Genomic DNA, 50,973 nt, shown 5'->3' on the forward strand with positions numbered 1-50,973 from the left:
AAGCAAGAGGAACTGGTTTTCCTGCAGATGCTGGAGGACCGTTTCTCTCTCGACAAGCTGGCCGTTGCCGCGATCGAGCACTCGGCCCGCGTCCGCTATCGCAAGCTGGGGTAATTCGCGCGCTCCTCGGTGGAATCCATCTTGACGGCGGTTCGCTTTAGCGAGATGACCCGGCGCCATTTCCGCCGAGTGCCGCCATCTTGCATGTATCCTCTTCCGGGGACCTTCTCGCCGACCGCCGCTACGAATATGCCCGAGCCTACCTCGAGGCCGACGATGCCGCGGCGGCGGCCGATCTTTTTCTCCAGACCCTCGAACGCTCGCCCGGTTGGCTGCCGGCCCTGATCGGCGCGGCAGATGCCCTGGCCGCCAACGGCCGTCCGGCTGAAGCCGAGCCGCTTTTGCGCGAGGCGGCCAAGCGCGATCATGACGGGCTGTTCGGCGCGTCGTTGAGGCTTGCCGCCTTGGGCTTTGCAGAGGTTCCCGATGCTCCGCCCGCCGCTTACGTTCGCGGCCTCTTCGACGATTATGCCGATCGCTTCGAAACGGCGTTGGTGGAGGAACTTGGCTATCGGGCGCCCTGGCTGATCGCCGACCTCATCGACAAAGCGCGACCCGGTGGGCGTTTCTCGCGAGGGCTCGATCTTGGCTGCGGCACCGGGCTGATGGCCGAGGCGCTGATGGGGCGTGTCGACCACTTCACGGGCTGCGACCTGTCGCCCGAAATGATCGCACGCGCAGGTGCGGAACGTCGCTATCAAGCGTTGGCCGTCGCCGACGCGGTGGATTACCTGCGCCGTTGCGAGGGCAGCTTCGACCTTGCCACCGCTGCCGATGTGCTCGTCTATGTCGGTGCGCTCGGCGATCTCTTCGGGGAAATCTCGGCTCACCTCGCCTCCGGCTGCCTGTTCGCCTTCTCGGTCGAGGAGTCGACTGGCGACGACCTCGTCCTGCGCGACAGCCTGCGCTATGCGCACAGCGAGGCCTACATCCGGTCTGTCTCGGCGGAGGCCGGGCTCACCGTCCTCGATCTCCGCCGTGCGACCATTCGTTATGATCGCGGCGCGCCGATCGAGGGGCTGGTGGTGCTGACGGCCGCCGTGTGACGCCGCCACGACCCGACCGGAAAGGTCGGGTGCAACGTGCGCTCCGTTGGCGGAGATGAGTCCCGGACACGAATGTTCTTCACTTGTTCGCGTGAATCGGGCTTACTCCCGCTGTGACCGAGACGAATCTTCTGCCCCCCAAGTTCGAGGCCTGGTTCGCGTCGCGTGGCTGGAGCCCGCGTGCGCATCAGCTGGCATTGCTGGAGCATGGCCTTGCCGGCCGCTCGGTGCTTCTGATTGCCCCGACCGGCGCCGGCAAGACGCTGGCCGGCTTTCTGCCGTCGCTTGTCGATCTCGCCGCACGGCCGAAGTGGAAGCCGGGCACGCGTCGGCGCGGCGTCCACACGCTCTACATCTCGCCGCTCAAGGCGCTGGCCGTCGATATCGAGCGCAATCTTGAAACGCCCGTCGGGGGGATTGGGCTCGACATCGCCATCGAGACCCGGACGGGCGACACGTCCGCTTCGCGCCGGCAGCGGCAGAAACTGATCCCGCCCGACATCCTGCTCACCACGCCCGAGCAACTGGCATTGCTGCTCGCCGGTCGTGATGCCGAAACCTTCTTCGAAGACCTCAAGACAGTCGTCCTCGACGAGTTGCATGCGTTGGTCACGAGCAAGCGCGGCGACCTTCTGGCGCTCGGTCTCTCCCGGCTCCGGGCCATCGCACCGGGCATCCGTACCGTCGGCCTGTCGGCGACGGTTGCCGAGCCTGACGAGTTGCGGGCCTGGCTGATGTCGCAGGCGCCCGGCGAACCGCTCTCTCTCTCCGAGGTCGTGACCGTCGCCGGCGGCGCCCGGCCGGACATTCGGATTTTCGAGGCGGACGACTCGATCCCCTGGGCGGGCCATTCGGCCCGCTATGCCTATAAGGGGCTGTTGGAGGAGATCGATCGACGGCGCATGACGCTGATCTTCGTCAACACCCGCAGCCAGGCGGAAATGGTGTTTTCCGAGCTTTGGCGGCTCAACGACGCGAACCTGCCCATTGCCCTTCATCATGGTTCGCTCGACGTCGGCCAACGACGCAAGGTAGAGGCGGCGATGGCCGACGGCCGGCTTCGGGCGGTCGTCGCCACTTCGACGCTCGATCTCGGCATCGACTGGGGGGACGTGGACCTCGTGATCCACATCGGAGCTCCGAAGGGAGCCAGCCGCCTCGCCCAGCGCGTCGGCCGCGCCAACCACCGCATGGACGAGCCGTCGACGGCGCTTCTGGTGCCGGCCAACCGCTTTGAGGTGCTGGAATGCCAGGCGGCGCTCGACGCCAACTACATCGGTGCCCAGGATACGCCGCCGATCCGCGACGGTGCGCTCGACGTGCTCGCCCAGCATGTGCTTGGCCGGGCCGTGGCCGGCCCGTTTCGCGCCGATGATTTCTATGCCGAGGTCGCTTCCGCCTATTCGTATCGCCATCTCGACCGCGAACGGTTCGATCGAGTGGTCGACCTTGTCGCCACCGGTGGCTATGCCCTGCGCGCCTACGAGCGCTACGCCAAGATCAAGCTGACGGCCGACGGTACGTGGCGCCTGACCCATCCGCGCTTTGCCCAGGCTTACAGGCTCAATGTCGGCACCATCATCGAGAGCCCGATGCTGAAGGTTCGGCTTGGCGGCAAGGCGCGCGGGCGCGGGCCGGTGATGGGCGGCCGGCTGCTCGGTGAGGTGGAGGAGTACTTCTGTGAGCAGATGAAGGTGGGCGATACCTTTTTGTTTGCCGGCGAAGTATTGCGTTTCGAGGGCATGCGCGAGACCGAGGTGATCGTGTCGCGCGCACGGTCGAGCGACCCGCGCATCCCGGTCTATGCCGGTGGCAAGTTCCCGCTCTCCACCTTCCTCGCCGCCGGCGTGCGCAAGATGCTGTCCGACCCGTCGTCATGGGGAAAGTTGCCGGCGCCGGTGCGCGACTGGCTCGAACTGCAGCGCGATCATTCCCTGCTTCCCAGGCCCGACGAGCTCCTGGTCGAGACCTTTCCCCATCGCGGACGCTATTTTCTGGTGCTCTATCCCTTCGAGGGGCGGCTCGCCCACCAGACACTCGGCATGCTGCTGACCCGCCGGCTCGAACGCTTCGGCCAGAAGCCGCTCGGCTTCATCGCCACCGATTATGTGATCGGGGTCTGGTGCGCGGCCGACGTCGGTGGTGCGTTCGCACGAGGTGAGCCGACGCTGTCGCGCCTTCTGGAGCCGGACATGCTGGGCGACGACCTTGAGGCGTGGATGGCGGAGAGCTATCTTCTGAAGCGCATGTTCAAGTCCTGCGCCATGATCGCCGGTCTGGTCGAGAAGAACGCCATCGGTTCCCAGAAGACGGGACGTCAGGTGACGGTATCCACCGACCTCATCTACGACGTGCTGCGCGAACATCAGCCCGACCACATCCTGCTGGAGGCCGCCTGGGCCGACGCATCGTCGGGCCTTCTGGACCTCGGCCGCCTCTCCGATATGCTCTCCCGAATCAACGGCCGCATCGTCCACAAGCGGCTCGACCGCATTTCGCCCCTCGCCGTGCCGATCATGCTGGAGATCGGCGGCGAGCGGGTTGCCGGCGAGGCCGACGAAGACGTCTTGCGTCAGGCGGCCGACGAGATCATTCGGGAGGCCATGGCGTGACGGCGCTGACGGAAAGACAGGGAGACGACGACGTGCTGACCGCGGGCGGACTGGTGAACCTCAATGGCGCCGCCGTGCGCTTCGACGCCTCGGGCGTGCTCCACTGGCCGGAGGAGCGGTTGCTGGTCGTCGCCGACCTGCACTTCGAGAAGGGCTCGTCGCATGGCGTGCGTGGCCGCTTCGTGCCGCCCTATGACACACGCGCGACGCTTCGGGCGCTGGCGGAGGCCATTGGCCGCCTTCGCCCCGAACGGGTCATCGCGCTTGGTGACAGCTTCCACGACGGCGATGCCGAGCGACGCCTCGCCCCCGCCGATCTGGAAGCGCTCACGGCACTCGTCGGATCGGTCGATTGGACGTGGGTGGCGGGCAATCACGATCCGTCGCCTCCGGCCGGACTTGGCGGCCGGCCGGTCGCCGAGATCGTCATCGGGCCCCTCGTCTTCCGGCATGAGCCGCGCCCTGGCCGTTCGGCAGGCGAGGTGGCCGGTCATCTCCATCCGGCGGCCAAGGTCGGACGAGCGCGTTCGGTCCGCCGCAGAGCCTTCGTCTGCGATGGCAGCCGCTGCCTGCTGCCCGCCTTCGGGGCCTATACGGGCGGCCTCAACGTCATGGACGCGGCGTTCAAGGGACTGTTCGAGCGCTCCCGCCTCATTGCCTGGATGCTGTCGGACGGTCGCGTCTATCCAGTGCGCTCCGCCGAGTTTCTTCCCGACTGACGCCGCTCAATCCTTTCGGAAGGCCACGCCCGCCAACCATCCGGTGAGGCAGGCGACGACCACGGTGGCAAGGCCGTAAAGAGCTGGCTCCCGGTGGGCAAGATTCGTGATCGTCTGCTCGAAGCCGCCCTTCAGGATCGAGAAGTCCTGTGTCGTCTTGGCGAGAAGCACCCCGCCCGAGAACAGGTAGACGGTGGCCGTGTACCAGCCGATCGGCACGTTGGCCGGCAGCTCGATTGGCGCCCGGAACAGCTGGGACGACAGGAACTCGACGCTGCCTTCGTTGAGCGTGAACAGGCCTTGCCTCTGCATCAGCCGAAGGAAGGCGGCATCGTATTCGGTGCGGATAGGCGGCAGCGCGTCCGGCAGGCCACGCGTCGGCAGCATGTCGAAGCCCAGGCCCTGGCCGGCACGCACGCGATTGCCGGCCACGTCGACCATCGGCGCGGTGGTGGCGATGGCCAGGAAGGACGGCACGCGCGGCAACTCGCTGGACTCCCGGTTGATCCAGATGCCCGCCACCCGCTCCTTGCGGCGGGCCACCATGGAGCGAAGGGGGCCGGTCAGCGTCACGACGATCTCGTAGGGCTCGGGACGAGCCACGGTCTGCCGGTCGCGCTCCACGGTGCCGAAGATGACGACACCCGAGCCCGTGAAGTTGGATTCGATATAGACCCGCTCGGTGGAAAGTGCGGTCACCAATGTCTCCGCATGCAGGCGCGGCGAGACGACGGCGAGTATCGCGGCGGCGAGAAGGGCACGGACGATCATCTCACCACCCTCCCATCCGGCTGATCGAATAGAGTTCGTCCGGCCTCGCCACCAGGTCGACGGCAAATCTGAGCCCCACCGACAGCACGAGAAGGCCGAGGAGCAGCCGGAGCGTTTCGCCACGCAGCGACTGACCGACGCGGGCGCCGAACTGCGCCCCGACAACGCCGCCGACCATCAGGGCCAGACCTAGGATGACGTCCACCGTCTGGTTCGTGGCCGATTGCATGAAGGTGGTGAAGGCCATGGTGCCGAGGGTCTGCAACAGCGTCGTGCCGATGACGATGGTGGTGGGGACCTTCAGGAGGTAGATGAGCGCGGGCACCATGATGAAGCCGCCGCCGATGCCCAGCAGTGCGCCCAAAAAGCCGATGGATGCGCCCAGGGCGATGACCGGCAGGGCCGAGATGTAGAGGCGCGAGCGATGGAAGCGGACGCGGAGCGGCAGGCCGGCGATCCAGCTGTGCTGGCCAGGGCGGCGGATCGGGAGCGGTGTGCCTCGTTGCTTGGCGAGAATCGCCCGGACGGCCTCCACGACCATCAGCATGCCGATGGTGCCGAGGAAGGCAACGTAGGAAAGAGCGATGACCACGTCGAGCTGGCCGACTCCGCGCAGAGCGCCGTAGACCCAGACGCCGATTGCCGAGCCGATGATGCCGGAAAGCGTGAGGAAGAGACCGAGCTTCAGGTCGACCGTCTTCTTGCGCAAGTAGGCGAGAACGCCCGAGGTCGAGTTGGCGACGATCTGCGACGACACCGACGCGACGGCGACGGCTGGAGAGATGCCGGAGAAGATGAGGAGCGGGGTCAGCAGGAAGCCGCCACCCACGCCGAACATGCCGGACAGGAAGCCGACCGCCGCACCCATTCCGAGCAACAGGAAGAGGTTCATCGGCATTTCGGCGATCGGCAGGTAAAGATCCACGGCCCGTCATCCGTTTAAAGGCGGTTGGCGGCCAGTATTAGCTCCTAACCCCTTGCGAAAGTGCAACGGAACAGCTTGTGTCACGCCTTTCCGGCGAAAAAACGCTTCGATGTGGCAAAAAGAAAACCCCGGGGAGCCGAAGCACCCCGGGGTCGAAGCCTGACGTCGGACCGACTAGATGGTCGGCATGCCCAACGCCTCGATCAGCGCCTTGTCGATCTCGCCGGTGGCGGGTAGTCCCTTCGACGTCTGGAAGGCGGCGATGGCGTCGCGTGTCTTGCGGCCCATCTTGCCGTCGGCCGGGCCAGCGTCGAAGCCGAGGCTCGTAAGGATGGCCTGAGTCCGGGCAATCGTCCTTGACGTGTCCACCGAGGCAGTGTGCTCGGCGGGCGCAGCCCAGGCCGGATCGGTCGGCGGCACGTCCTCGGCCTTGGCGTTGAGAGACTTGGGGACCCATGTTTCGACGGCGAGGCGGGCGCGGGCAAGGTCGTCCTTGGAAAGCACCTGGGCGATGTCGTCACGCTTCTTGGCGCTGTCGGCGTCGCCACCGGTGGCCGCTAGAGCGAACCACTTGTAGGAGGTGGCAAGGTCACGCGGCACACCAAGCCCACGGGCGTAGAGAATGCCGAGGTTGAACTGGCTGTCGCGAATGCCGTGCTCGGCGGCATCCTGGAACCACTTGGCCGCTTGCGCATAATCGGGCGTGCCGAGGCTGCCTTCGGCGTTGATCACCGCGAGGTTGTGCATGGCCTTGGCGTTACCGAGGGCGGCGGCCTTCGTGTACCATTCGGCGGCCGTCTTGGCGTCGCGTGCCGTACCTATGCCCTTCTCATACAGGCTGCCGAGCCGATATTGAGCCGGCGCAAGACCAGCCTCGGCCGAACGGCGATACCAGTCTATGGCGGCCGACAGATCCTGCGGCACGCCGCGACCGTCCGCGAAGCGGGAGGCGACCTCGAAGGCGGCCAGCGGATCGCCGCTGGCGGCCGCGTCACGCAGCGCCTTCGAGCCCAAGGCATCCGGCAAGCTGGGAGGCGGCGTAACAGCGAGAGCCGTCGGCGTCTCGATCGAGGCCTGCGGGGACTCGGAGGTCGGAACGAAGCCGTCGGTCGGGAGCGTGGACGGCGTCTGCGAAAAACCGGAGGGGGGCGTCGTGACCTGCGGAGGCGGCGTCATCTCGGCGCCGGCGGGCGGCATGGTCGCCGGAGCGGCTTCCGATGTTGGTCCTGCCGGTTGCGGCTCGGCGGCGGAAGGCTCAGCCAGAGGCGCCGCCGGGGCAGGCGCCTCAAGGGTAGGCGCTTCCGGAGCCGATGAGGTGGACGCCGTCGGTTCCGATGCGGCGGGCGCTTCCGTAGGCACTGCGTCGGATGCCGAGAAGCGGTGCAACGTATCGGTGGCGATCTTGGCAAGGCCGAGCGCGATCAGAACGACGGCGGCGGCCATCACCGCCTTGCGCAGATTGAACCTGGCCTTCGGCAAGGCAAAGCGCGACTTCCCGCTGGCCGGAGCGTCTTCCCTGCCGGTTTCCTCCTGTACCCCGCTGCCGGCCGCCTGGGCGGCCCGCCGGGCGGCGGCGATGAAATCGGCCTTGGTCGGCGTACGCGTCGTGTCGGACACGGCCGGTCGTTCGGCCGTCGGCGCCGACTTCGGCAGGCGGGGCTTTCCCGACCCGGGTTCGAGCGGCTTGTTGACGTCGAAGCCGGGCGGCAGCTGCGGTTCGTCGATATCCGCTCGCTCGGGCTTGCCGAGCTGCGGCTCGACGCGTGGCGCGGGCGACGGCTTGCGACCGAAGATGCGCGGCAGGTCTTCGCTTTCCTCGTTTTCGGCTATTGGCGGCACCCGCCGGGTGAGCGCCTGCTCGATCTCTTCCCAATTGTCCTTCTTGGCGCGCGACGACTTGGCCTCGGAGGGGGCGGTTCGCGCGCCGTCCTCGCCGACTTCCCGCAGCGCCAGCCGCTCTACCGTCTGCCCGATGGCGAGCAGAAGGCCGCGATCGCGTTCGGCGTCGGCTCTCAGATCCTCGCCGAGGCGATTGATGCCGGCCTCGACGTTGGCGAGGCGAGCGGGGGCGTCCTCACCGTTCCGGCCGGCAACGGCGGCAACGCGATCGGCAATGGCCTCCACCGACAACGAACTCGACATGGTCGCGTCGAGCCGCTCAAGCGCTTCGGCCAGGGCGGCGATTTCGTTCGGCCGGGTTTCCAGCCGGCTGGCAATATCGGCGATCCGGCTTTCGAGCCGCTCGAAGGCGGCGGCGCCGATTGCGGGAGCGTCCAGTCGGTCTAGCCGCTCGACCAGTGTCCGCACGTCGGAGGCGAGACTGGCATCGGGACGACCGGCCGCAGCCAGTACGTCTTCCCTGAGGCTTTCCACTGCCCTCTCAAGGGCGGAAACGTCCTTGCTGGTCGCAAAGTCGATGTCGGCCATCGACCGCGTCAGCACGGCGATACGGTCCTCGATCTCGGAAATGCGGCCCGTGGGCACCGGTTCGGCGAGCTTGGCCTCGATGCGGGACAAGGCCGCCGCAAGGTCGTCCGGCAGGCCGCTGGCCGCCGGCCGGAGCTGGGCTTCCAGCGACCGGCCGAGTTCGGCGAACCTCTCGTCGAGGGCGCGGATGGCGGCGGCATCGAGAGCCACGCCGGGACGGTCAAGCGATAGACGCAAGCCGTCGATTTCCTCGGCAAGGCGTGGCAGCCCTTCGGTCGAACGGGCAATGCGCTCGATGGAAACCGACTGCCGCTCCAGCTCATGGGCAAAGCGCGGAAGCTGTTCGGAGCGCTGGGCGACTTGCGACAGCGTGGCGTTTTGCCGGTCGAGACCGTCCTTCCAGAGCGAGAAATCGCCGACGTCGCGCTCGATGGCGCGGATGCTGCCGGCGACATCGTCGAGGCGTCGCTCGATGGCGGCGATCACTTCGCGCTTGTCGAGCTGGGCCACGGCAGCGGCGAGGTCCGACAGGCTGCGGCCGAAATCGCCGAGAACGCGCTGATCGCCAAGGCCCTGATCGAGTCGTTCGGCCAGGCGGTCAAGGCGCGACGTGATGACGCCGACCTGGTCGCCCGACGGCAATGTGGCGATCAGTCGACGGATCTCGGCAAGGCGTTGCACGAGATCGCTGACGACACGTGGATTGTCGACGGAGGCGCGAATATCGTCGAGCCGTTCCACCAGCGTGTCGAAGGCAGTCTCCAGGGATCGACCGGAACTTGCTTCGATCAGCCGCTCGACTTCGGCCCGGAGGTCGGCCACTTCCGTGGCGAGACCGTCTCTGAAGGCCGGCGTTCTTCGCCGATCGGCGTTCATCTCCTGGCTGAGGGCACGGACCCGAGCGCCGAGTTCGGCGACATCGGCTCCTTCGCTGCGACGGCCGACGCGACCGTGATCGACGGCGTCGCGCTTGCGTGAAATCTGCTCGATGGCCCGTTGCAGGTCATCGGGTTCGGAAGCACGCGGCATCGGTCTCGATACCCGCCGATCCTCGACCGGAGACAGCGTACGGATGCGCTCTCCGAGCCGATCGAGCGACGTCAGGATACGATCCACAGGATCTCCGCCCTGACGGTCGCGTTCCGATCCGTAGCCGAGCTCGCTCGGTGCCCGATCGTACTGGCTCGCTCCGCCCATTCCGCCGCTCAAACGAGACGTAGCCCGCGACGCCATGATTGTTCTCCCCGTTCGCAACGCCGTTCTCGCGGCACGAGCCGCCGGGACGGATCGCCGCCAGGATGCATTCATTGGGCAATTTGCAAAAACAGGGTAAACACCCGGTTAATCGCACGGTCGTTCTTTGCTGGTTTTTAAGCGCTCTGAACGGAATCTTACCGGAGCGCCCCGAAAACTGACGATGGCAAAGTCATGTCCATCCCGACCTTGACGTAAAGGGAAGCATGTGCGCAGTTTGACCGATGGGTAGGCAAGCCGTTCCGGCACGGCTCGGCATGGAGGGATTAGCGGTGAGCGAAAGCGACGAGCCGGCCGCCGAGGCGCAAATCGGCGCCGTCATTGCCGACAAGCTCGAGGACGACGATGGACTTCATCCACGTGGATCGTTGTTCTCCATCGGAGATCTGGCTCGCGAGTTCGACGTCACCCTGCGCACCCTGCGCTTCTATGAAGACAAGGGCCTGATCAATCCACGTCGCGAGGGGCTCAACCGGCTCTACTCCCGCCGTGATCGAGCCCGTCTCAAGCTGGTGCTGATGGGAAAGCGCGTCGGCTTTTCACTGACCGAGATCAAGGGCATGCTCGACCTCTATGATCTGCGCGACGGTCAGGTCGCCCAGCTCAAGGTCGCGCTCGATCGCTTCAACGATCGGATCGCCATACTCGAAAAGCAGAAAAAGGAAATCGAGCAGGCACTGATGGAGCTGCGCCGCACCACGTCGGTGGTGAGCGGTCTGCTGAAGGAAAAGGAAGCTGGCGCGCGGCGGAGCTGAGGCCGAGGCTCGAAGGTTTCCTGCGTTCTCGATATCGATATCGAGATTAGTTACAGCCCGAGATGGGGTGATGGGGTATTCTGGGGGCGAATGACCAACCGGGAGTCCTACCATGCGCGCGATCCTGGCAGCCCTTCTTGCACTCGGCGCCATAGGTATGCCGTTGGCCGCCGTGGCGCAAAATCCGCCGCCCGAGGAGGGCTATAGCCTTCAGCCTGCCGTCGGCGATTATCTCAAGATCGATCGCCGGACAGGCGACGTCTCCCTTTGCGCGTCGAGCGGTGGCGCCTGGTCCTGCGAACTGATCGCCGATGATCGAAAGGCGTACGAAGAGCGCATCGCCGAACTCGAAGCGGAGAACGAGAAGCTCGAAAAGCAGATCGCTGCTCTTGAGGCGCAACGCGCGCCGGCGCCGCTTCTCGACGAGGAAGACGAACGGCGTCTCCAGGAGTTTCTGGACCTCGGAGACCGCATGTTTCGCCATTTCTTCGATCTGGTCGAACGACTGCGCGAACGGGAAGAGACTCCGATCTAGCCTTCGCCCGCTTCCGTGGCGAAATCCACAGCTTTATCGGTGGAAACCCGAAGGAAGGTGCTTCGGGGAATGGCCGCCCGGCGAGCGCTGCTGCATGATCGCATTTACCCTAAGTGACAGCGGGGAGATGGGGCATGCTCAAGGAATTCAAGCAATTCGCGTTGCGTGGCAACATGGTCGACCTCGCCATCGGCGTAATCATCGGCGGCGCCTTCGGTGGCTTGGTCAACTCGATCGTTGCCGACCTGCTGATGCCTGTGATCGCGCTCATCACCGGCGGCATCGATTTCACCAACCTCTATGTCCAGCTTTCCGGGGCTCCGGTGGCAAATGATCTCGAGGCGGCCCGCAAGGCCGGCGCGACGATCGCCTACGGCAATTTCGTCACCTTGGCCATCAACTTCCTGATTATCGCCTTTGTTCTGTTCCTGGTGGTGAAAGTGATGAACCGCATGAAGAACGAGTCCGAACCGGCGGTGGAGGCGCCGCCGGAAGTACCGGCCGACATCGCGTTGCTCGCCGAGATTCGCGACCTTCTGAAGAAGGAATGAGTGGATGCTGCTGCGACCTGCCGGGTCGTGGCAGCTTTTTCCATATCTTGCCTTTTGATTCGTTTTTGGTGGACTGATATTCCCGGATGGTGGCGATTCCCGCTGGCCATCCGAGCAAGGCATATCAATGATCCCCGACGTTGCCGCACGCTTTCTCGACGACATTCGGCCGACGGCCCGAAACGCGCCCCCAAGTGGTATCGTCGAGGTTCACCTTGAGGGGTTGCGGCGGCCGGGAACATCGAAGCTTTGGGTCGGCGAAGGCAACCTGCCGACCCCTGCCAACATTCGCGATGCGGCGGTCCGTTCGTTGCTGGCTGGGGAGACCTTCTACACCCATCAGGCCGGTTTGCCGGAACTGAGGGAAGCGCTCTGCCGGTATCACGATCGGATCTACGGACCGTTCGGCGGCCGGCCTGCCGACATCAACCGATTCGTGGTCACCTCTTCCGGCATGCATGCAATCCAGATGGCGGCGTCTCTGGTCGCTGGCGACGGTGACGAAGTGATCGTGCCGACACCGGCCTGGCCGAATGCTCCGGCCGCTGCCGGACTGTGTGGCGCGGTGGTGCGCGAGGTGCCGATGCGTTTCGGTTCGACGGGCTGGGATCTTGATCCGGATGAACTCAAGACGGCGATCACGCCGCGTACGCGCGCCATCTTCATCAACTCGCCGGGCAACCCCACAGGCTGGGTCGCCAGCCGTGATCGACTTGCTTCCATCCTCGCTATCGCCCGTCACCACGGAATCTGGATCGTTGCCGACGAGGTTTACGGCCGCTTTTGCTACCTGGACGGCATGGAAGTTGCGCCCTCCTTCCATACACTGGCCGAACCGGACGACCGGCTTGTGTTCGTCAACACGTTCTCCAAGAACTGGGCGATGACCGGATGGCGGATCGGCTGGATCGAAGTGCCGGCCGCCCTCAACTCCACCGTCCAGAACCTCGTGCAATACACGAGTTCGGGCACGGCGGTCTTCATGCAGCGTGCCGCCGTCGAGGCGCTCGACAATGGCGAGGGTTTCCTGGCCTTCCAGGCGGCACGGGCGCGCGACAACAGGGCGGCCGTTCTCGCCACGCTTGCCGCGGCGGACGGCGTGACGATGTCGCCACCCGACGGAGCCTTTTATCTGTTCTTCTCCCTCGACGGCGAGAGCGACACGCGCCGGCTTTGTCTCGACATGGTGCGCGAGGCGGGGGTGGGAATAGCGCCCGGCACCGCGTTCGGCCGAGGTGGAGAGCGATTCATGCGCCTGTGTTTTGCCGGCGATCCGCAGGAAATCACCACCGCGCTCGGCCGGCTGTCAACCTGGCTCGCCACGCGCCGGCACGCCACCGTAGGCATTTAGTGATTTTTTACGGACATTTGCGTTTGAATTTGATCTGGAACAGTTCCTTTTCCTTGGAAGTCGTGCATGTTACATCCGGACTTGCACTGAAGGGCTGTTCCTGATTTGACAGATTTCGGGGCGAGGTTGTGGCCCCATCTGGATGAAGGGGAGAGCGAGGCGGATATGGGAGAACTTGAGGACCGCAGGACCGCGGTTTCGGAGGCTCGGTTCGAGAGTCTTCTCGACACCGCCGCCGATGGCGTCATCGTCATCGACGAGACTGGTCGCATGCTGGTCTTCAACAAGATCTGCGAGCAACTGTTCGGCTATACCTCGCAAGAGGCCATCGGCCAGAATGTGTCGCTGATCATGCCGCCCGAGTTCTCGGTGTCGCACGACCGCTTCATGAACAATTATCACCGGACCGGTGAAAGACGGATCATCGGCATTGGCCGTGAAGTGTCCGGCATGCATCGCGACGGCACGGTCTTTCCACTGGAGCTCTCAGTCGGCGAAGCGAAGACCGCGGAGGGGCGTCAGTACATCGGCGTGTTGCGCGACCTGCGCTCCCGTCGTGCCGTCGAGCAACGCGTATCCCAGCTCCAGGCGCAGGTGGTGCACATGACGCGCCTGTCCGCCATGGACGAGATGGGCGCCGCCATGGCCCACGAACTCAACCAGCCGCTGACCGCGTTGCTGCTGTATCTTCAGGCCGTAGCCCGGCAGGTCAGGGCCTGCCACGCCGACGCCAAGCCGCCGAGCGACAAGATGCTCGATGTACTCGACAAGGCGGTTCTCGAGGCCGAGAGGGCCAGCCATATCGTCCAGCGCATGCGTCAGATGGTGGAGAAGCGCGACCCGGAACGGGCCACCGTCGATTTGCGCGAGGTGGTCAACGAGGCGCTCGATCTCAGCGAGTTCGTGGCACAGGGGGCCACCGTCACCATTCGCCGCGTCTTCGGCATGACACCGATCCAGGTGGATGCCGACGCGACGCAGATCCAGCAGATCATCCTGAACCTGCTGCGCAATGCTCTCGAAGTGGCCAAGGAGAGCGAAGAGCGCTGGGTGAAGGTATCCATCGGTTCCGACGATCGTTCGGCCTTCGTTTCGGTGACCGACAGCGGCCCCGGTTTCTCCGAGGACGTGGGCAAGTCGCTGTTCAGAACGTTCAGCACGACCAAGAAGTCCGGCATGGGGCTCGGGCTCGCCATATCACGGGCAATCGCCCAGAATCATGGCGGCGACCTGATGGCCGATCCCGGCGGCAATGGGCAGGGGGCCACATTCACCCTGATGCTGCCGATGCACCATTCGGACGAGGCGGAAGAGGACACGTGGGGGTGAATGGACGGCGCGGCTGGCGCCGGTGGGAAGGGCAAGAAACAAAGTGACCACCCAAGGGGTGGTAGCTGGCGCGGCGGGAGGTTTCGCCGTATAAATACGTAGATAAGCAAGGTCCGCCACGAATCTCGCGGAAGCCGTTCATTCGGACGGGAGGCCCTGAGATGCGCTGAGTGGACGCGATCCATGGACTTGGCTAGCCGGGCGGGACCCTGGCGGTCTTCAGGGATCCTCAGATCGAGGAAGGGTGACATGGCTGAAACAGAAGGAAAAATCTTCGTTGTCGACGATGACGCATCGGTGCGTGACGCGCTGTCGGTCATCTTCGAGATGGAAGGTTATGGCGTCAGGGTGTTCGCGGACGGCGATCAGTTCCTGACGGCGCTAAAGACGGACAAGCCGGCCTGCGTGCTGCTTGACGTCCACATGCCGGGCAAGTCCGGCCTCGACATTCTCCGGTCGATCGATGTCGGTACCTTTCCGTCGCCGGTTTTCATCATTTCGGGCCAGGGTGACATCCCCATGGCGGTAAGCGCCATCAAGGCCGGCGCCACCGATTTCATCGAGAAGCCGTTCGATGCCGATACGGTGGTAACGCGCGTTCGCGAAGCGATCGCTTCTTACGGCCGCCACGCCAACGGCGGCACTCCGGGCCTGAGCTTCCCCGGTGCCGAGCATCTGACTCCGCGCGAGCGCGATGTTCTGCAGGAAATCACCGGCGGCGCGTCCAACAAGGAAGCCGGACGGCGCCTTGGCATCTCTCCGCGTACCATCGAAGTGCACCGTGCACGCATCATGGAAAAGCTCGGTGCGCGCAATGCCGCCGATCTCGTCCGTATCGTGCTGACTGCGCATACGGGGGATCACGGATAAACATTGCCCAATGATCAAGGCACACTACTTTTTCCTGCGACTGGTTTGCGCCTCGCAGTTTTAGAGTGTGGCTTATGTATATCATTGTTGAGGACGATCCTTCGGTCGCCGACGCGCTGGAATCCCTGCTCTCAGGAGCGGGATTGCCGGTGCGTGTCTTTGCGAGCGCCGAGGAATTCATTCATTCCGCTTCTCCAGCTCCCGACGATACGATGATCGTCGACCTCGGCTTGCCGGGCATGAGCGGTGGCGAACTCGTTCGTCATCTGGAGAAGGCGGGCGCGACGCCCAAGGTCATCGCCATTTCCGGCAAATCGTCGCGGACGATCGCGCGTGAAACCGAAGGCCTGGCCGACGTGAAGATCCTTCGCAAACCGCCGGCGGCCGACTGGCTGGAGGCGATCACCGCCTGATCCTTCTGCAGAACGGTGCCTTGGCCGCCCGGTTCGCCGGGTTTTTTTGTCTTCCGCCTGCGGGGGAAGCAACGATGTCTGACGAAATTGTCCATGTTTCCGCCCGTTTTGTCCGGGTGGAGATTCGATACCTGCGCTTTCCAAGGCTGGCGGGAAGCGTTGTTTTCGCCAGCGCCGTCGCGCCTTAGGCGCGGAAAACGAGAACCCTTCCTGCGATGGTTAAGTAACCAAACGAATTACCGCAGGGCGCTTATGTCCATATTGTGTCAGTGTCGATAGTGGTGCGGCCGAAGCGGACGGGTTTCGGTCGAGCCGACGGAGAGTGAGCGGCCATGGACGGATGGCCGGTTCGATCCTCCGGTGGCCTGCCGACCACGTGTCACCGAGCATGTCATCGAGGAGGGATCGATGTTCGTTGAGAAAAAGACCTCGTTTGCCGAAGGGTTCGCAGCCGGCGGTTTCGACGATGGACGCCATCGCAGCCGCTATGCCGGCACCCGGCTTCGCGCGCCGGCCGACGATAGTGCGTGGGACCATTACCGCGCTTCGCCGCGCGCGCGCTTCGACCGCCACGACGCCCACGCCGTGCTGTTTCATGAGGACGATACCGCCAGTCACCTCTACGAGGTGGTCAGTGGCCAGATCATGCTTTATCGCCTGCTCGGCGACGGACGCCGTCAGGTGGTCGACATCCTCGGCGAGGGTGACCTTTTCGGCCATTCGCTCACCGGTCTTTACGATTGCACGGCCGAGGCGCTGACCTCTGCCGAGGTGCGAGTGCTGGATCGCCGCGACATCGACCAGTCCATCGATCTGCTCGCCCACGTCAATCGATGTCTCCTGACGCGGATCGAAGCCTTGCATAGCCATGCCGTGTTGCTTGGCCGCAAGTCTGCCACCGAGCGGGTGGCGAGCTTCCTGATGCGCTTCGTGCCAAATCGCGGCGTTGTTGGCTGTACCGGGCCGGAGCGGCACAACACGGATACCGAGCTCGTGGTGTTGAAGATGACGCGGCAGGAGATCGCCGACTTCCTCGGCCTCACCATCGAGACGGTGAGCCGCGTGCTGTCCGACCTCAAGCGGCGCGGCTTCATTGCCATAGAACGCAACGACCGCATCCGCCTCGTCGACGTCTGCCGTGTCTGCAAGATGACAGGCATTCACTGACGTCGACTGCCGACTAAACCGCCACCGAATGACGCCCACCCGTGCCGAGATAGGCGTCGAAAGCGGAGGCGACGAGGCGCGCCAGTTCGGCGCCGTGTCGAACAATGGCCACTCGCTTGTCGTCGGCAACCACCCAGCCGGCACGGACGAGCGGCGCCAGCTTTTCGAGGTCGGCCGAGAGCAGGCTCGTCTCCGCGCCGTGGCGGGCGGCGGTGGCCGACAGGTCGACATCGAAGAAGCACAGGAGCTGTTCGATGACGTCGGCCCTGAGGCGGTCTTCCGCTGTCAACAGGCGGCCTCGCTCGGTTGCAAGGCGGCCACCCACGACGCGCTCGCGCCAGTTACCGGTGTCGGCGACGTTCTGGGCGTAACCCCAGGCCGTCCGGCCGATCGACGAGGCGCCGAAGCCAATCAGCGTGTCAGCGCGATCGGTGGTGTAGCCTTGGAAATTGCGGCGTAGCGTCCGGTTCGACAATGCCGCGGCCATGGAATCGGTCGACCGGGCAAAATGGTCGATGCCGATCGGTACATAGCCCGCCGCTGCGATGGAGCTGTGGGCCGTCCGCTCGAGATCGAGCCGTTGCTCACTGCCTGGTAGCTTCGATGCGTCGATGAGCTTCTGGTTGGCGCGGAACCAGGGAACGTGGGCATAGCCGAACAGAGAGATGCGGTCGGGCGCGAGAGCTATGGCCGCTTCGACCGTACGCCGAATGGAGGAGACGGTCTGCTCGGGCAATCCGTAGATCAGATCGAAGCTCAGCGAGGTGATGCCGGCGCTTCGCAGCTGCTCGACGGATGCCGACACCGTTTCGGCGGGCTGGATGCGTCCTATGGCCGCCTGAACCGTCGGGTCGAAGTCTTGCACGCCCAGACTGGCACGGTTGACGCCGATGGCCCGAAGCAGGCGGGCCCGTTCCTTGCCCAGATGGCGCGGATCGAGCTCGATCGCATGCTCGGTATCCGGTCCGATGCTGAAGAAGCGGTGGAAGTCGTCGACGATTGCCTCGAAGGCCTCGGCCGACAAAAGGTTGGGTGTACCGCCGCCCCAGTGAATGTGCGACACCGCTCGCCGGCCAATCCGCGCCGCAACCATGGCGATTTCCGACCTGAGCACGTCGACATAGGCCTCGATCGGCGCGTAGCGCCGGGTCGCCTTGGTCGTGCAGCCGCAATAGTGGCAGATCGAATGGCAGAATGGGATGTGAATGTAGAGCGAGACCGGGCCGTCCTCTGTCGCCGCCTTATCGAGAAGCCCGCCATAGGCTTCCGCTCCGACCTCGGCCGAGAAATGGGGCGCCGTCGGATAGGAGGTGTAGCGCGGCACGGTGGCGCGAATGAGGGTCTCGAGCGAAACGGCTTCGTCCAGTTGGGTCATGCGTTATCCTTGGCGCCGCTGGCCGGCCGATACATTGACCGGCGTCAAACGCGGCGGCATTGGACCGAATCAGTCGGCCCTTGCCATTTTGGCGGACTGGTATCTGCCCCCCGATCCGTCTCGCTTGCAACGACGACGATCCGATCCGTGTCGCTCATTATAATTAGTCCATTTTGATATAGGCAAAACGTCTAGAACTGCGCTAAACCCCCTCCATTCCCGGATCAACCTTGACCTTTGTCAAGGTTGGTATGCGTAGACCTAACTAGGTTGTTTCCCGTGCTCCGGACGCAAATGTTCGGGGCGGGGGACACTAGGGCGTCGGCAAACGGGCGAAGCGAGGCGCTCGTCGGCGACGGTGGGCGATCTCCGACAGACACGGGGCGACGAACATGACGGCGTTGAGGGCCAAACCTCTGATGTCGCTCGAGGAAACCGTATACACGGTTTTCCTGGGGCTTCTCTTTCTCTATTGCGTTCTGGCCGCCGGCAAGGCGGTGGATCCGGTCTTTGCCTTTCATGCCACCATCGGCGCGATCGCGTCGGCGGCCGGCGTCTTCCTGATTGTCCGGTCGTTCATCGACCGCGACGGCCATGTCGAACCCGCCGAGATCAACGGCAAGCCGAACTACAATCTCGGTCCGGTCAAATTTGCTTCGATCGCTGCCATGTTCTGGGGCATCGCCGGTTTTTCCGTCGGCATCTGGATCGCTCTCGAACTGGCCTATCCGGCCCTCAACCTCGGCCTTCCCTGGACGACCTTCGGACGCCTCCGCCCGCTTCACACTTCGGCGGTCATCTTCGCCTTCGGTGGCAACGTGCTTCTGGCAACGTCCTTCTATGTCGTGCAGCGCACCAGCCGGGCCCGCATGCCGGGCCTCGTCACCCCGTGGTTCGTCATTCTCGGCTACAACGTGTTCATCGTCATCGCCGGCACCGGATATCTGCTGGGGGTTACGCAGAGCAAGGAATACGCCGAACCGGAATGGTATGCCGACCTCTGGCTGACCATCGTCTGGGTCGCCTATCTCATGGTCTTCCTGGCGACGCTATGGCGGCGCAAGGAGCCCCATATCTATGTGGCGAACTGGTTCTATCTCGCCTTCATCGTCACCATCGCCATGTTGCACATCGTCAACAATGCGGCGGTGCCGGTCAGCGTCTTCGGCTCCAAGTCCTATGTGGTCTGGGCGGGCGTGCAGGACGCGATGGTGCAGTGGTGGTACGGCCACAACGCGGTGGGCTTCTTCCTGACCGCCGGCTTCCTGGCCATCATGTATTACTTCGTGCCGAAGCGGGCCAACAGGCCGGTCTATTCCTACCGGCTGTCGATCATCCACTTCTGGGCGCTGATCTTCCTCTACATCTGGGCCGGCCCCCACCACCTCCACTACACCGCGCTGCCCGAATGGGCGTCGACGCTCGGCATGGTGTTCTCGGTCATGCTGTGGATGCCCTCCTGGGGCGGCATGATCAACGGTCTGATGACGCTGTCGGGCGCCTGGGACAAGCTGCGTACCGATCCGGTTCTGCGTCTTCTCGTGGTGTCGGTCGCTTTCTACGGCATGTCGACCTTCGAAGGGCCGCTGATGTCGGTGAAGGCGGTCAATTCGCTCAGCCACTACACCGACTGGACCATCGGCCACGTGCATTCCGGCGCGCTTGGCTGGGTGGGCTACGTCTCCTTCGGCGCGCTTTACTGCATGGTCCCCTGGATCTGGGGCAAGCGCGACGTCTACTCCCTGAAGCTCGTCGACTGGCACTTCTGGATCTCGACGCTGGGCATTGTGCTCTACATCACGTCGATGTGGGTGTCCGGCATCATGCAGGGCCTGATGTGGCGTGCCTACACCGAGCTCGGCTTCCTGCAGTACTCCTTCGTCGAAACCGTCGAGGCGATGCATCCCTACTACGTCATCCGTGCGTTGGGCGGCATCCTCTTCCTGACCGGCGCGGTGATCATGGCGGTCAACCTCTATCTCACCATTCGCCACGGCGAGGCCGAAAAGCCGGCTGCTGACGTGGCCCTGGCTCCGGCCGAGTAAGGAGACGACTGATGGGTCTCATGCAAAAGCATGTGGTGTTCGAGCGGAACTCGATCGTTCTCCTGATCGGCATCCTGATCGTGGTGGCCATCGGCGGTCTGGTCGAGATCGTGCCCCTGTTCTACCTCAAGAGCACGATCGAGACGGTGACCGGGATGCGGCCCTATTCGCCGCTGGAGCTCGCGGGGCGCAACATCTTCATCCGCGAGGGCTGCTATCTCTGCCACAGCCAGATGATCCGCCCGATGCGCGACGAGATCGAGCGTTACGGCCATTTCTCGCTGGCGGCGGAAAGCCAGTACGACCACCCCTTCCAGTGGGGATCGAAGCGGACGGGTCCCGATCTTGCCCGCGTGGGCGGCAAGTATTCCGACGATTGGCACGTCGCCCATCTCGTTGACCCCCGCTCGGTGGTTCCGGCCTCGGTCATGCCGGCCTATCCCTTCCTGAAGGAGATGCCGCTCAAGGCCGCCCTGATTGCCGAGGACATGAAGACGCTGCGGCTCCAGGGCGTGCCCTACACCGATGAGGACATCGCCAACGCGGAGGCCGACCTCAAGGCCCAGGTGAACCCGGACGGCATGACAGAGGGTCTGGTTGCCCGCTATCCCAAGACGGTGGTGCGCGACTTCGACGGCAATCCGAACAAGCTGACCGAGATGGACGCGCTCGTTGCCTATCTCCAGATGCTCGGAACCCTGGTCGACTTCTCGACCTATGACGACAAAGCCAACCTGCGTTGAGGGGTACCATGGACTTCAGCTACGAACAGGTTGCCGCTTTCGCCCAACAGAGCGGGCTTCTGTACTTCTTCCTGATCTTCTCGGCCATCTGCGTCTATGCGCTTTGGCCGAAGAACAAGGCGAAGTTCGACCACGCCGCGCAGATCCCGCTTGAGGAGGATTGAGCCATGGCTCACGAGGAAATCGACAAGGTCACCGGCGTGTCGACCACCGGCCACGAATGGGACGGAATCAAGGAGCTCAACAACCCGCTGCCGCGCTGGTGGCTGTGGGTGTTCTATGCCTGTATCGTCTTCGCGATCGGCTACGCCTTCGTCTACCCGGCGGTGCCGCTCGTGTCGGGCTACACCAAGGGTTTGCTCGGCCACTCGCAACGTGCCTCGGCACTTGCGGAGGCCGAGGCGGGCCGCGCCGAGCGCAACGTGGTGGGACAGAACCTCGCCAATGCCGGCCTTGAGGAGATCAAGAACGATCCCAAGATGCTGGAGTTCGCCATGGCCCAGGGGCGCGCCGCCTTCGGCGACAACTGTGCGCCCTGCCACGGCTCGGGCGCGACGGGCTCCAAGGGCTACCCGAACCTTCAGGACGACGACTGGCTGTGGGGCGGCACTCTCGCCGACATCGAGCACACCATCACCGTCGGCATCCGGTCGACCAGTCCGGATACGCGGATGAACGACATGCCGCGCTTCGGCGCAGATGGCCTGCTCGACGCCAAGCAGATCCGCAACGTCGCTGGCTACGTGCTGTCGCTGTCGGGCAACTCGGTCAAGGGCGCTGACGTGGAGGCCGGCAAGCAGATCTTCGCCGAGAACTGCACGAGCTGTCACGGCGAGGATGCCAAGGGCATTCAGGAGCTTGGCGCGCCGAATCTGACCGACAAGATCTGGCTGTACGGCGGCGACGAGGCGTCGGTGATCTATACCGTCACCAACGCTCACCGCGGCGTCATGCCGACCTGGGCCGGCAAGCTCGATCCGGTGACCATCAAGTCGCTGGCGATCTACGTCCACGACCTTGGCGGCGGTACCTGAGATCCCTATGTGAGGACGTCGAGCCGGCGGGGAGCGATCCCCGCCGCTGCTGTTTGAATTGGGGAGCCGCGCCTGAGCCAGCTCCGGCAAGCGCGGAAATCCTTTTGGGAAGTGCTGAGCTAGAGCAGTTCCAGCAAAAGTGGGAACCGGTTTTGCGTCCGGAACTGCGTCTTAACGAAGAGCTAGAGTTTCTCCGACGAACCCGAGTTCGCCGGAGAAACTCTAGCAGCGCAGGCTCGGCGCCCCCGAACTCGTCAGGCCTGTCCGACGCATGGCGGCAGCGACCAAATCGCAGGTCGTCGCCAGTTCTAGTTTGTGCTAATGTGCTAATAATAGTGGCGATTACTTAGAAGCGATCCGCCTGGACGACAAGGCGGACGCCGGGAGAAGAAGGCACCATGCGGGTCGACGAGAACGTCACGACCGGAAGCGACAGCTATTATGCGGCCGCCAAGAAGAACTATCCCGCGTCTGTCAGTGGCCGTTTGAGGACCATCAAGTGGTCCGTGCTGATCATCACGCTCGGAATCTACTACTTCCTGCCCTTCATCCGCTGGGACCGTGGCCCCGATGCGCCGGGTCAGGCGGTGCTGATCGACATGGCCGGACGCAAGGCCTACTTCTTCGGCGTGGAGATCTGGCCGCAGGAGGTCTATTACCTCACCGGCCTTCTCGTACTTGCTTCCGTCGCCCTTTTCCTCATGAACGCGGTCGCCGGTCGCGTCTGGTGCGGCTATCTCTGCCCGCAGACGGTCTGGACCGATCTCTATTTCGCCGTCGAGCGCTGGTTCGAGGGCGATCGTCGCGACCGCATTCTGATGGATCGCGCGCCGATGAGCGTCGGCAAGTTCGTGCGCAAGGCCGCAAAGCATATCGTCTGGCTTTTGATCGCCGTCGGAACCGGCGGCGCCTGGGTGCTCTACTTTGGCGACGCGCCGACGATCATCAGGGACATCTTCACCGGCAATGCCGCATCGATTGTCTATATCTGGATCGGCATCCTGACCTTCACGACCTACTCGCTCGCCGGTTTCATGCGCGAGCAGGTCTGCCTCTACATGTGCCCCTGGCCGCGCATCCAGGCGGCGCTGACCGACGAATGGGCGCTCAACGTCACCTATCGTACCGATCGCGGCGAACCGCGCATGTCGGTGCGAACGGGCGCCAGAGCGAAAGAAGCTGGTGCGAAGGTTGGCGACTGCATCGACTGCAAGGCCTGCGTACAGGTTTGCCCAACCGGCGTCGATATTCGAGAAGGGCTGCAGCTCGGCTGCATCCAGTGCGGGCTCTGCATAGATGCTTGCGACACGGTGATGGCCAAGGTCGGGCGTGAGCCGGGCCTGATCGGTTACGATACCGACATGAACATCGCCCGTCGCAGCGAAGGCAAGCCGCCGATCTTCCGCATCGTGCGGCCGCGCACCGTTCTCTATGCGGCGCTGATCGTCATCATCGGCGGCATCATGACCTACACCTTGGCCAACCGTGCCTTCCAGGGTGTCAGCGTGTTGCACGACCGCAACCCGCTCTACGTCAACCTGTCCGATGGCGGCACCCGCAACGGTTATACCGTGCGGCTGATCAACAAGCGGCCTCACGAGCGGCATTTCGCACTGACCGTTTCCGGCTTGCCGGAAGGCTTTACCGTCGAAGCCCAGGGCGTGGCGGCGGCCAGCGGCAAGCCGGTGATCGAGGTGCCTGCCGACACGACACGCGAGCTGCGCGTGCTGGTCATGGTGCCGGGCGGGGTCTCGCTGCCGGAGTCGACGCCGATCGAGTTCTACATCGTCGATACCGACAACGGCGAAAAGGCCTCGACCTCCGACTTCTTCAAGGCTGCGCCGACGAACTGAGCCGGGACGGCCGTAACCCGAGAGGTTGCGAACGGCTGGCAAAAGGCAGATGCTTGGATATGGCGAGGGAGATCGACCGCATGACCGTTACCACCGAAGAGCCCGACAGCGGCCGTCGTCTGACCGGGCGAGGTGTCCTCATCTGGCTCCTGGCCTTTTTCGGCATAACCTTCGCGGTGAACGGCGCTTTCATTTACTTCGCGGTTTCGACCTTTCCCGGCGTCGAGGTGGCGTCGAGCTACAAGGCCGGCCAGGAGTTTGAAGGCGAAATCGCGGCGGGCAAGGCGCAGGCCGATCGCGGCTGGATGGTGGACGCCGCTGTCAGGCCCGTCGGTGACGACGCCTCCATCGAAATCCACTTCACCGACAAGGCTGGGGCCGATCTTCATGGGCTCGACGTGCGCGTCCGGCTGACCCACGCCGTCGATCCGAACCACGACCATTCGGCCAGCTTGTCCGAAGTGGCGAGCGGCACCTATCGCGCCGTGCTTCAGGGTGTGAAGGCCGGCATGTGGAACCTCACCATCGAGGCTTACAAGGGTGATGAGCGGCTTTTCCGCAGCCGCAACCAGTTGCGCCTCGTCCGCTGACGAAGGGAGACGCCGTGAACATAGCGGTGGATGCCGGAAATCTGGAGCGCGACCCCGAAGGGCGGTCGATAGGGCACGACTGGGACGCCTACACCGTCGCCGATCGTGACGGCGCCCGCCGCATCGAGCTTGCCGTCGACGGCATAACCTGCGCCGCCTGCCTGACCGACATCGAGCGAGGTCTTCGTCGCCTGCCGGGCGTGGTCAGTGCCCGGGTCAATGTCGCAAACCGACGTACCTCGGTCGTCTTCTCGCCCGACAAGCTGACGCCGGACGGCGTGCTGGACCGGATGGCGGCGATCGGTTACCCGGCGCAGCCGTTCGACCCCGCGATTCGGCGCGACAGCCGCTCGTCCGAGGCACGGGAGCTTCTGAAGTGCATGGGTGTCGCCGGCTTCGGCGCCATGAACGTCATGCTGATGTCGGTGTCTGTCTGGTCCGGCAACGTCACCGACATCACGCCCGAGACGCGCGACTTCTTCCATTTCATGAGCGCGCTCATCGCCATTCCGACGGTGGGCTACGCCGCGAGGCCGTTCATTCGAAGTGCCTTTGCCGCCATTCGCCGCCGATCGCTCAACATGGACGTGCCCATCACGCTCGGCGTTTGCCTTGCCATGGGTCTTTCGATTTTCAACACGTTGAACCACGCCCTTGAAGCCTATTTCGACAGCGCGCTGATGCTGCTGTTCTTCCTGCTGCTCGGCCGCTTCCTCGACGAGAACATGCGCCGCCGCACGGCGATCGAGGCGGAAACGCTGGCGACCCTTCGTGCCGACTCGGCGCTGAAACGCGGTGCCGACGGCGAGCTTGTGCGCGTGCCGCTCAGTGCCGTGCATCCCGGCGACATCGTGCTGGTACGGCCGGGCGAGCGGGTTCCGGTCGATGGCGAGATTCTCTCCGGCCAGTCCGACGTCGATCGCAGCCTGGTCACGGGCGAGACGCTCCCCGTGCCGGTCGCGCCCGGCGACGTCGTCCACGCCGGTACCCTGAACGGCGCCGGTCTCCTGACCGTGGTGGTCACCGCCGCCGTCGAGGGCACGCTGATGGCCGAAATCGAGCGGCTGATCGGCGAGGCGCAATCGGCAAAGTCCGGTGCGCTCCGTCTGGCCGACCGCGCCGCGCGCGCCTATGCACCGGTGGTCCACCTATCGGCGTTGTTAACGGCCATCGGCTGGCTGGCTGTCGGCTCGGGTTGGCATACCGCGTTGGTCAATGCCATTGCCGTTCTGATCATTACCTGCCCATGCGCCTTGGCACTTGCTGTGCCGGCCGTGCAGGTGACCGCCGCGGGTCGGTTTTTCCGTAATGGCATCCTGCTCAACGCCGGCGATGCCATCGAACGCTTCGCGCGCGTCGACACTGTCGTTTTCGACAAGACGGGAACCCTGACCAGTCCCGAGCCGATGCTGGCCAATCGATCCGTCGTATCCGATGATCTTCTCGAACTCGCCGGCCGCCTTGCCCGCTCCAGCCGCCATCCGCTTGCCGAGGCCCTGGCTCGCGCTTCCGGCGCCAGCGGCACCTTCGAAGGCGCCAGCGAGGTGACGGGGGAGGGCGTGACAGCCGATCTGGCCGGACGGACCTTGCGGCTCGGTTCGCTTTCCTTCTGTTCAATCGACGACGAGCTGGCAGATCCAGTCCGTTCGGCTCATCCCGACGCGTCCCTGATCGCCTTTTCCGATGGCGAACGCAAAGCGGTGTTCGCCTTCGCCCAGCGCCTCAAGCCGGACGCCGTCGAGGTTGCGGCCGCGCTCCGCGCGAGGGGCTGCCGTCTGGTGATCCTGTCGGGCGATCGCGAGGCGGCCGTGTCGGTCGTCACGGCAAGGCTCGGCATTTCCGACTGGGAGGCCGAGGTCGATCCGGCCGGCAAGATTGCCCGGCTCGACGCGCTGAAGGCCGAGGGGAGACGCGTCTTGATGGTCGGTGACGGCCTCAACGATGCGCCTTCTCTGGCCGCCGCTCACGTGTCCTTGTCGCCAGTCTCTGCCGCTCACCTTGCTCAGGCGGCCTCCGATGCCGTCTTCCTGGGTGAGCGCCTGAAGCCGGTGGTCACTGCGCTGGACGTCTCGCGCGCCGCCTACAAGCTGATGAAGCAGAATCTCTGGACGGCGGTCGTCTACAACCTGATCGCCGTGCCGATCGCCGTTCTGGGCTACGTCACGCCACTGATCGCTGCCGTTGCGATGTCGGGCTCCTCGCTGATCGTGACGCTCAACGCGTTGCGCCTGCGTCGTGTCGCCATGCCTCCGGCCGTGCGGCCACCAGCGGCGGTGGCCGCCGCCCTCGAAGAAACGACCGGGGGGCGGGCATGAGCGTTCTCGTCTTTCTTGTGCCGGCGGCTTTGGCCCTCGGCCTCCTCGGCCTTGCCGGCTTCATGTGGTCACTGAAGACGGGGCAATATGAGGACCTCGAGGGCGCGGCCTGGCGCATTCTCGAGGACGACGACATCGAAGACGCACCCGAACGCGAGCCGGAAGGGGCCCGCGGCCGCGTGCCCGAAGGCGAGCAGCGTCGCAAGGGTTGACCGCCCAACTCGCAGACATATCGGCAAAAGAAAAACGGGACCGACGCCGTCGATCCCGTTCGGTGTTTTCTGGGGGCGTTCGCTGTCAGCCGCCAGCGGCGCTGAAGATCTGCTGGCGCACGACGGTCTCGGCCTCCGGCACGCTCGGCTCGGAGAACGGCAGGTTGAGGGTTTCCCACACGTCGACCAGCGCATCGCGCAGGTGGTCGATCACGGCGTCGTTGTGGAACGGCGTCGGAGTGATCCGGAGGCGCTCGGTGCCGCGCGGCACCGTCGGGTAGTTGATCGGCTGGATATAGATGCCGTGCTTGTCGAGCAGGATGTCGGTCGCCTTCTTGCAAAGATCGGCGTTGGCGACCAGCACCGGCACGATATGCGTCACCGACGGCATGACCGGCAGGCCGGCGGCCCTCAGCACTGCCTTGGTACGGGCGGCCTGACGCTGATGTGCCTCGCGCTCGCTGCGGCTTTCCTTGAGGTGCCGGATCGACGCGGTGGCGGCGGCGCAGAGGCCGGGCGGCAGGGCCGTCGTGAAGATGAAGCCGGGGGCGTAGGAGCGGACGGCGTCCACCAGCGATTTCTTGCCGGTGATATAGCCGCCCATCACGCCAAAGCCCTTGGCGAGCGTTCCCTCGATGACGTCGATGCGGTCCATGACGCCTTCACGCTCGCAGATGCCGGCGCCACGATCGCCATACATGCCCACGGCATGCACTTCATCGATGTAGGTGAAGGCGTTGTACTTGTCGGCAAGGTCGGCGATCTTCTCGATCGGGGCGATATCGCCATCCATCGAATAGACGCTTTCGAAGACGATCAGCTTGGCGCGATCCGGGCCGGCAGCGATCAGCAGCTCCTCGAGATGGTCGAGATCGTTGTGTCGCCAGATCTGCTTGGAGACGCCGGACGACCGCACGCCGTGGATCATCGATGCGTGATTGAGAGCATCGGATAGGATCAGGCAGTTGGGCAGGAGCTTGGCGATGGTCGAGATCGCAGCCTCGTTCGACACATAGCCCGACGTGAAGACCAGGGCGGCCTCCTTGCCGTGCAGGTCGGCGAGCTCGTTCTCGAGCTGGACCAGGGGATGGTTGGTCCCGGAAATATTGCGAGTGCCGCCGGCACCGGCGCCCATCGCCTCGGCTGCGGCCGTCATGGCGCCGATCACCTTGGGATGTTGGCCCATGCCGAGATAGTCGTTGGAACACCACACGGTGATCTCGCGCGTGCCGCCGCCCTGATGCCAGAGAGCGGTGGGGAACCGTCCGGCCATCCGCTCCAGTTCCGCGAACACGCGATAGCGCTTCTCGTCCTGCAGCGCCTGGACGGCACTCTCGAACACGGCATCATAGTTCATGATCGATCCAATCCCTCCGACGCCCGGCGGACTGAGCGTCTTTCCGTAAACGGATCGCCCTGCCATGGCCGACGGTCCGTCGTCTTTCCACCTACGATAACCTACGCATGTTGCCGCGAGACGCCTTTGATCACGATCAAATCATACGCTGTCTTGATCAAAGGGTCGGCGAAAAGACGGTGGGAGCTTCCCGATGTCCTTGCGTGGTCACAGTTTTTTGAACGGGTCCAGAAACCCGACGCATCTGTCTGAAACTAAAGCACGGCATCGGTGAAGTCTCAAGCGGTTTCGTCATCGCCGAGCCAGGAAAGGGTCGGCCGAGGCGAAGTTGCCGGTCCTGTTGGCCTTTGGTCGATGCCCTCGGCCCACCGCCGCTACGGCGGCAACGCCTAACCGCTTTTTCACCTTTGGCTGATAGGGAGGTAGGCGAAGGAGTATGCCGGTGCAGCTTGATCTGTCATCCCTGACCTTCCTGGTCGTGGAAGATAGCGCCTACATGCGCACGATCCTCAGGACGATGCTGCAAGGCTTCGGCGCGCGCCGCATCGTGGAAGCCGAAGACGGCGCTTCCGGCCTGGAGGCGATGGATCGCGCCAATCCGGATATCCTGATCCTCGACTGGGTGATGCCTATCCTCGATGGCGCCGACATGGTGCGGATGATCCGCGTACCGTCCAATCCCTTCGCCTATATTCCCATCATCATGGTCACCGGACACACCGAGCGCAGCCGGATCATCGAGGCGCGCCGACTCGGCATCCATGAGTTGCTGTGCAAGCCGATTTCGGCCAAATCGCTCTATCAGCGCATCCAATCGGTGGTGCTGGCGCCGCGCGATTTCGTAAAGACGCCGACCTACTTCGGGCCGGCGCCCCGCGAGATTCGCAATCGCCAGAATATCTGGCAGGCCAAGCCGGGCGAGAAGGCGGCATCCTGATGCCGCTTTGGCTCTCGCGCCGTGAAACTCTTTTGCCTACTCCGCGTTAAGGGACTGATGACGGTTCGTTTCGCTACACCGTTCGATCGGCCGGCCAGTCCTTCTGGAGAGACGATATGGTGCGCATCCCCGGAAAAACCGCTTTCCTGCCACTGATCATCGCCATGGCTCTGGGGCTCCTGTCCCCCGCCGGCGCCGTCGAGGCCCCCTCCGTCGTGCCCGCCGCCCCACCCGCCTGCCTGGTCGGCCTCGGTCCGGGGGATGGTTCCCCGGCCTGGTCCCTGCTCGATGTGACGCCGAGCCGCAGCGTCGATCTCGATCTTGCCGATGGCGCCGGGCTCACGGTCGCCTGCGGCACGTTCGCGGCGCCGAAGAGCGGGCCGGCTGCCGGGATCGGTCCCGCCGGTACCGCCGATCCGTCCGCCAAGGGGGACTTCGGCTCGCTCTGATCGAGTTGGAGGGCTTCAGCCAGTCGGCGGACGGAAGGCGAGGTCGAGTCGTTCGAAACGCACCCCTCTCGCCAGAAGGGCCTTGATGCCCTCGACGACACCGGCACCGGCCGGCCGCTCCGGATGATTGATGTGGGCGATGACGACGTCACCCGGCTTCGCCATTCGAATGCGCTTACTCACGGCGGCCGCCGGCAGCGAGGCGCCGACATCGGCGTTTAGCGAGTAGCCGGCGATGCGGTAACCGAGTTGGCCGATCAATTTTACCGCGTCGCGACTGTAGCGGGCCGAGGCGTCACGATACCAGATGGGACTCCGTCCGAAGGCGGCTGTCACGGCCGCCGCGCCTCCCGTCACCTCCTGCGAGACGGCCGAAAGCGATCCCGCCGTCGGCAGGCCGAAGACGGTCGGTCGATCGGTGATGGCCGGCACGTGGTTTTCACCATGGTTTTCGATTTCGAACAGATCGGCATGCGCCAGAAGCCGCGCCGTGGCCGACGCGTTTCGCTTCAGCCATCGATGCGTGACGAAGATGGTGGCGGGGACCCGGTCGGCGATCAGCTCGTCCAGGATGCGCTCGTCAACGGCGCCCGAACAGGCGTCGAAAGTGAGTGCCACGGCATGATTGCCAGCCGGAAGCGTCAGGCGTGGCTCGATGTCTCCGGCAATGGCTGGAGAGGCAAGCAAGGCGAGGAGTGAAACGACAAAACGCAATCGCATTGCTCGGCCCCAGACATTGGACGGCGGGTCGATGCGCCGCCGGAATGTCGAAATCAAGGCTGCCGTCATGCCGCCCAAATTCTGGAATCAAGACTCCGGAATTATTCCCACCGGAACTGCCCTGATGTCCTTCATCCCGCCGGCATTGCTCCCTGTCGTTCTGCTCGTCGCCTCCAATCTGTTCATGACCTTCGCCTGGTACGGCCACCTCAAGTACCCGAACAAGCCGCTTTGGGCCGTCATCCTGATTTCCTGGACGATCGCCCTCGTCGAGTATTGCCTTGCGGTCCCGGCAAACCGCTACGGCTTCCGCGTCTATTCGGCGGCCGAGCTCAAAACCATGCAGGAGGTGATCACGCTTGCCATCTTCATGGTCTTCTCGGCCGTCTACCTGAAGCAGCCGGTCACGCTCAACCATATCGTCGGCTTCGCATTCATCGGTCTCGGTGCATTTTTCATCTTCAAGGGACCGATTCGCCTCTAGAGCCACCCCAGCAAAAGTGGGAACCGGTTTTGCGTCCGGAGTTGCTTCAAAAACAAAGAGCTAGAGCCTGTTGGCGAACCAGAGTTCGCCGGACGGGCTCTAGTCAGCTCTCGCTGCTCTTGGCCGAAGCATTGGCGACGATCACCGGATTGCCCGGGGCAAGCGTCAGCGCTTCTGCGAACAGAAGCTTGGCTGCCGCGTGGTTGCCTCGGTGCCACTGTGACCAGCCCATGTTGTTCACCACTTCGCCGCGCCGGCCGGCGATGGCGATCACTTGCGCGTAGGCCTTGTCGGCGACCTCGAACCGCCCGAGGCGATCGGAAGCGGCGGCGAAGCCGAGCCACGCTTCCGGATCGAGCGGATCCTTGGCGAGGGCTGCTCGGAACGTGCGTTCGGCGCCGGCGAAATCACTCTGTCGAAAAGCAGCCTTGGCGCGGTTTCGCAAAGTCGCCTGTTGGCTTGCGAACTGCGAATACTCGGGGCCATCGTCGATAAGCCCATCCTCGAAGGCTGTACTGCATGCACTGAGTGGCAGGGCTAGCAAAAGAGCGAACGCAGGCAGGAAGAAAAGTCGGTCCATGGTGCATACCTTGGTGGAGTGCCTGATGGTAGCGAGTGCACCATAAATCTGCGTCAAGAATTCCTGTTCAATTTTATTGAGAGGTCCGCCAGAAATAAATACTTGGGCGGGCGGTGACGGCTCTATTCTATTAACAAGCTGTTCACACGCATGATCAATCATCCGACAGGAGCGTCCTGTGTCAAGGGGTGGTATAAGAATGATCAGGCTCAACAGCATCGCCGGCCGATTCCACTCCCTCATACTACTGGCTGTCTTGGCGGTGGCCGGCGTCGCTGGGTTGTCGACCTACCAACTCACGGCATCCAATCGGACCCATCGTACCGAGACGCTGCGCTCCCTGACGGATACGGCGGTGTCGTCGGTCGGGCACTTCGCGAACTTGGCAAAGAACGGCGCCCTCGACGAGGCGACAGCGAAAGAGCAAGCGCTCTCGGCGCTTTCGTCCTTGCGCTACGACGGTGAGGAATACTTCTTCGTCATCGACTTCGATGCCCACATGGTCATGCATCCGATCAAGCCCGAGCTCGACGGCAAGGATCTTTCCGCCTCAACCGATCCCGCAGGCGCGCCGCTCTTCAAGGACATGGCTCGGCTCGCCAGGAACGGCGGCGGCTACTACAGCTACCTGTGGCCGAGGCCGGGCGCCGAGCAGCCGGTGCCGAAAACCAGCTATGTGCTGCCGTTCCCCGCCTGGGGCTGGGCAATCGGAACGGGCGTCTATGTCGATGATATCGCCGCCGAAAACCGCTCATCAGCCATCTGGGCTGCGATCTCCACCTTGGTGATCGCCACTCTGTTGGTCATCGTCGCCACTCTGCTTACCCGAACCATCACTCGCCCGATGCGAGCCCTGCGCGCTTCCATGGCGGGCATCGCCGAAGGGCGGACGGTGGAGGTCGCGGGTTTGGAGCGGACCGATGAGGTGGGGGAGATGGCGCGCGTCGTCGATGTGTTCCGCCGCAGTGCCGAGGAGCGGGATGCCCTTCGCGCCGAACAGGAGCGGGCCGAGCGCGACCGACAGCGCCGCCGCGAGGCCGTCGAACGGCTGATTTCCAGCTTTGGCGGCGATGTCGGTCGTCGGCTCGACGCTGTGATCGACGAGATGAACGGTCTCGATCGCCTGGCCGGAGACCTTTCCACCGCCGGTGAGGAAACCGAGCGGTTGGCGGGCATGGCGGCGCAAGGTGCGGAGCAATCGGCGACCAGCGCCTCGGCGGTCGCCTCCGCTTCCGACGAGTTGCGCGGTGCGATTTCCGAGATTTCCGAGCAGATCTCCAGGACCTCTGAAGTGACCTTGCGGGCGGCCGAGATGGTCGATGGCGCGAACAAGCGGGTGGGAGAACTGGCCGAACTCGCCGTCGCCATCGGCGAGGTGGTCACCCTCATCGACAGCATCGCCGCGCAGACCAACCTCCTGGCCCTCAATGCCACGATCGAAGCCGCGCGTGCCGGCGAGGCAGGCAAGGGTTTTGCCGTGGTTGCCAGCGAAGTGAAATCGCTGGCCGCGCAGACGGCCCAGGCGACCAGCACCATTTCCGAGAAGGTCGAGAGCATCCAGTCTTCGACCGGCGACACCGTCGAGGCGATCCGCTCGATCGGCGTCGTGATGAACGAGGTGCGCTCCTATACCACCGCCATTTCGGCGGCCATCGAAGAGCAGGGCGTCGTCACCGGCACGATCGCCGCCAACATCGGGGCGGTATCCTCGGGTGCCGCCGATCTGACTCACAGCGTGGGCGGTGTGTCGGCCGCTGCGGAGAAATCGCGTGCCGCCGCCGGCTCGGTTTTCTCGACCTCGGCGGACGTGACGGAGAAGACCGCCGAACTGCGCCAGCGGGTGCGCGCATTCCTTGATGACGTCGCCGCGGCCTGATCAGCTGTTGAACTTCACCACCACCGGCCAGATGGCGATGAACAGAACCACCGGCAGGATGCAGGCCGTGACCGGCACCGACAGCTTGGCCGGCAGGGCATAGGCCTTTTCCTCGGCCGCGGCGAGGCGTTGGTGGCGCATGTCCTCGGAGAAGACGCGCAGCGCGTCGGAAAGGCTCGATCCGAGTTCACGCGACTGCTGCAGCAGCGTTGCAAAGGCGCGGACCTCAGGTACGCCGACGCGGTCGGCCAGAGTTTGCAGCGCCAGCTCCATCGAGCGCCCGGCCCGCACCTCAAGGCAAAGCACCTGGAGATTGACACCGAGCGCCGGATACATCGGCGCCAGCTCCTGCGTCACGCGCTCCAGACTGGCTTCCATGGAAAGCCCGGCATTGGCGCAGACACCCATCAGATCCATGAAATCGGGAAAGGCAATGCGGTTCTGCCGCAAAACGGTCTTGGTGCGCCGGTCGACGTAAAAGCTTGGGGCAAGATAGCCGACGATAGCGGACACCATCAGGATGAGAAGCAGTTTCGTGAACTCGGGCTCGAAGCCGATGACCTTCAGAGCCGACAGAGCGACGAGCGGCGCCAGGATGGCTCCTGCGAGACGGGCAAGAAAGAACACGGCGACGGCATGCGGCGAAAACAGGCCGGCGCGGATCATCCTCTGCCGGGCCAGCTTCATCTTGCCGGCGTCGCCGCTGCTGACGATGCTGTTCGCCTGGGAGATAAACCGTTCCAGCGTCGGCGGCAGACGGTTTCCTTCGGGTCCGAGTCCCAGGGCCGACAGAGGATCGTCGACTGGCTCCTCTCCCGCCGTTTCTCGTTTCGACGCAGGCAGATCGACCTTGAGCCGGCGTCTCACGCGACTGCGACGCGCCAGCGAACTCGCAATCGTCGCGGCGATGCTCGCCAGCATGGCCACAAAGGCGATGAGTGCCACGAGTTCCGGTCGGGCCTTGGCGATATCGAGCGCGGTGAGGACGACGTCAGGCATTGTAACCTCAGAAGCGGAAGCTGATCATCTTCTTCATCATCAGGTTGCCGACGCCGAGCCAGGCAGCGGCGCCGACGAGTCCCCAGGTGGTCATCGGCTTTCCCCACACCGAGCCGTAATAGTCGGGCGACATGAAGTTGAGAGCCACGAACAGCAGGACCGGCATGGCGGTGAGGAAGACGGCGGAAATCCGACCCTCGGCCGAGATCGACCGAATCTTCCGCCGCATCTTGATGCGCTGCCGGATCACGTCGGTGAGGTTTTGCAGGATCTCGCGCAGGTTGCCGCCTGTCGACGACTGGATCGACACGGCAGTCACGAAGAGCGGAAGGTCTTCCTGGCCGACCCGGGCTTGCATGTTGGCGAGCGCCGTCACGAGATCGGCGCCGTAGGTCACCTCGTCGGCCATCATTCCGAACTCGGTGCCAATGGGGTCGGCCATTTCGCGCGCCACCATCGACATCGCCACCGGTACGGGATGACCGGCTTTGAGAGAACGGACGATCAACTCGATCGCCTCGGGGAACTGCACGGCGAACTTCTCCTGTCGTTGGGTTCGCCGCATGCGGAGCGCCATGACGGGCAGGACGAAGCCGCCGAGCGGCAGCGCTATGGAGGTTTTCACGAGGTCGTGGTCGGTAAAGTTGAAAACGAGGCCCGCGATGATGAGGCCGGTGGCGGCAAACACCAGCATCAGCTTGGTGAGGCCGATGGTGATGCCGCACTGAACGATCAGCCGGCCGAGCCAGGCGAGGTGGCTCGGCATGCCGCCGGAGGCGGTCAGGCCGCGCTCACGCCTGAGCAGGATCATGATTTCCTGCCTGTTGGCGTCGGGTGCCGTCACGCGGAGTCGGCGATTGACATGGCGGCGGTCGGCACTGGCATTCACGGTCAGGAGATACACCGCCTCCGCCAGAAAGGCGGCGGCGAAGCCGGCGAACGCGTAGAAGAGGTGCATCTCGTTCATGCCGGCCTCACGCGAGCGGTTTGGTGGGGTCGAAATAGGCGCTCGGCACGGTAATTCCCTTGGCGACGAGATCGTCGAGGAAGCGAGGCCGAATGCCGGTGGCACGAAACTCGCCAACAACGGTTCCATCCACCTCCGTTCGCAGGCGATTGAAGCGGAAGATCTCCTGCATCTGGATGATGTCGCCCTCCATGCCGGTGATCTCCGAAATGGAGGTGACGCGACGTTTGCCGTCGGAAAGGCGGGTCAACTGCAGGATCAGGTGGATGGCCGAGGCGATCTGCGAACGGATGGAGGCGACGGTCATCGGCATGCCGGTCATGCCCAGCATCTGTTCGAGGCGGGAGATGGCGTCGCGCGGCGTGTTGGCATGGATGGTGGCCATCGATCCTTCGTGACCGGTGTTCATGGCCTGCAGCATGTCGAAGGCTTCCTCGCCGCGACATTCGCCGAGGATGACGCGGTCGGGCCGCATGCGCAGCGCGTTCTTGACGAGATCGCGCTGTCGGATCTCGCCATGACCCTCCGTATTGGCCGGTCGCGTTTCCATGCGGGCGACATGCGGCTGCTGCAGCTGCAGCTCGGCCGCGTCCTCAATGGTGATCAGGCGTTCGTCCGGCGAGATGAAAGCCGAAAGGGCGTTGAGCATGGTCGTCTTGCCGGTGCCGGTGCCGCCCGAGATCAGCGTGGTGACGCGGGCATTGACGGCGGCGGCCATCAGTTCGCCCATCGGCTTGGCAAGGGCGCCGACGTCGATCAGTCGGTCGAGCGACAGCTTTTTCTTGGCGAACTTGCGGATCGAAACCAGTGGTCCGTCGACGGCGATCGGCCGGATCGCCGCGTTGAAGCGCGAGCCGTCGAGCATTCGGGCGTCACAGGTCGGATGGCTTTCGTCGATGCGACGGCCGACGGCGGCCACGATCTTGTTGATGATGCGCAGGAGATGCGCCTCGTCCTTGAACGGGATGTTGATCGGCTCAAGCTTGCCGAAGCGCTCGACGAAGCAATTCTGGTGGCCGTTGATCAGGATGTCGTTGATCGTGGGGTCGCGCATGATCGCTTCCAGCGGTCCGAGCCCCATCATTTCATCGTAGACGGCGGTGACGAACTCGCCGAACTCCTGCTCGTTGAGCGCAAGTCGCTCCTCGGCAGCGAAGGCGCTCACTTGGCCATAGAGCTCTCGCATCACGGCGTCGGGCGACAGCTTTTCAAGCTGGGAGAGATTGAGGTCCTCGATCAGGCGCTTGTGCAGCTTGTCCTTGGCGGCGATCAGCTTGTCATTGATCGGCTTGGGCAATGGCAAAGGCTGCATCTCGCGCAACGGCGCCACCTGGATCATGGATGCCGTCGGCCGTTCCGCAGGCATGGCCGGCGATGCCTCGCCCGATTGCAGGGTCTGGAAGCGGCTACGCATGACGCCTCCCCTTGTTCGCTGCGGCAGTCTCCGAGCGCTTCAGGCGGGCGAGAAGGGCGCGGAGCGGTGCCGTCCAGGAGGCGATGGCGGTTTCCGTCGGATCGGCGATGATCGCTCTGAGATCGGAGATCACCCGGGAGTTGGGCGCCACCTCTCCGAGTGCCCGCCCTTGATCGAGCGCCTCTCTCACGGCCTTGTAGTCGTTGGCGACCGAGCCGGCGAAGTCCTCGCCGAACAGGTTCTTGATTTCGGAGAGCGATACGCTTGGGCTGCCCTTGGCATCGACGCGGTTGACGATGACGCCGAAGCGGGCCTCTTTGTGGATCCGCTCCCGGACTGCCTGCGCGAGCCGTTGTGCCTGTCGCAGCGCCGGCACCGTCATTTCCGTGGTGAGAAAGACGTGATCCGACCCTTGAAGCACCGAATCGGTCCAGGGGAACCAGGTGCGGGGCAGATCGATCACCACGTTGTCGAAGTGTCCGGCGACGAGGTCGAGCAAGCGTGCCACGAGGTCCGGCCGGTAGCTGCGCATTTCCCAGGGGCAGGGTGGTGCCGACACGATCGCAAGGCCCGACTTGTGGCGGCTCAGCATGACGTCGAGCAGCTTGCGGTCGAGCCGATCCGGCTGGTTTTCGATCTCGGCGATGTCGAAGTGCGGTTCGAGATCGAAATATTCGGCGCAGGAACCGTTCTGGAGGTTGAGATCGACGACGCACGTCGTCTGGTGGCGGCGCGCCGCCGCCTGATGAAGCAGCGCAGCCGCTTGCAGAGCCAGGGTCGTGTTGCCGACCCCGCCGGCCGCAGGCAGAAAGGTGTAGATTCGGGAGTCCGGATAAGGGTCGGCGTCGTCGCGACCAAGCCGGGTGAGCGTGTGGGCAAGGTCGGCCAGCACCACCGGTTTCACCAGGAAGTCCTGGAGCCTCAGCCTGAGGAAACCGCGCGCAACCTCGGCGTCGAACACGCCGGTGATCGGGAGGAAGCGAACCGACGGGCCGGCTTGTCGATAGAGTTCGGACAGGCCGGCCACCGGCCCGTCGGGAAAGGCATCGAGATCGGGGACGACCAGACCGCAGGCCGGATCGGCGAGTTCATCGGACAGCTTGTCGGGTGCCCGCACCTTGAGATCGCCGACATTGGCGCCCGATGTCCGGAGGGCGTCTGCTACCAGGACGGCGAAATCCTTGTCGGCTGTTACGACGACGACGGTGCCGAAGTTGATCGAGGATTCGGCCATAGGCGTCACCGTACCAGGTCCAGGATGTAGCCGCCGGTCGATGCGCCATTGGCGGCGAGATAGGCGGTCGGGTCGGGCGGAACTTCGGCGTTGCCGCGCGCGAACGCGTCGAGATCGCTGCCCGGCAGGGCTCGATCGAAAGGTGTGGCGATGGCGGTGCCGGCTCCGAGTGGATCGACGATGTGAGGCGTCACGATGATCACGAGGTCGGTTTCCGAACGCTTGTAGGCGGTGGAGCGGAACAGGTTGCCGAGCACGGGCACCGAGCCGAGCCAGGGCACGCGATTGTTCGACACCGAGCGCGAGTTGGTGAGCAGGCCGGCGATCACGAAGCTCTGGCCGTCGCGCAGCTCCAGCGTCGAGTCCGAGCGGCGCACCTTGAGTCCTGGAATGGTGATGCTGTTGATGGTGACCGCCGCCGAGTAGTCGATCTCGCTCACTTCCGGCTTGATGTTGAGATGGATGAGGCCATTCGGCGCTACCGTAGGGGTGAAGTCGAGGCCGACGCCGAACTTCTTGAATTCGACGGAAACCGAGTTGTTGTCACTGGCTACCGGCACCGGAAATTCGCCGCCGGCGAGGAAACTCGATGTCTGACCGGACAGTGCCACGAGGTTGGGCTCGGCGAGCGATCGGGCAAGGCCGCGCGCTTCCAGAGCCTGCACCACCATGTCGACGGAGAGGCCGCCCGACAGAACCTGACTGACGATCTCGCCGAATGGTGTGGAACCGGAGGCGAGCGTCGAAGAGCCGACACCGATGGCGAACCCATCGCTCTGGACTGCCCAACCCAGGCCCAGTTCGCGGCTGGCCGATCGCGTGGCTTCCAGGAATCGAACCTTGAGCTGGACCTGTTTGCCGCCGCCGATGTCGACGGCGTTGACGACCTTGTCGCCACCGAACTCCTTGGCGATGGCACCGGCCTCGTCGATGGTTTTCTGATCGGCCGCCACGCCCGACAGAACGATCGAGCCATTGGCCGAGGATACGTCGACCTTGGCGTCGGGCAGCTTTCGCTCCAGCGCGGCTTGCAACCGATCGGTGTGCAGGGCGATTTCGAAATCGGCGGCGCCGACCACGTTGCGTTCCTTGTCGAACAGCACGATGCCGGTAACGCCGCCTTTGGATCCCAGCACCATGAACGACTTGTCGGTGAGCGGCCAGGCATCGGCCAGCGCCGGATCGCCAACCACGATTTCAGAGAAGGCGGTGGTCGTGACGATCATCTGCGGCACGCCCTTGGCGATCGAAAACGACTGGCCCGACGTCGCCGCCGTCATGCGGATGGGCGAGGCGGCATCGGCGGGCAGGGTGGCGACCAGTACGAGAGCGAGGAGAGCGGCGACGTAGAAGCCGACGCGCGTCGAGAGGATCATTGAGGTTCTCCGGCGGCGATCGATGCGGAGGGAGGAGAGGGCGCTTCAACAGGCCCAACCGGCTCACCGGGTGGCGTCACGAGGCGGCTCGGACCGCCATCCCTCACGGGCACTGAGTACTGGGTGAGCTCGGTCGCCCGGCGCACCCACACCGTGGCGTCGGTCACCGGTGGAGTGGGCGGTATCTCCGCCTTGGCGTTTTCGGTCTTGCGGGCGGTGGTGAGGTCGGCGACGCTGATCGGACGGAACGCTTCGGCCCTCACCTCGCCGGCGCGCCTCAGCACCAGCGACAGGCTGCCGACGCTTTGGGCCAGCACCAGCTTCTGCGCGGCTTCCGGCGAAACCTCCACGGTGGCGGTGTGCGCGACCATCGGCTCGGTGCTTTTCTCGTCGGCCATCTGATCGATCGACAGAATGCGCACATCCTGGAGAATGACCTCGGCGACCTCGCCGGTGGTCAGCACGACATCGACCCGGTCGCCCGGCAGGACCAGGCCGCCGACGCCGGCCACGTCGTTGACGCGAAGCGTCACGGCGCGGTTGCCATCGGAGATCAGTCGGGAAACGGCGGCGCGTTCGCCGGGGCCGGTCAGCTTGGAGGCGAACAGCGGCTCGCCCTGCTCCAGCGGATAGAGCACGGTGCGGTCGCCGTCCTTGAAGAGATCGTCCTTCGTTGCGAAGGCACCGGGCGGCAGGTTGCCATCCGGCCATGGAATCTCGCGCACCGCCTGGCGGGAGAGCGGTGCGCCGAAGCGCAGCGGTTCGGCGGCCACCACGAGAGTTCCGAACGTCACCGACGGTCGCGCCGCCTCGATCTCCCTGAGACGGGCGGCTGACGCATTGTCGAGCCAGCGACCGCCCGCCCAGACGGCACCACCGCCGCAGACGACGGCGAGCAGGATCATGACCTTGAAATTGGCACGCATCGAGACACTCATCTCCAGATGCGACCAAGCTAGCAGGTTTGCGATAAAGGCCGGTTCAATCGGTTCGTGGCTTTTCCGCAATCATCTCAAGGTTTTGTTTACCTTGCCAATGCCGGTTCTTCGCCGGTGCGGCTTGCGGCAGGCAAGAAGGGGGACTAAGCCGATTGTCAACGGTTCATCGGCTGCGGAGGAAAGAGTGTCGGCTTCTGAAGGCGTTTCAGGCGCGGCCTCGGCCGGCGGCATTCTGACGATCGGCGTCGAAGCCATCGTCGCCAACTGGCGCAGCCTTGCCGCCCGCGCGGCGCCGGCCCGTTCGGCCGCCGTGGTCAAGGCGGACGCTTACGGCCTCGGCGCCGTGCCGCTGGTCGGACCTCTCTACGATGCCGGCTGTCGCGACTTCTTCGTGGTCACGCTGTCGGAGGCCGGGGTACTCCGCCCGCTGCTGCCGACGGATGCGACCATCTATGTCCTCAACGGCCTGCTGCCGGGCACCGCTGCCGCCTATGGCGACGGCATTCTGCCGGTTCTGAACTCGCTTCCCCAATGTCGCGCCTGGGCGGAAGCCAACCGCGGCGCCCGGCCGTCGGTCATCCAGGTCGACACCGGCATGTCGCGCCTCGGCCTCGACGTCGCCGAACAGCAGGCGCTTGCCAACGAACCCGGCCTGCTCGCCGCCACGGGTGGCCGTCTCGTCATGAGCCACCTTGCCTGCGCCGACGAGCCGGACAAGCCGGCGAGCGGCGAGCAACTCGCCGCCTTCCGGGCCGCCCGTTCACGCCTGCCGGGGCTTGCCGGTTCGCTCGCCGCGTCGAGCGGCATCTTTCTCGGGCCGGATTATCACTTCGATCTCACCCGTCCCGGCGCCGCGCTCTACGGCATCGAGACGAGCCCGCTGGCCACGGGGATCAGGCCGGTCGTCGATCTCAGGATCAGGGTCGCCCAACTTCGGGAAATCGAAGCGGGCACCTCGGTCGGCTACGGCTACACGTTCCGTGCCAGCAGGACGATCCGCCTCGCAACATTGGCGACGGGATACGCCGACGGCTGGTGGCGTCGCTTCTCCGGCGGCGCCGTGGCCGCCTATCACGGCGACACGCGGCTACCTTCGGTCGGCCGCGTTTCCATGGACAGCTTCTCGGTGGATATCAGCGCCCTGCCGGTCGGCGCGCTTGCCGAGGGCGATCTTCTCGAGCTGATCGGTCCGCACCAGAGCGCCGACGATCTGGCCCGCGCTGCCGGCACCATCGGCTACGAGGTGCTGACCTCGCTCGGCCATCGCTACCATCGCGTCTACAGCTGAATTCTCAGGGGCGGGCGATCACCGCGAAGGCCGTGGCACCGCCCGACCATGGGCCGCCGGTCGCGAAATCGACGATCTCCACCTCCGAGTAGCCGGCAGTCAGCACTTCCTCGGTGATACTGGCGGGCGTGTAATACTGCATCCAGTTGTAGACTTGGAAGGTTCGGTCGGGCGTTACGATGAGATAGCGGTCGAGACCGATCGCCTGGTCACGGTAGAGGTGCGTGGTCTTGAAGCCGACGTAGTCGCCGGCCGACCAGAATCCGTTCATCAGGCGTGGTGCGAAGATCGTTTCCTCGCTCAGCTCGTCGAACATGCCGGTCGAGAAGACGTCGAACACGAAGACGCCGCCCGGCCGCAGCATGGCCTTGATCTTGTCGAGGATCAGCCCGCGCTTGTCCGGCGCCATCGCGCAGAAATCGCCGTAGATCATGGTGGCGAGGTCTTGCCCGGAGGGCAGTTCATCCCTGAGGTAGTCGGCCTTCTGGTAATCGATGGAAAGCCCGGCCGTTTCCGCTGCCTTGCGGGCATACGCCAGCGAGTTGGTCGAGAAGTCGAGGCCCGTCACCAACGCGCCGCATCCGGCATATCGTCTCGTATAGAGCCCGGGGCCGCATCCGAGATCGGTGACCGACAGGCCGGTGAGGGGAAGGCGCCGATCCAGCCAGTCGACGAAGGCCTCGATAGTGCCCGGGCGCCGCGAGGCGAGGTCGCTGGTCTCGTCGAGGTGGAAGCGCAGCATTTCCGCCGCGATATGCGGGTCGGTCCACAGTCGCTCTGTGGTCGAAACGGAAAAGGGGGCGGGGCGGGCGAGGAAGTTGGCGAGAATTTCGTACATGATGGCGCACGGTAGGCTCCGCTCGCCCAGGACGAAAGCGAAATCTCGGTTCCAAAACAACGGCCGCGTCCAGGTGGAACGCGGCCGTCCTGTTCAAGAGCTCAGTCGATCAGGGCTGCTTGCCGATGTAGGCGAGAATGCCGCCGTCGACATAGAGGATGTGGCCGTTGACGAAGTCCGACGCCGACGAGGCGAGGAACACCGCCGGTCCCTTGAGGTCATCGGTGGTGCCCCAGCGTCCGGCCGGTGTCTTGGCGCGGATGAAGGAGTCGAAGGGATGGCCGGGAACGCGCAGCGGCGCGGTCTGCGGCGTCTCGACGTAACCGGGACCGATGCCGTTGCACTGGATGTTGAAGGCGCCATACTCGGAGGCGATGTTGCGGGTCAGCATCTTGAGGCCGCCCTTGGCCGCGGCGTAGGCCGACACGGTCTCGCGGCCGAGTTCGGACATCATCGAACAGATGTTGATGATCTTGCCGCCGCCCTTTTTCATCATGCCGGGGATGACGGCCTTGGCGACGATGAACGGCGCCGTCAGGTCGATGTCGATCACCTGGCGGAAGTCCTTGACGTCCATCTCGTGCATCGGGACGCGCTTGATGATGCCGGCGTTGTTGACCAGGATGTCGATGGTGCCGAGATCCTTTTCGACGTCGGCCACCAGCTTCTGCACTGCGGCCTCGTCGGTGACGTCGGCGATGTAGCCTCGGGCGTCGATGCCCGCCGCCTTGTAAGCGGCAAGCCCCTTGGCAAGGAACTCCTCGTTGATGTCGTTGAAGGCGATGGTGGCGCCGGCCTCGGCCAATGCGCTGGCCAGCGCGAAACCGATGCCGTAGGAGGCGCCGGTGACGAGCGCCACCTTGCCTTCGAGCGAGAATGCATTCGGGTAGGTCATTATGGTCTGTCCTTGCTCGCTTAGCGCAGGTCGCCGATGGCAATGTGGTCCATGTCGTCGAAGGTCTGGTTCTCGCCGCCCATCGCCCAGATGAAGGTATAGGCGCTGGTGCCGCAGCCAGCGTGGATCGACCAGGACGGCGAAATGACCGCCTGTTCGTTCTGCACCAGGATGTGCCGGGTTTGGTTGCCTTCGCCCATCATGTGGAAGACGGCCTGTCCCTCGGGAATGTTGAAATAGGTGTAGATCTCCATGCGGCGCTCGTGGGTATGGGCGGGCATGGTATTCCAGACGCTGCCCGGCGCGAGCTGGGTCAGACCCATGGAAAGCTGGCAGGTCTCCAGCACGTCCGGGTGGATGAACTGATTGATGACGCGCTTGTTGGCGGTGGCCTCGTCGCCGAGCGGCTTCTTCTTGGCGTCGGCCATCGACAGGAAGGTGGTCTTGCAGGCTTTGTGGGCCGGTGCGGACACCATGTAGAACTTGGCTGGCGCCTTGGCATCGTCGCTCTTGAAGACGACGGACTTGGTGCCCTTGGTGATATAGAGGCAATCCTGGAAGTCGAGGTGGAAGGTCTCGCCGTCGGCTTCGATGGAGCCGGCGCCGCCGATGTTGAAGATGCCGATCTCGCGGCGCTCCAGGATATAGGCGGTGCCGAAGTTCTTCATGCAGTCGATGCCCTTGTCGAGCGGCACCGCCTCGTTGACCGGCTTACAGCCGAGCGTCACCATGCGGTCGACATGGGAGTAGACGGCGACCACCTCGTCATCACGGTAGAGGTTTTCGATCAGGAACTCGGCGCGCGTCTCCTCGGTGGTGTAGCGCTTGAAATCCTTCTGATTGGCCGAATAGCGAATGTCCATTGTTGTCTCCGAAGGTGAGAGTGGGTGATCAAGCCAGGATCTTGACGACGACCTTGCGAACATTGGCCGGTGCGCCCAGAGCGCAACCGGGGCGGTGGATGTCGGTGGGGTGGAAGACGGCGTAGGCACCGGTGCCCAGCATGAGGTCGCTCTCGTCGGCTACCGTTGAGAAGAACTGAACGTCGCGACTTTCGAGAAGGTCCTCGGACACCGGATTGTTGCCGGCGAGCGGCGCATAGCCGATCACTTCTCGTCCGCTCGCCACGTACTGGATGTCGATATAGCGGGCGTGGGATTCGGGGCGCTTTTCGGCCTTGGGCGCCGTCTCGTAGTCCTGGATCAGGGCGTAGAGGCGGTCGCCGTCGATGTCGACGCGGCCGGCGGGCAAGGCGTTGATGTCGGTCTCCGCGAGAAAGCGAAGCCCCCGCCGGATGGTCTCGGGCAGGTTGGCGGCGTCGCGGTCGAGCGTGGCGATATGGCTGAGATACATCGGCTTTCTCCTGGAGCGGTGGAGCCGGCGGTCGGCGCCGGCCCTCCTGCGTTACGCTGCCGCTTGCAGTTCCTGGACCGGCGCAGGGGCAGGGGTGGCGCCTCTGGTGCGCTTGGCCCAGATGCCGGTCAAAATCGGCACCAGGATCGCCGTGGTCAGGCAGGCGGCGGCGACCAGCGAGGTGGCCGTGGCCGCAGCCGGCTTGAAGGCGGGCACCATCTCCGCGATGATCATCGGGTTGGCGACGGCGGCGCCGGCCGTGGAGGACGCAGCGAGGCCGGCGGTGCCGTTGCCGCCACCGATCAGCTTGTCGGCCAGCATCAGCGGAATGCCGGTGATCACGATCACGATGACGCCGAGCAGGATGCCACCAAGGCCGGTCTGGGCGATGACGTGCAGGTCGATGCCGTTACCGAGGGCAAAGCCGAAGAAAGGGATCAGCGTATGCACGCACTTGCCGAAGAACTCCTTCAGGTCCTTGTCGAGGTTGCCGAGCAGGAAGCCGATCAGGAAGGGCAGCACCGCGCCGACGAACAGGTGCGGCTCGAAGGTGGCGACGCCGGCTGCGCCCAGGATGAACATGGACACCAGCGGACCGGACTCGATGGACATCAGCACGAAGGCGCCAGCTTCTTCCTTGGTGCCGTATTGCTGCATGACCGCCGCATAGAGACCGCCGTTGGTCATGTCCATCGCCGCGCAGATGGCCAGCGCCGAGAAGCCGGCGAAGAGACCCGCCTGCACGCCTTCGATCGGCAGGAACTGGGCGGCGGCGTATGTGGCGGCCCAGGCGACCAGCGTCTTGACGACGACGAGGTTGCCCGATTTGCGCAGCACGGTGCCCGTCGCACGGAGATCGATGGTGGCGCCCATGCAGAAGAACCAGACCGCGAGGATCGGCACCGTGCCGGAGACCAGGCCGTTGGTGAAGGAGCCGAAGTATTTGCCGGCTTCCGGATAGAAGGTCTTGCACAGTGCGCCAAGGATCAGCGGCACCAGCATCAGTCCTCCTGGGACTTTATCGATCGCTTTCTTGATGTTCATGATGTCTAGTCGTCTCTAGCGTGAAAAATGGTGTTGGCGCGGGCGGCGATCAGCGAAGCCGGGCGATTTCGGAAGCGAAGACGTCGGGCGTGGCGTCTTTCGGAATGATGGCGCCCCGGTGCTGCACGACGGCGCCGGCGACCGCGTGGGCACGAAGCGCGGCTTCCGCCGGAGCGAGGCCAAGGCTTCGGCCGAGGAGATAGGCAGCCGAGAAACTGTCGCCGGCGGCTGTGGTGTCGACGACCTTGTCGACGGCCGTGGCGGGCACGGTCTCGATCTTGCCGTCATGGATCAGCGTGCAGGGCTTGGCGCCGTCCTTGATCACCACTTCAAGACGCGGCATGGCCGCGAAATGGCTGGCGCCGGCCTCTGGCGTCGGCGCGATGCCGAGGACTTCGAGTTCCTCCACCGTCACCAGGACGCGGCTTGCGAAGCCGATGACCTCCTCATAGGTGGCGCGCGTCGTTTCGACGTTATCCCAGAGGAGAGGACGGTAGTTGCAGTCGAAGTCGATGGCGACGCCATCGCGGGCGAGTTCGCCAAGGCGGGCGATGAGCCGGGCTCGGCTCTGCGGCCTCAGCACCGCGAGACTGATGCCGGAAAGATAGATGTTGCTGTAACTGGCGAGCGCGGTGAGGATGGTGTCCGAACCGTCGGTCTCGAAGGCTTCGCGGACGGCGGCTTCGCCGCGCCAGTAGTAGAAGCGGCGCTCGCCATTTGCGTCGGTCTTGATGAAGTAGAGGCCGGGGCGACGGCCCGGGCGACGCAGCACCAGGCGGTCGCCGACGCCTTGGGCGCGCCAGAATTCCGCCATGGCATCGCTGAACGGATCGTCACCGATGGCGCTGACGTAATCGACAAAGCTGCCGAGTTCCTTGCCCAGCCGGGCCATGTAGGCCGCCGTATTGAAGGTATCGCCGCCGAAGGACTGTGTGATGCCGCCGTCGGGCCGCTCTTGCAGCTCGACCATGCATTCACCGATGGCTGCCACGCGAATGTCCTTGGCCACGTCATCCTCCGATCGTTCGCCATTCGATTTCGGCGGGGGCACTTCGGCTACCCGCTCTCATTGGCTGGACCATCTAGTCGCCGGCGTTTTAAGTCAATACGCATTATTCCATGTCTATATGCACGAAAAGATGTCGATACCAAAGTCTAAATCGGAATATATAACGAACTGAATTGCGAATATCTGGCGCATGTGAGAAGTAATTGTCTCGCCTCAAATTGAATGAACGATAATAAATACAATCTTATATACAAGATATATAAGGTATATGCGATGAATGAATCCATTTTTTGTTTGCTCGAGCATCTCGGGTAAGCTGGAAGGGCTGTCCCGCACTCAAGGCATGGTCAGGTCGACCTCAGGTTTCCACTTAAGACAGGCCGATTTATGCTGACGAGGCCCGCATGCGCCTTTCACGGGCGACATCCGTATCGCCCCTGATCCGCGAGCTTGGCACTAACCCACTCAGACCAATTTCATATATCTGAAATACGAGATGGAGGCGCGTCGCCTTCAAAGGATCGCTACGACGGGATGAGGAGGCTGGCCGCACGTCCCCGTAGACATCCTCGATGAATCGACCGAGCCTGCAAAAGCAAGGGCAGCCCATGGAGCGAACCCGATGACGACATGGACCATGAACGATGGCGGACGATCTCCGGCCGCCGGTGCTGCGGCCGGCGAAACGGCCGCTCAGTTGGTTCACCGCCGGCTGCGGGACGACATCGTTTCCATGCGTCGTCGGCCGGGCGACGTCATCTTCGAGAAGGAGATCGCCACAGAGGCCCGCGTCAGTCGGACACCGGTCCGCGAAGCGCTGCTCCGCCTCGCCGATGAGAAGCTGATCGAGATCGTACCCAAGTCCGGAACCATGGTTTCCCGGATTCCAGCCGAGACCCTGCCCGAGATCATCGTCGCCCGCGCCGCGCTTGAGGCGGTGACCGTGCGGGCGGCTGCCGAGAGCGCCAGAGGCTCCGATATTGCCGGTCTCAGAGCGATCATAGAGCGCCAGCGCGAGGCGCTTGCCACGGGGGATATCGACGGCTTCCACGCTTCCGATGAACTCATGCATAGGGCCATTGCCGAGGCCGGCAGGCTGTCGGGGTTGTGGGCCATGATCGTACAGATCAAGGTTCAGCTCGACCGCTACCGCCGTCTGACGCTGCCGCAGCCCCATCGCATGGAACGGGCGCTCGCAGAGCATGAGGAGATTGTCGACGCTATCGCCGGCCGCGACGCCACCGCAGCGGCGGCAGCCATGGATCGCCACCTCGACGGACTTCGCATCAGCCTCGCGCCGATCCGCGACCTCAACCCCGACTATTTCTCCGGTGACGTCAGTGCCGTCTATGACCGCTGGGCCGGCGAAACGGCCTGACAACCCTGGTCCATCATCCGGCCGGAGTGAAACGAGAGCCGATAAGCTGACGCCTAAAAAGAAGGCTTGAAGCGCGATCTGTCGCGATCCGGTCGAATAGCGCTCTATGGAGCGACGCTGATCACGCGTCGTCCCTCGATATCGAGGACGTCCCCTTCGACGCAAAAGACGTCTGAGAGAAGCGAGCGGGTGATGATCTCCGATGGCGGGCCGTCGCCGACGACGCGCCCGGCCTGCATGACGACGATCCGATCGGCGTAGGTGGCGGCAACGTTGAGGTCGTGCAGCACGACTATCACCGTCTTGCCCGGCTGGTCGCCCATGCGGCGGAAAAGCCGCATCATCGACACTGCATGATGAATGTCGAGGTTGTTGAGCGGCTCGTCGAACAAGGCGTAGTCGGCGTCCTGGGCGAGCGCCATGGCGACGAAGGCCCGTTGCCGCTGACCGCCGGAGAGCTGATCGAGAAACCGATCGGCCATGGCATCCAGCCCGACGAAAGCGATCGCCGCCGCCACCCGCTCCTGGTCGTCGCGGTTGGGGCGCCCTCGATTGTGCGGGAAGCGGCCGAAGGCGACGAGATCGCGGATCGTCAGCCGCGCCGCGACGTGATTTTCCTGCCTCATCACGGACAGTCGGCGGGCCAGTTCGCGGCCGGGCGTCTTCGTCACATCGAGGCCGTCCACGAGAACGCTGCCGGAGTCGGATTTCATAAGCCGGCTAATGATGGATAGAAGCGTCGACTTGCCGGCGCCGTTCGGGCCAACGATTCCGACCACGCCGCCGTGCGGAATGGCGAGGCTGACGGTGTCGACGACCAGCGTGTCTCCGTAGCGTTTGCAGATCTTGTCGATTTCGATCATCGCCGGCCGGACCTGAACAGGATGAGAAGGAACGTGACGCCACCGACGAAGTCGATGACGATGGACAGCGCGGTGCCGAAGCCCAGCAGCCGCTCCAGCAGCATCTGGCCACCGACCAGCGTGACGATGGCGAGGCCGATGGCGACTGGCAGCACCTCGGCATGCTTGGCCGAAGGGATCAGGAGATAGGCGAGGTTGGCGACCAGCAGGCCGAAGAACGTGGTCGGTCCGACCAGCGCCGTCGACGCCGATACCAGGACGGCGACGACCGCGAAGACGATGGCCGACAGGCGCGCCGTGTCGACGCCGAGGCCGGTTGCCCGGTCGCGTCCCAGAACGAGTACGTCGAGTTCGGCAAGTCGGGGAAGCACGATGACCGTCGCTGCTACCGCCAGCAGCGCGGCAACGCCGATCAGCGCCGGATCGACGACGTTGAAGGAGGCGAAGGTCCGTCCTTGCAGCACGAGGAAATCGTTGGGGTCCATGATGCGTTGCAGGAAGCTCGACAGGCTGCGGAACAGCGCCCCGAACAGCAGGCCGGACAGAACGACCAGCGGCAGGTTCCGACCTTCTCCCCGGAAGAGCAGACGGAAGAGCAGGCCGGATAGACCGACCATGGCTAGGCATTCGACCGAAAAGAGCAGCCGCGGATCGATCGCTCCGGCACCGGCGCCGCCGAGGGCCGCCACCAGCGAGGTCTGCAGCAGCAGGAACAATGCGTCGAAGCCCATGACGGCCGGTGTCAGGATACGGTTGCCCGTCAACGTCTGGAACAGCACGGTCGACAGGGCGATGGCGTAGGCGACCGTGACGAGGGCCGCGAGGCGCATGCCGCGATGAGCGAGTATGAAGCTCCATGGCCCCTTTGCGCCGATCGTCATGAAGGCGATCGCCGACAGAATGGCGAGCGACGCCACCACAACCATCACGAAGCGGGCGGACCGCGGGCGATCAGGCGGCATGGCCGCGTCGCCAGAAGATGAACGTCAGGAAGCCGAGGCTGCCGACGACTCCCATGATGGTCCCCACCGGGATTTCATAGGGCGCGATGACGATCCGGCCGACCACGTCCGACGCGAGGACCAACACGGCGCCGCCCGTTGCCACCACCGGCAGGCTGCGTCGCAGGTCGTCGCCCAGGAACAGGCTGACGACGTTCGGAACGATGAGGCCGACGAAGGGGATGGCGCCGACTGTCACCACCACCGCAGCGGTGACCACCGACACGATGATCAGGCCAAAGATGACGAGCCGCCGATAATCGAGGCCCACGCCGACCGCTACGGCCTCGCCCATGCCGAGAATGGTGAAGCGGGCGGCGGTCGCATAAGCGGCGGCCACCAGACCGGCGATGATCCACAGGAACTCGTAGCGGCCGCGCAGCACGATAGAGAAATCGCCGCTGCCGAAAGCGCCGAGCGATTGCAACAGGTCGAAGCGGTAGGCGAGAAAACTAGTCGCCGCGTCGAAGATGCCGCCGAGCATGATGCCGACCAGGGGAACCATCAGCACAGACCCGAGCGGCAACCGGGAAATCAGCATCAGGAACAGGGCCGATCCGGCCAGCGCCACCAGGGCGGCCACCAGCATGCGCACGATCACCGGGGAGCCGGGCATCAGGAGCAGCGTCAGAAGGATGCCGAGGCTTGCCGATTCCACCGTGCCGGCCGTCGACGGTTCGACGAAGCGGTTGCGGGCGATCATCTGCATCAGGATTCCGGAAACGGCCAGTCCGGCGCCTGACAGCAGCAGAGCGACGGTGCGCGGCACACGGCTGGCGGCGAGCACGAGGGCGCCGTCGCCTTTCAGCGTCAGCACGTCGGACCATGCGTAGCCACCCCCGATGAGGAGGCTCGCCGCGGCAAAAAGAACAGTCGTGATCAGGAGGATGCCAAGCAGCACCGGACGAGTCGGAACGCTCACTCGGCCTTACCCCTTTTCATAGCGTCTCGGATGGCCGCAGACTGTCCCGGCGCAGGTGAGGCGGATATGGCTGTCATTCTGGCTGTCCTCGAAGGCTCC

Annotated in this window: 48 protein-coding genes (1 of these 48 only partly in view); 26 read left to right on the forward strand and 22 right to left on the reverse strand. The window is 64.3% G+C overall.

Features of this window, described 5'->3' with window-relative positions; all coding sequences use genetic code 11:
* The 4 genes from M4J39_RS11220 to pdeM form a co-directional block, all read left to right on the forward strand.
* Positions 1–114 carry the 3' end of a tellurite resistance TerB family protein gene (locus tag M4J39_RS11220; protein WP_251727924.1) on the forward strand. It extends 300 nt beyond the left edge of the window, so the window shows 114 of its 414 coding nt (coding positions 301–414); its start codon lies beyond the left edge, outside the window; the stop codon is at positions 112–114.
* An 86-nt stretch (positions 115–200) separates the two neighbouring features.
* Positions 201–1,106, forward strand: a complete 906-nt coding sequence (locus M4J39_RS11225; protein WP_251727925.1) for a class I SAM-dependent methyltransferase — start codon at positions 201–203, stop codon at positions 1,104–1,106.
* 113 nt (positions 1,107–1,219) lie between these two features.
* Positions 1,220–3,718, forward strand: a complete 2,499-nt coding sequence (locus M4J39_RS11230) for a ligase-associated DNA damage response DEXH box helicase (protein WP_251727926.1) — start codon at positions 1,220–1,222, stop codon at positions 3,716–3,718.
* Positions 3,715–4,437, forward strand: coding sequence for a ligase-associated DNA damage response endonuclease PdeM (gene pdeM / locus M4J39_RS11235; protein ID WP_251727927.1), 723 nt, complete (start codon positions 3,715–3,717; stop codon positions 4,435–4,437). The genes M4J39_RS11230 and pdeM overlap by 4 nt, the downstream gene beginning before the upstream one ends.
* Before the next feature lie 6 nt (positions 4,438–4,443).
* Here the strand turns inward: pdeM and M4J39_RS11240 are convergent, their stop codons facing one another.
* The 3 genes from M4J39_RS11240 to M4J39_RS11250 form a co-directional block, all read right to left on the reverse strand.
* Positions 4,444–5,208 carry a TIGR02186 family protein gene (locus tag M4J39_RS11240; RefSeq protein ID WP_251727928.1) on the reverse strand — a complete coding sequence of 255 codons (765 nt, stop codon included), beginning with the start codon at positions 5,206–5,208 and terminating at the stop codon, positions 4,444–4,446.
* 1 nt (position 5,209) lies between these two features.
* Complete coding sequence (locus tag M4J39_RS11245) at positions 5,210–6,133, reverse strand: TSUP family transporter (protein WP_251727929.1); 924 nt, start codon at positions 6,131–6,133, stop codon at positions 5,210–5,212.
* Positions 6,134–6,307: 174 nt separating this feature from the next.
* Positions 6,308–9,793: a peptidoglycan-binding protein gene (locus M4J39_RS11250; protein WP_251727930.1), complete on the reverse strand. Its 3,486-nt coding sequence runs from the start codon at positions 9,791–9,793 to the stop codon at positions 6,308–6,310.
* 245 nt (positions 9,794–10,038) lie between these two features.
* On the opposite strand from M4J39_RS11250, the gene M4J39_RS11255 reads away from it, so the two are divergent.
* The 8 genes from M4J39_RS11255 to M4J39_RS11290 all read left to right on the forward strand — a co-directional run bounded on the left by M4J39_RS11255 (position 10,039) and on the right by M4J39_RS11290 (position 16,785).
* Positions 10,039–10,569, forward strand: coding sequence for a MerR family DNA-binding transcriptional regulator (locus M4J39_RS11255; protein ID WP_371875442.1), 531 nt, complete (start codon positions 10,039–10,041; stop codon positions 10,567–10,569).
* 112 nt (positions 10,570–10,681) lie between these two features.
* Positions 10,682–11,104, forward strand: coding sequence for a hypothetical protein (locus M4J39_RS11260; RefSeq protein WP_251727931.1), 423 nt, complete (start codon positions 10,682–10,684; stop codon positions 11,102–11,104).
* A 134-nt stretch (positions 11,105–11,238) separates the two neighbouring features.
* Positions 11,239–11,655 carry a large conductance mechanosensitive channel protein MscL gene (gene mscL, locus M4J39_RS11265; protein ID WP_251727932.1) on the forward strand — a complete coding sequence of 139 codons (417 nt, stop codon included), beginning with the start codon at positions 11,239–11,241 and terminating at the stop codon, positions 11,653–11,655.
* A gap of 127 nt (positions 11,656–11,782) precedes the next feature.
* Positions 11,783–13,006 carry a pyridoxal phosphate-dependent aminotransferase gene (locus M4J39_RS11270; protein WP_251727933.1) on the forward strand — a complete coding sequence of 408 codons (1,224 nt, stop codon included), beginning with the start codon at positions 11,783–11,785 and terminating at the stop codon, positions 13,004–13,006.
* A 165-nt stretch (positions 13,007–13,171) separates the two neighbouring features.
* Positions 13,172–14,335, forward strand: a complete 1,164-nt coding sequence (locus tag M4J39_RS11275; RefSeq protein ID WP_251727934.1) for a nitrogen regulation protein NR(II) — start codon at positions 13,172–13,174, stop codon at positions 14,333–14,335.
* 249 nt (positions 14,336–14,584) lie between these two features.
* Positions 14,585–15,205 (forward strand): response regulator transcription factor, encoded by a 621-nt coding sequence (locus M4J39_RS11280; RefSeq protein WP_251727935.1) that lies wholly within the window; start codon positions 14,585–14,587, stop codon positions 15,203–15,205.
* Between the two features lie 74 nt (positions 15,206–15,279).
* Positions 15,280–15,618 (forward strand): response regulator, encoded by a 339-nt coding sequence (locus M4J39_RS11285; RefSeq protein WP_251727936.1) that lies wholly within the window; start codon positions 15,280–15,282, stop codon positions 15,616–15,618.
* 408 nt (positions 15,619–16,026) lie between these two features.
* Positions 16,027–16,785 (forward strand): Crp/Fnr family transcriptional regulator, encoded by a 759-nt coding sequence (locus tag M4J39_RS11290; protein WP_251727937.1) that lies wholly within the window; start codon positions 16,027–16,029, stop codon positions 16,783–16,785.
* Positions 16,786–16,798: 13 nt separating this feature from the next.
* Here M4J39_RS11290 and hemN read toward each other — a convergent pair whose 3' ends face one another.
* Positions 16,799–18,160 carry an oxygen-independent coproporphyrinogen III oxidase gene (hemN, locus tag M4J39_RS11295; RefSeq protein WP_251727938.1) on the reverse strand — a complete coding sequence of 454 codons (1,362 nt, stop codon included), beginning with the start codon at positions 18,158–18,160 and terminating at the stop codon, positions 16,799–16,801.
* 419 nt (positions 18,161–18,579) lie between these two features.
* Between hemN and ccoN the strand changes: the two genes are divergently transcribed.
* The 8 genes from ccoN to ccoS all read left to right on the forward strand — a co-directional run bounded on the left by ccoN (position 18,580) and on the right by ccoS (position 26,952).
* On the forward strand, positions 18,580–20,205 hold the full coding sequence (gene ccoN / locus M4J39_RS11300; protein ID WP_251727991.1) for a cytochrome-c oxidase, cbb3-type subunit I: 1,626 nt from the start codon (positions 18,580–18,582) through the stop codon (positions 20,203–20,205).
* A gap of 11 nt (positions 20,206–20,216) precedes the next feature.
* A complete protein-coding gene (gene ccoO, locus M4J39_RS11305) occupies positions 20,217–20,948 on the forward strand; it encodes a cytochrome-c oxidase, cbb3-type subunit II (RefSeq protein ID WP_251727939.1) in 732 nt (243 codons plus the stop codon).
* A gap of 8 nt (positions 20,949–20,956) precedes the next feature.
* Positions 20,957–21,112: a cbb3-type cytochrome c oxidase subunit 3 gene (locus M4J39_RS11310; protein ID WP_101291274.1), complete on the forward strand. Its 156-nt coding sequence runs from the start codon at positions 20,957–20,959 to the stop codon at positions 21,110–21,112.
* 3 nt (positions 21,113–21,115) lie between these two features.
* A complete protein-coding gene (ccoP, locus tag M4J39_RS11315) occupies positions 21,116–21,982 on the forward strand; it encodes a cytochrome-c oxidase, cbb3-type subunit III (protein ID WP_251727940.1) in 867 nt (288 codons plus the stop codon).
* A gap of 398 nt (positions 21,983–22,380) precedes the next feature.
* Positions 22,381–23,835 carry a cytochrome c oxidase accessory protein CcoG gene (gene ccoG, locus M4J39_RS11320; protein ID WP_251727941.1) on the forward strand — a complete coding sequence of 485 codons (1,455 nt, stop codon included), beginning with the start codon at positions 22,381–22,383 and terminating at the stop codon, positions 23,833–23,835.
* Positions 23,836–23,915: 80 nt separating this feature from the next.
* Positions 23,916–24,425 (forward strand): FixH family protein, encoded by a 510-nt coding sequence (locus tag M4J39_RS11325; RefSeq protein ID WP_251727942.1) that lies wholly within the window; start codon positions 23,916–23,918, stop codon positions 24,423–24,425.
* Positions 24,426–24,439: 14 nt separating this feature from the next.
* The gene (locus M4J39_RS11330) at positions 24,440–26,740 is read left to right on the forward strand and encodes a copper-translocating P-type ATPase (protein WP_251727943.1); all 2,301 of its coding nucleotides are present in this window, start codon (positions 24,440–24,442) and stop codon (positions 26,738–26,740) included.
* Entirely contained in the window at positions 26,737–26,952 is a 216-nt protein-coding gene (gene ccoS, locus M4J39_RS11335; protein ID WP_251727944.1) for a cbb3-type cytochrome oxidase assembly protein CcoS, read from the forward strand. The genes M4J39_RS11330 and ccoS overlap by 4 nt, the downstream gene beginning before the upstream one ends.
* 85 nt (positions 26,953–27,037) lie before the next feature.
* Here the strand turns inward: ccoS and hemA are convergent, their stop codons facing one another.
* A complete protein-coding gene (gene hemA / locus M4J39_RS11340; RefSeq protein WP_251727945.1) occupies positions 27,038–28,309 on the reverse strand; it encodes a 5-aminolevulinate synthase in 1,272 nt (423 codons plus the stop codon).
* Between the two features lie 436 nt (positions 28,310–28,745).
* On the opposite strand from hemA, the gene M4J39_RS11345 reads away from it, so the two are divergent.
* Both M4J39_RS11345 and M4J39_RS11350 read left to right on the forward strand, forming a co-directional pair.
* Complete coding sequence (locus M4J39_RS11345; protein ID WP_026790096.1) at positions 28,746–29,246, forward strand: response regulator; 501 nt, start codon at positions 28,746–28,748, stop codon at positions 29,244–29,246.
* Between the two features lie 116 nt (positions 29,247–29,362).
* Positions 29,363–29,695, forward strand: a complete 333-nt coding sequence (locus tag M4J39_RS11350; protein WP_251727946.1) for a hypothetical protein — start codon at positions 29,363–29,365, stop codon at positions 29,693–29,695.
* A 15-nt stretch (positions 29,696–29,710) separates the two neighbouring features.
* Here the strand turns inward: M4J39_RS11350 and M4J39_RS11355 are convergent, their stop codons facing one another.
* Positions 29,711–30,415, reverse strand: a complete 705-nt coding sequence (locus tag M4J39_RS11355; protein ID WP_251727947.1) for a polysaccharide deacetylase family protein — start codon at positions 30,413–30,415, stop codon at positions 29,711–29,713.
* Positions 30,416–30,539: 124 nt separating this feature from the next.
* Between M4J39_RS11355 and M4J39_RS11360 the strand changes: the two genes are divergently transcribed.
* Positions 30,540–30,899, forward strand: a complete 360-nt coding sequence (locus M4J39_RS11360; protein ID WP_251727948.1) for a DMT family protein — start codon at positions 30,540–30,542, stop codon at positions 30,897–30,899.
* A 103-nt stretch (positions 30,900–31,002) separates the two neighbouring features.
* Here M4J39_RS11360 and M4J39_RS11365 read toward each other — a convergent pair whose 3' ends face one another.
* Positions 31,003–31,641, reverse strand: a complete 639-nt coding sequence (locus M4J39_RS11365) for a tetratricopeptide repeat protein (protein ID WP_251727949.1) — start codon at positions 31,639–31,641, stop codon at positions 31,003–31,005.
* A 37-nt stretch (positions 31,642–31,678) separates the two neighbouring features.
* Between M4J39_RS11365 and M4J39_RS11370 the strand changes: the two genes are divergently transcribed.
* On the forward strand, positions 31,679–33,355 hold the full coding sequence (locus M4J39_RS11370) for a cache domain-containing protein (RefSeq protein WP_251727950.1): 1,677 nt from the start codon (positions 31,679–31,681) through the stop codon (positions 33,353–33,355).
* On the opposite strand, the gene M4J39_RS11375 is transcribed toward M4J39_RS11370, so the two are convergent.
* From M4J39_RS11375 to cpaB, 6 genes are read right to left on the reverse strand one after another with little or no spacing between them, the layout of a single operon-like run.
* Positions 33,356–34,354 (reverse strand): type II secretion system F family protein, encoded by a 999-nt coding sequence (locus tag M4J39_RS11375; RefSeq protein WP_251727951.1) that lies wholly within the window; start codon positions 34,352–34,354, stop codon positions 33,356–33,358.
* Positions 34,355–34,361: 7 nt separating this feature from the next.
* The gene (locus tag M4J39_RS11380) at positions 34,362–35,321 is read right to left on the reverse strand and encodes a type II secretion system F family protein (RefSeq protein WP_251727952.1); all 960 of its coding nucleotides are present in this window, start codon (positions 35,319–35,321) and stop codon (positions 34,362–34,364) included.
* A 7-nt stretch (positions 35,322–35,328) separates the two neighbouring features.
* Complete coding sequence (locus tag M4J39_RS11385) at positions 35,329–36,735, reverse strand: CpaF family protein (RefSeq protein ID WP_251727953.1); 1,407 nt, start codon at positions 36,733–36,735, stop codon at positions 35,329–35,331.
* The gene (locus tag M4J39_RS11390) at positions 36,728–37,969 is read right to left on the reverse strand and encodes a response regulator receiver protein (protein ID WP_251727954.1); all 1,242 of its coding nucleotides are present in this window, start codon (positions 37,967–37,969) and stop codon (positions 36,728–36,730) included. Before M4J39_RS11390 ends, M4J39_RS11385 begins: the two co-directional genes overlap by 8 nt.
* A 5-nt stretch (positions 37,970–37,974) precedes the next feature.
* Positions 37,975–39,345, reverse strand: a complete 1,371-nt coding sequence (locus tag M4J39_RS11395; protein ID WP_251727955.1) for a type II and III secretion system protein family protein — start codon at positions 39,343–39,345, stop codon at positions 37,975–37,977.
* Entirely contained in the window at positions 39,342–40,271 is a 930-nt protein-coding gene (gene cpaB, locus M4J39_RS11400) for a Flp pilus assembly protein CpaB (protein ID WP_251727956.1), read from the reverse strand. The genes M4J39_RS11395 and cpaB overlap by 4 nt, the downstream gene beginning before the upstream one ends.
* 196 nt (positions 40,272–40,467) lie before the next feature.
* Here cpaB and alr point away from each other — a divergent pair, with 196 nt between their 5' ends.
* Positions 40,468–41,571: an alanine racemase gene (gene alr, locus M4J39_RS11405; protein ID WP_251727957.1), complete on the forward strand. Its 1,104-nt coding sequence runs from the start codon at positions 40,468–40,470 to the stop codon at positions 41,569–41,571.
* 4 nt (positions 41,572–41,575) lie between these two features.
* On the opposite strand, the gene M4J39_RS11410 is transcribed toward alr, so the two are convergent.
* The 6 genes from M4J39_RS11410 to M4J39_RS11435 all read right to left on the reverse strand — a co-directional run bounded on the left by M4J39_RS11410 (position 41,576) and on the right by M4J39_RS11435 (position 46,710).
* Entirely contained in the window at positions 41,576–42,409 is an 834-nt protein-coding gene (locus M4J39_RS11410) for a class I SAM-dependent methyltransferase (RefSeq protein WP_251727959.1), read from the reverse strand.
* A 109-nt stretch (positions 42,410–42,518) separates the two neighbouring features.
* Entirely contained in the window at positions 42,519–43,304 is a 786-nt protein-coding gene (locus M4J39_RS11415; protein ID WP_251727960.1) for a gluconate 5-dehydrogenase, read from the reverse strand.
* A 20-nt stretch (positions 43,305–43,324) separates the two neighbouring features.
* Positions 43,325–44,167 carry a 5-dehydro-4-deoxy-D-glucuronate isomerase gene (kduI, locus tag M4J39_RS11420; protein ID WP_251727961.1) on the reverse strand — a complete coding sequence of 281 codons (843 nt, stop codon included), beginning with the start codon at positions 44,165–44,167 and terminating at the stop codon, positions 43,325–43,327.
* 28 nt (positions 44,168–44,195) lie between these two features.
* Positions 44,196–44,657 carry a YhcH/YjgK/YiaL family protein gene (locus M4J39_RS11425; protein WP_251727962.1) on the reverse strand — a complete coding sequence of 154 codons (462 nt, stop codon included), beginning with the start codon at positions 44,655–44,657 and terminating at the stop codon, positions 44,196–44,198.
* Positions 44,658–44,708: 51 nt separating this feature from the next.
* Positions 44,709–45,701, reverse strand: a complete 993-nt coding sequence (kdgT, locus tag M4J39_RS11430) for a 2-keto-3-deoxygluconate transporter (RefSeq protein WP_251727964.1) — start codon at positions 45,699–45,701, stop codon at positions 44,709–44,711.
* Positions 45,702–45,750: 49 nt separating this feature from the next.
* Positions 45,751–46,710 carry a PfkB family carbohydrate kinase gene (locus M4J39_RS11435; RefSeq protein ID WP_251727965.1) on the reverse strand — a complete coding sequence of 320 codons (960 nt, stop codon included), beginning with the start codon at positions 46,708–46,710 and terminating at the stop codon, positions 45,751–45,753.
* 622 nt (positions 46,711–47,332) lie between these two features.
* Between M4J39_RS11435 and M4J39_RS11440 the strand changes: the two genes are divergently transcribed.
* Positions 47,333–48,088: a GntR family transcriptional regulator gene (locus M4J39_RS11440; RefSeq protein ID WP_251727967.1), complete on the forward strand. Its 756-nt coding sequence runs from the start codon at positions 47,333–47,335 to the stop codon at positions 48,086–48,088.
* Between the two features lie 104 nt (positions 48,089–48,192).
* Here M4J39_RS11440 and M4J39_RS11445 read toward each other — a convergent pair whose 3' ends face one another.
* From M4J39_RS11445 to M4J39_RS11455, 3 genes are read right to left on the reverse strand one after another with little or no spacing between them, the layout of a single operon-like run.
* The gene (locus tag M4J39_RS11445; RefSeq protein WP_251727968.1) at positions 48,193–48,951 is read right to left on the reverse strand and encodes an ABC transporter ATP-binding protein; all 759 of its coding nucleotides are present in this window, start codon (positions 48,949–48,951) and stop codon (positions 48,193–48,195) included.
* Entirely contained in the window at positions 48,948–49,913 is a 966-nt protein-coding gene (locus M4J39_RS11450; protein WP_251727970.1) for an iron chelate uptake ABC transporter family permease subunit, read from the reverse strand. The genes M4J39_RS11445 and M4J39_RS11450 overlap by 4 nt, the downstream gene beginning before the upstream one ends.
* Positions 49,903–50,874: an iron chelate uptake ABC transporter family permease subunit gene (locus M4J39_RS11455; RefSeq protein WP_251727971.1), complete on the reverse strand. Its 972-nt coding sequence runs from the start codon at positions 50,872–50,874 to the stop codon at positions 49,903–49,905. The genes M4J39_RS11450 and M4J39_RS11455 overlap by 11 nt, the downstream gene beginning before the upstream one ends.
* Positions 50,875–50,973: the final 99 nt, after the last annotated feature.

It is taken from the genome of Pleomorphomonas sp. NRK KF1, from assembly GCF_023721755.1.
Classification (GTDB): Bacteria; Pseudomonadota; Alphaproteobacteria; order Rhizobiales; family Pleomorphomonadaceae; genus Pleomorphomonas.

Coding starts and splice junctions, on each gene's coding strand:
- M4J39_RS11240 (WP_251727928.1), bottom strand. CDS start 5,208: ATGATCGTCCGTGCCCTTCTCGCCGCCGCGATACTCGCCGTCGTCTCG.
- M4J39_RS11250 (WP_251727930.1), bottom strand. CDS start 9,793: ATGGCGTCGCGGGCTACGTCTCGTTTGAGCGGCGGAATGGGCGGAGCG.
- M4J39_RS11255 (WP_371875442.1), top strand. CDS start 10,039: ATGGGTAGGCAAGCCGTTCCGGCACGGCTCGGCATGGAGGGATTAGCG.
- M4J39_RS11260 (WP_251727931.1), top strand. CDS start 10,682: ATGCGCGCGATCCTGGCAGCCCTTCTTGCACTCGGCGCCATAGGTATG.
- mscL (WP_251727932.1), top strand. CDS start 11,239: ATGCTCAAGGAATTCAAGCAATTCGCGTTGCGTGGCAACATGGTCGAC.
- M4J39_RS11270 (WP_251727933.1), top strand. CDS start 11,783: ATGATCCCCGACGTTGCCGCACGCTTTCTCGACGACATTCGGCCGACG.
- M4J39_RS11275 (WP_251727934.1), top strand. CDS start 13,172: ATGGGAGAACTTGAGGACCGCAGGACCGCGGTTTCGGAGGCTCGGTTC.
- M4J39_RS11280 (WP_251727935.1), top strand. CDS start 14,585: ATGGCTGAAACAGAAGGAAAAATCTTCGTTGTCGACGATGACGCATCG.
- M4J39_RS11285 (WP_251727936.1), top strand. CDS start 15,280: ATGTATATCATTGTTGAGGACGATCCTTCGGTCGCCGACGCGCTGGAA.
- M4J39_RS11290 (WP_251727937.1), top strand. CDS start 16,027: ATGTTCGTTGAGAAAAAGACCTCGTTTGCCGAAGGGTTCGCAGCCGGC.
- hemN (WP_251727938.1), bottom strand. CDS start 18,160: ATGACCCAACTGGACGAAGCCGTTTCGCTCGAGACCCTCATTCGCGCC.
- ccoN (WP_251727991.1), top strand. CDS start 18,580: ATGTCGCTCGAGGAAACCGTATACACGGTTTTCCTGGGGCTTCTCTTT.
- ccoO (WP_251727939.1), top strand. CDS start 20,217: ATGGGTCTCATGCAAAAGCATGTGGTGTTCGAGCGGAACTCGATCGTT.
- M4J39_RS11310 (WP_101291274.1), top strand. CDS start 20,957: ATGGACTTCAGCTACGAACAGGTTGCCGCTTTCGCCCAACAGAGCGGG.
- ccoP (WP_251727940.1), top strand. CDS start 21,116: ATGGCTCACGAGGAAATCGACAAGGTCACCGGCGTGTCGACCACCGGC.
- ccoG (WP_251727941.1), top strand. CDS start 22,381: ATGCGGGTCGACGAGAACGTCACGACCGGAAGCGACAGCTATTATGCG.
- M4J39_RS11325 (WP_251727942.1), top strand. CDS start 23,916: ATGACCGTTACCACCGAAGAGCCCGACAGCGGCCGTCGTCTGACCGGG.
- ccoS (WP_251727944.1), top strand. CDS start 26,737: ATGAGCGTTCTCGTCTTTCTTGTGCCGGCGGCTTTGGCCCTCGGCCTC.
- hemA (WP_251727945.1), bottom strand. CDS start 28,309: ATGAACTATGATGCCGTGTTCGAGAGTGCCGTCCAGGCGCTGCAGGAC.
- M4J39_RS11345 (WP_026790096.1), top strand. CDS start 28,746: ATGCCGGTGCAGCTTGATCTGTCATCCCTGACCTTCCTGGTCGTGGAA.
- M4J39_RS11350 (WP_251727946.1), top strand. CDS start 29,363: ATGGTGCGCATCCCCGGAAAAACCGCTTTCCTGCCACTGATCATCGCC.
- M4J39_RS11355 (WP_251727947.1), bottom strand. CDS start 30,415: ATGCGATTGCGTTTTGTCGTTTCACTCCTCGCCTTGCTTGCCTCTCCA.
- M4J39_RS11360 (WP_251727948.1), top strand. CDS start 30,540: ATGTCCTTCATCCCGCCGGCATTGCTCCCTGTCGTTCTGCTCGTCGCC.
- M4J39_RS11365 (WP_251727949.1), bottom strand. CDS start 31,641: ATGATTGATCATGCGTGTGAACAGCTTGTTAATAGAATAGAGCCGTCA.
- M4J39_RS11370 (WP_251727950.1), top strand. CDS start 31,679: ATGATCAGGCTCAACAGCATCGCCGGCCGATTCCACTCCCTCATACTA.
- M4J39_RS11375 (WP_251727951.1), bottom strand. CDS start 34,354: ATGCCTGACGTCGTCCTCACCGCGCTCGATATCGCCAAGGCCCGACCG.
- M4J39_RS11380 (WP_251727952.1), bottom strand. CDS start 35,321: ATGAACGAGATGCACCTCTTCTACGCGTTCGCCGGCTTCGCCGCCGCC.
- M4J39_RS11385 (WP_251727953.1), bottom strand. CDS start 36,735: ATGCGTAGCCGCTTCCAGACCCTGCAATCGGGCGAGGCATCGCCGGCC.
- M4J39_RS11390 (WP_251727954.1), bottom strand. CDS start 37,969: ATGGCCGAATCCTCGATCAACTTCGGCACCGTCGTCGTCGTAACAGCC.
- M4J39_RS11395 (WP_251727955.1), bottom strand. CDS start 39,345: ATGATCCTCTCGACGCGCGTCGGCTTCTACGTCGCCGCTCTCCTCGCT.
- cpaB (WP_251727956.1), bottom strand. CDS start 40,271: ATGCGTGCCAATTTCAAGGTCATGATCCTGCTCGCCGTCGTCTGCGGC.
- M4J39_RS11410 (WP_251727959.1), bottom strand. CDS start 42,409: ATGTACGAAATTCTCGCCAACTTCCTCGCCCGCCCCGCCCCCTTTTCC.
- M4J39_RS11415 (WP_251727960.1), bottom strand. CDS start 43,304: ATGACCTACCCGAATGCATTCTCGCTCGAAGGCAAGGTGGCGCTCGTC.
- kduI (WP_251727961.1), bottom strand. CDS start 44,167: ATGGACATTCGCTATTCGGCCAATCAGAAGGATTTCAAGCGCTACACC.
- M4J39_RS11425 (WP_251727962.1), bottom strand. CDS start 44,657: ATGTATCTCAGCCATATCGCCACGCTCGACCGCGACGCCGCCAACCTG.
- kdgT (WP_251727964.1), bottom strand. CDS start 45,701: ATGAACATCAAGAAAGCGATCGATAAAGTCCCAGGAGGACTGATGCTG.
- M4J39_RS11440 (WP_251727967.1), top strand. CDS start 47,333: ATGACGACATGGACCATGAACGATGGCGGACGATCTCCGGCCGCCGGT.
- M4J39_RS11445 (WP_251727968.1), bottom strand. CDS start 48,951: ATGATCGAAATCGACAAGATCTGCAAACGCTACGGAGACACGCTGGTC.
- M4J39_RS11450 (WP_251727970.1), bottom strand. CDS start 49,913: ATGCCGCCTGATCGCCCGCGGTCCGCCCGCTTCGTGATGGTTGTGGTG.